Origin of the sequence: Neolewinella persica DSM 23188 (genome assembly GCF_000373105.1) — a bacterium.
In the GTDB taxonomy this organism is placed as follows: Bacteria; Bacteroidota; Bacteroidia; order Chitinophagales; family Saprospiraceae; genus Neolewinella; species Neolewinella persica.
The window spans coordinates 17147-74817 of the sequence record NZ_KB890424.1; the positions used below are offsets into that span (position 1 = coordinate 17147).

A 57671-nucleotide genomic window follows, 5' to 3' on the forward strand; every position below is an offset into this window, starting at 1 on the left:
TGCAACTCCTGCAACCGAAGCGCAGCGACCCTGCAACTCCTGCAACCGGAGCGCAGCGACCCTGCAACTCCTGCAACCGAAGCGCAGCGACCCTGAAACTTGCAACCCTGAGTACAAAAACCTGCCCCCTGAACACTGAATCCTAAATACTGAACCCTGATCCCTTAACGTTACGTTACCTTAGCGACCTCAGAAAGCCATAAATGCAGAACATTACTTTTGAATATCCCGCCTGGTTCCTGATCCTTTGTGCCCTGGCGGGACTCGCAGTAGCCCTGCTGCTGTATTATCGGGAGCGTACGTTTAAGGACCAACCCAGAAGCCTGGTATGGGGCATGGGTTTATTACGCTGGCTTGGCTACAGCCTGCTTGCTGCGCTGCTGCTCTCCCCTTTGTTGCGTTACCTGCAAACTGACCAGCAGGAACCCGTGGTGGTCATGGCACAGGACGTTAGTGAGTCCGTTGGGATGGAAACCGATACCATTGGCTACGCCGCCCAATGGGCGGCCCTGAAGGCCAGGCTCTCCGAAAAGTACCAGGTAGTCGACTATACCTTCGGTGCCAAAGTCAACCCCGAAGGAGACCTCCGCTTCACCGACAAAAAAACGAACCTCGATGCCGTGCTGACTGAGATCAGCGATGTTTACGGCTCACAAAACCTTGGAGCCGTCATTTTGGCTACCGACGGAATTTATAATGAAGGGACCAACCCTGCTTACCGGAATTTGCAAATCAAGGCTCCGGTTTATACCATCGGCCTCGGTGATACCACACAACGACGAGACCTGCTGATCCGACGGGTATTCCACAACAAGATTGCCTACCTCGATGACCGTTTTTCTATTCAGATCGACGTAAGTGCCCGCAACGCCGCTGCGTCAAATACCCGGCTCACCGTAAGTCGGGTAGGGGAGGGCAGTGGCGCGCCGCTGCATACGGAGACCATCGTAATTGATCGAAACGACTTCTTTACCACGCGTGAGGTTATTCTGGATGCCGACAGGTCTGGGGTGCAACGCTATCGAATCAGCGTCTCGACCATCGGAGAAGAAGTGAGCACGGCAAATAACCGTCGCGATATTTTTGTCGATGTGCTCGATGCCCGCCAAAAGATATTGTTGTTGGCCAATGCGCCGCATCCGGATTTGACGGCGCTTCGTCAGGCACTGGCTACCGGAAAGAATAACGAAGTGGAAATCGACTACGCCAGTAAGTTCACGGGTAAATTCAGCGATTATGACCTGGTGGTGCTCCACCAGTTGCCATCGGTGAGGCAAGCGATAAGCTCCACCCTCGATCAGTTGCAGCGGTCCCGGATACCTACCTTGTTTATTCTTGGAGAAGGCGCCCCGGCGCGTGCAGTGAGTAGTGCGCAGGACCTGCTTAATTTCACCGGCACAGCCGGTGCTAAAGGCAATGATGTCAGTGCGCGTGCGGTCCCCGGTTTTAACCTCTTTACGCTGAGCGAAGACTTACTGCAGTCGTTGCCGAAATTTCCGCCCCTGACGGCGCCCTTCGGGGAGTTTGTGGTCGGGCCGGGAGCTTCGACGGTACTTAAGCAGCGGATTGGCCGGGTCGATACAGATTACCCCCTGATCGTTGTCGGCGAAAGCCGGGGCGTAAGGACTGGTGTTATCGCTGGTTCCGGCCTGTGGCAATGGCGTTTGTTCGACTTCCTGGAATACGGAAAACACGAACATTTTGACGAGTTGATCAGCCAACTCAGTCAGTACCTGACGGTGCAGGAAGACAAGCGGCGCTTCCGGGTGAGCTTGCCAGAGAACATCTTCGATGAAAACGAAGCGGTGCAGCTAGATGCGGAGCTGTACAATAGTAACTACGAGCTGATCAATGATCCGGAAGCGACGGTACTCATCACCGGGCCGGAGGGCCGGGAGTATCCTTTCGCCTTCACCAGGACCACTAATGCCTATACCCTGAACGCAGGTACCCTGCCAGTAGGCAACTATAGGTTCCAGGCCACTACGAATACGGGCAACGAGAACCTGACTTTCGACGGGCGCTTCAGTGTTCAGGCCGTTGAATTAGAGCGGTATGTGCTGGAGGCTGATCACGGGTTATTGCGGCAATTAAGCGACCGCTATGGCGGGGAGCTGCTCTTTCCGGCCGACCTGGAGACGTTGCCTACACGCCTGGAAACCAGCGGGACGGTCAAACCCGTACGCTTTGAGACGATAAATACCCGTTCGGTGGTTCACCTGAAGTGGATCTTCTTCGTATTACTGACTCTCTTTGCCGGTGAATGGTTTATGCGCCGGTACTTTGGGGGCTATTAATGGGGAGATAAAAGCGCCTAACACCTACTAAATCCAGCGTTAATAAAACAGTGTATTGGTAAATCGTTAAGCAATGGGTCCTCAAACCCTGGATCTACCCGATTTCCCCCCCGCATTCTCTATCTTTGCGCTTCGATTTAAACTTTCAGTCAGCCCTATGGCGATCCGAATTTCGAGCCTCAACCACCGGCTTCAATCCCAAAATAATCAAACTACCGATGACCTGCACGTCAGGGAACGGCGATGGTTTGCGGTAAGGACTTCGAGTAAGCACGAAAAGCGTGCCGTTGAGGAACTTACGGCGGAAGGAGTCGATGCCTGGACACCGTTACGGGAAAAAGTATACCATTACACCTCCAAGAAGGTAACCCGACAGTTGCCTCTGCTAACCGGATACGTTTTTGTAAACATCACCCGGGAGGAAGAAAACACCGTGCGCTTCGCGCACTACGTGTCTTGTTTTCTGAAAATCGGTCGGACCCGGCGGCAGGTAACCACCGCCGAAATGGATCTTTTACGTAAACTTAGTACGGACCGAACCCTCGATTGGGAGACGGTGGAAGATTCGTTCGATTTCAGTGAAGGGACGCCGGTTGAAATCATCAAAGGTCCACTCGTCGGCGTGCGTGGACATTACGTCAGTAAAAAAAATAAGAAAACCTTCGTGATTGCACTGGGAAGTCTCAACGCTTGCCTAGCTACCTGTGAAGTAGACCCTCGCTACCTGGTAGCACTGGAGGGAGCTGCTATGCCGGGGCAACAGAACAAGGAGCAACACGAAGGGAAAAGAAAGCTTTGGTAAAAGCGACATACCAAGTTAGGCAAACTGGCCGCGTGGAGCGGTTGGGGCTGAGTGGTTTCGACGCTTGGACGCCGAAGGCGTGGAGAGACTTAGAGAATGGTGGAATGAGAGAATGGCTGCCGCAAGGAAGAGCTCGCAACACTCGTTTTATGTGGTTTATTCACTCATTCCATAATTCTCCCATTCTCTTTCCCAAGGCAATGAAATGAGCTATTTATGATCCTTATCACCGGTTCCGCAGGTTTTATCGGCCATGCCCTTACTAATGTCCTTGCAAAAGCGGGGAAAGAGGTGGTGGGCATCGATAACCTGAACGACTACTACAACCCTGATCTGAAGTGGAGCCGATTGGCCGATGCAGGCATCAGCCGTGAGGAGGTGGAAGCTAGTGGAGAGGCCGTAAGCACCCGCTTCCCGAACTACCGCTTCCGTAAATTGGGATTGGAAGACCGGCATGGAATGGGCAAGTTGTTTCAGGATTTTTCCTTCGTCAAGGTTTGTAACCTGGCGGCCCAGGCAGGCGTGAGGTACAGTCTGACCAACCCCCTGGCTTACGTGGACAGCAATGTAACCGGCTTCGTGAACGTGCTGGAAAACTGCCGCAAGCACGAAATAGAACATTTGGTCTACGCTAGCAGCAGCAGTGTTTATGGGCTTAACGATAAAGTTCCTTTTGCGGAATCGGACCCGGTGGATCAGCCCGCCAGCCTCTACGCTGCCACCAAGCGCAGCAACGAATTGTTGGCACACACCTACAGCCATCTTTACCAACTGCCCACTACGGGCCTGCGGTTCTTTACCGTGTACGGCCCGTGGGGCCGGCCGGATATGGCCTACAGCCTGTTCAGTGACGCGATTCTTAATGGCCGGCCGATTAAGGTGTTTAACCACGGTGAGATGTCGCGGGATTTTACTTACGTCGACGATATTGTAGAGGGGCTGCGCCGGGTATTGGTGACGCCGCGCCCCCCGCAGCTGGGCGTGCCTAACCGGGTGTACAATATTGGCAACGGCAGCCCCGTCAGCCTGCTTAATTTTATCGAAATTATGGAGCGGCACCTTGGGGTCACCGCCGAAAAAGAATACCTGGGTATGCAGCCGGGTGACGTAGAGAAGACCTTTGCTGACACGACTGCCCTGGAGGAAGATTACGACTACCGGGCAACTACCGATCTTGACGAGGGTATTGGTGCTTTTGTCAAGTGGTACCGGGAGTATTATAAAGTTTAGGCGGGGACGCGGGTGCAGGGTAAGGTAACCACTAAGGCATTAAGAGCACTAAGAACTACACTAAGGGCAAGGGGCTGTGCCCCGGGAATTCCCGGGGCTCAGCCCCTCGCCCTGGATTGTAAATAAAAACAGAGGTATGTCAGCAATAGAAAAAACAATCCTGGTGACCGGCGGAGCCGGATTTATTGGCAACCACGTTGTTCGTCGGTTGGTCCGGAATTACCCGCAGTACAAAGTCGTTAACCTGGACGCCCTGACCTATGCGGGAAACCTGGAGAATGTAGCCGACGTGGCCGATGCGGGGAACTACAGTTTTGTGAAGGCTGACATTACAGATTTGGAAGCGATTCGCTCGGTGTTTGCCGTTTACTCACCAGACGTGGTGATTCACCTGGCAGCAGAGAGCCACGTTGACCGGAGTATCGAGGATCCTCTCCTCTTCGTGAAGACGAACCTGTTGGGAACTGCCACAATGTTACAAGTCGCAAAAGAAGCCTGGCAGGCAGATTTTTCGGGTAAGTTGTTCTACCACGTGAGTACGGATGAAGTGTACGGTAGCCTGGGAACAGAGGGGTTCTTCGTGGAAGACACTCCTTACGATCCGCGCAGCCCCTACTCTGCCTCTAAGGCCGGTAGCGACCATCTGGTGCGTGCATGGGGCCATACCTTCGGTCTTCCGGTCGTACTGTCTAACTGCTCGAACAACTACGGCCCCTACCAGTTTCCCGAAAAGCTGCTGCCGCTCTTCATCAACAACATCCGCCACCTGAAACCATTACCCGTCTACGGTAAAGGAATCAACGTACGTGACTGGTTGTACGTGGAGGACCATGCGCGGGCGATTGACGATATCCTGCACAAAGGCAGCGTTGGGGAAACCTACAATATCGGCGGGCACAACGAATACCGAAACATCGACCTGATTCATTTGCTGTGTAAGCTGATGGACAAGAAACTTGACCGTAGGGAAGGCACCTCGGCCAATCTGATCACTTACGTTACCGACCGGGCCGGCCACGATATGCGCTATGCCATTGACGCGACGAAGCTAAAAGAAGAACTTGGCTGGACGCCCAGCCTGAAGTTCGAAGAAGGATTGGACAAAACGATCGACTGGTACCTGGACAACGAGGATTGGCTGGAGGGGGTTACCAGCGGGGCTTATCAGGCGTACTACGATAAGATGTACGGAGGGAATTAATCTTGTAGTTCAGTAGTCTAGTAAGCTACCGCACTTGGAGCTCGCTTCGCTCGTCGGGATTAGCCTGCCAGCCTATAAAGACTATCGAACTACCAGACTATAACGTGCGGTAGCCTATCAGACTACTGAAGTACCAGACTACAAGACTAATCTATGAAAGGTATCATCCTGGCCGGCGGATCCGGCACCCGGCTTTACCCAATAACCAAGGGCGTATGCAAGCAATTGATGCCGGTATACGATAAGCCGATGATCTATTATCCGTTGTCTATCCTGTTATTGGCGGGCATTCGGGAAATACTGATCATTACAACTCCGGAAGATAACGCCGCTTTTCGGAACCTGCTGGGAGATGGAAGCGAACTGGGCTGCCGTTTTGAATTTGCAATTCAGGAAGTTCCCAACGGATTGGCGCAGGCCTTCGTAATCGGAGAGGAGTTTGTGAACGGCGATAAGGCCGCCTTGATCCTGGGCGATAATATTTTCCATGGTGCCGGGCTGAGCAACCTTTTGCAGGAAAGCGCAAAGCTGACCAAAGGGGCCAGGGTCTTTGCCTACCCCGTCCATGATCCTGAACGCTACGGTGTTGTGGAATTCGATTCGGAGAAACGGGCTATTTCGATTGAAGAAAAGCCCAGTAAGCCAAAGAGCAAATACGCCGTCCCCGGCCTGTACTTCTACGATGAACGGGTAACGGAGATCGCTAAAAATATTGAGCCAAGTGCCCGTGGAGAGTATGAGATTACGGACGTCAACCGGAAGTACCTGGAAATGGGAGAACTGGAAGTCGGCGTAATGAACCGGGGCACCGCCTGGCTCGACACCGGGACTTTTGAAAGCCTGCACGATGCGGCGGAATTTGTCCGGGTCATCGAAAAACGGCAAGACTTTAAGATCGGCTGTATCGAGGAGGTTGCCTGGCGGATGGGGTATATTGATGACGGGCAACTGCGTAGTATTGCCGGGCCTTTGAAGAAGAGTGGGTATGGGGATTATTTGCTGCAGTTGTTGCAGTAGTCGCTTCGCTCCTGTTGCGGTTGTTGCGGGGTCGCTTTGCTCCTGTTGCAGGAGTTGCAGGGTCGCTTTGCTCCTGTTGCGGTTGTTGCAGTAGTCGCTTTGCTCCTGTTGCGGTTGTTGCGGGGTCGCTTTGCTCCTGTTGCAGTTGTTGCAGGGTCGCTTCGCTCCTGTTGCAGTTGTTGCAGTAGTCGCTACGCTCCTGTTGCAGTTGTTGCAAAATTGCTACTTCTTCCATTTGTCGCTAACGAATGTACTGAAATTGTATAATTTTGCTCCCAGCTTTCGGTAACGAACCATTAGGTCCAGTGCTTTTTCACGATGATCGGGGTGCACAGCAGCTATTTTCCGCAGGTGATTTACAGTCTCGTCGTTACTGGCTCTTGAGTAGGTGAGGAATCTAAGGAAGTCTTTTTGATAATCCTTTCGACCATAGCCTTCTACAATATTTGAATTGACACTATCTGAGGACCTGCGCAGTTGGCTACCTTGTTCGTATAACTCGTACTTTGGTAGCGTACGCGTAAATTCGTGGACATTGACGAAAAGATCAAAGGATTCCTGATAGACCCCAAGGTCTAAGTATGACTTAGCCACAATAATTAATTTGCGAACAAAAAGAAATGCATCGATGGGGAAGGGTCTGAAATAAGGCGGTAGGAATTGATAAGTACGATGCGGGTAACGTAAATGTAGTAAAAATTTTAATTAAACAGAAAATGTTGCTGCAACCCCTGCAACCCCTGCAACCCCTGCAACCCCTGCAACCCCTGCAACCCCTGCAACCCCTGCAACCCCTGCAACCCCTGCAACCCCTGCTATGAAAGTACTAATCACCGGCGCAGCCGGATTCCTAGGCTCCCATCTCTCTGATCGTTTTCTGGCCGAAGGCTACGAAGTTATTGGAATGGACAACCTCATTACGGGGTCAATGGACAACATTGCTCACCTGATGCCACGGGAGGACTTCACCTTCTACCACCACGATGTGAGCAAGTTTGTGCACGTCCCCGGTGAGTTGGACTATATCCTCCATTTTGCTTCTCCCGCCAGCCCGATTGACTACCTGAAAATGCCCATTCAGACGCTGAAAGTTGGCAGTTTGGGGACGCACAACCTGCTCGGCCTCGCCAAGGCCAAAGGCGCCCGGATGTTGATTGCCTCCACCAGCGAAGTGTACGGCGACCCCCTGGAACACCCCCAAACGGAGGAATACTGGGGCAACGTCAATCCCGTAGGCCCACGAGGCGTTTACGACGAAGCGAAGCGGTTTCAGGAAGCGATGACGATGGCCTACCACACCTTCCATGGTCTGGAAACCAGGATCGTCCGCATCTTCAACACCTACGGCCCCCGGATGCGGGTCAACGACGGTCGGGTACTGCCCGCCTTTATCAGCCAGGCCATTCGTGGAGAAGGGCTGACGGTTTTTGGAGACGGTAGCCAAACACGGTCCTTTTGTTACGTCGACGACCTGGTGGAAGGTATTTACCGCCTCCTGCTAAGCGACTACGCGCAACCGGTCAACATCGGCAACGAAGACGAGATTACGATCATGGACTTCGCCAAAGAAGTCCTGGAACTGGTCGACAACGAAAAAGCCTGGCTGGATCATCGCCCCCTTCCGGTCGATGACCCCAAAAAACGCCGCCCCAATACGGACCTGGCCAAAAAAATACTTGGCTGGACACCTAAGGTCAGCCGCGCCGAAGGGCTGGCTAAGACGCTGCCTTACTTTTTGGATAAGGTGAAGTTGGGCTAGGGGCTTCAACAAACGAAAACGAGGGGTTCCGCCTGATCCTTCGGATCGACGCTCACCCCTCGCTACAAGAGACGGCCCTCCGGGCCTAGAATTGAAAACCAACCAGCGAGAAGGCTGGGGAACAAATAAAATATGACTACCGTTAACGGAACAAAACCTACCCTGAACCCCGCACAGATGCTTGCGGACCTCCGCAGTGGCAAAAAGGCCATCTCGGTTATTGGCCTGGGCTATGTCGGCCTGCCGCTTGCGCTGGAACTGGCGAAGAAATTCAGGGTCATCGGATTCGACATTTCGGAACCAAGAGTGGAAATGATGAAAAGGGGAGAAGACCCCAGCGAAGAGCTGGAGCCGGAAGCCTTTGCTCATAAAAACATTGTTTTCACCTGCGACCCCGCCCAAATCCGGGAAGCCGCCTTCCACATTGTCGCCGTGCCAACCCCCGTGGATGAAAGCCGGACCCCGAACCTTAAGCCCCTGATCGGCGCCAGTACGACGGTCGGCAGGGCACTAAAAGCAGGCGATATCGTCGTCTATGAATCAACGGTCTACCCCGGTTGTACCGAGGAAGATTGCGTACCGATTCTGGAAAAAGAAAGTGGCCTCGCTTTCGGCGACTTTACGGTCGGCTACAGCCCCGAGCGTATTAACCCGGGAGATAAAGAGCACACCGTGGCCAACATCCTGAAGATTGTCAGCGGAAGTGATCCGGCCACCCTAAAAGTGGTGAGTGGCGTTTACGGCGATGTGATCACGGCCGGTATTTACGAGGCCAAAACCATCAAGGTCGCCGAGGCGGCCAAAGTGATCGAAAACAGCCAGCGCGACGTCAACATCAGTTTCGTCAATGAGCTGAGCATGATCTTCAGCAGAATGGGTATCGATACCCAGGACGTGCTCGAAGCGGCCGGTACCAAATGGAATTTTCTTCCTTTTCGCCCCGGCTTAGTGGGTGGGCACTGCATCAGTGTAGATCCTTATTACCTGCTGCACAAGAGCGTGAAAATGGGCTACGATCCGTTGGTCATTGCCAGCGGAAGACGCATAAACGATAAAATGCCGGCCTTCATCGCCAAGGAACTGGTGCAGCAATTGCTGAAAGTGGGGAAGAACCCCAAAGACAGCAAAGTGCTCATGCTGGGCGTAACCTTCAAGGAGAACGTTGCAGATATCCGTAACTCCAAGGTCGTGGATGTGGTCCGCGAACTGATGGACTTCGGCATCAACGTACACCTGGTCGACCCCAACGCCAGCCCCAATGAAGTAGCCCACGAATATGGCCTGACGATGGTGGAGGAGATCGGCAAAGATTACGATGCCGTTGTGGTGGCCGTGGCCCACGACGATTTTAAGCAAAAAACATTGGAAGACTACCGCGCCATCACCAAAGGCACCTTATTGTTGTTTGACCTCAAGGCCATCTATCCGCGTGAAGCGCTGCTGGAGGGGGAGGTTTTGTGGCGGTTGTAGGGGATCGCTCGTCCGCCGAGGCGGCCCCTTGGGCCTGACTCGTCGGCCGAGAGGTCCGGACCAATTTCCCTCGGCGGACGAGTCAGGGCTTACGCCCGCCTCGGCCGACGAGCGAAACGGGCTTGGAATCAAACATGTACGAACCAAATACCATATACCACTTTTTTAACCATACAAATAACAAGGAGTTGTTATTTCGTGGCGAAGAAGATTATAATAGGTTTGTCAGTAAAATCCGTAAACATCTGTTGCCGTATGCGGATATTCTCTGCTATTGTTTAATGCCGACGCACTTTCATTTTCAGTTAGTGATCAATGAATCCGGGCTAGGTCTTTTGGAGAATGCTTCGAACCAGCAAAAAATACATGGCGCGTTTCGAATTATGCTGAGCAGCTATGTTCGATACTTCAATGCTCGATATGATCGGCGCGGAAGCCTGTTGCGGGCAAAGACAAAGGGCAAACCCGCATATATGGACTTCATTCCTGAAAGCTGGGAACTTGAAGATGATATCCCTTTTACACGTTACATTCCTTACATCTTAACGTGTTTTCGGTACATTCACCTGAACCCGGTGGAAGCGAGATTAGTGCTAAGTGCCCAGGATTGGCCTTTTAGTTCTGCACCGGACTTTGCAGGGTTAAGAGATGAAGGTCTCTGTAATTATGATCTTGTAAGCCGACTTATCGGTATTGAGCGATTGTAGGATCGCTCGTCCGCCGAGGCGGCCCCTTGGGCCTGACTCGTCGGCCGAGAGGTCCGGACCAATTTCCCTCGGCGGACGAGTCAGGGCTTACGCCCGCCTCGGCCGACGAGCGAAATACGTAGCCCACAAAACGAGCTCCTCCGATGTGTAAATCGTGATAAACATCCTACCTGCCAGACATAAATTAGTTTAACAGCTATCTATTTTGAAAAAACTACAACAATCCCTCCTCCTATTTCTCCTCCTAACCCTGGCCTTCCCCGCCCTGGCGCAGGTCCCCACCCAGGTGCCGGGACAGCAGCAGGTCGAACTCCGCCAATACCTGGCGGATAAGGACATCGATGAAGACGAGCTGCGCCAGCGATTGATGGATCAGGGCATCGACGTGGACAACGCCACGCCCCAGGAGTTGCTCCGGCTCCGGCCCCGCATCGAAGCCATCATTGCGGAAATGGAGGCGGAAAAGGTAGCTGCCGAGGAGGCAGCAAAGCAAACCGCCGCAAAATCAAGTGAAAAAATCCAGGAGGCAGTGGAGGATGGCGCTACCGTAGAGGAAGCCATCACCGACGTTACCACCGAAGAAGCCGGGGAGTCGTTACCCGACAGCGACATCTACGGCCATTCCGTGTTCCGGAATAAGGGGCTGCAGGTGTACCGGGCGACCGATAATGCTTCCCCGCCAGAGAGCTACCCACTCAAGCCCGGCGACGAAATTGCCGTTACGGTATTCGGTGCCAGTCAGACAGAGTTTATCCTGCGGCTCGACGAAAGCGGTTTCGTCTTGTTTCCCAACGGATTGCGGATGCCACTGGGCGGGATCCCCCTGGGCCAGGCGCGTACCCTGCTGGGCAACCGCCTACGCAATTACTACACTTTCCGGGAAGGGCAGTTGAGTATCCGGATGCAGGTGTCGCGGACGGTCTCGGTCAATATCTTCGGGGAAGTGGAGCGCAACGGTAGTTACAATATTTCGGCCCTGAACTCGGGCTTTAATGCCCTGGTGGCGGCGGGCGGACCGACGGAGCGCGGCTCCGTGCGCAAAATCCAATTGATTCGGGGCGACGAAAAAGTGATGCTGGATGTCTATGACTTCCTCCAGAGCCCCGTGCAAAAAACGGAACTGTTCCTGGCCAATAATGCGACCCTGTTCGTGCCACCAGCCGATAAGGTTGTGCGGATTAAGGGCGGGGTATACCGGCCGATGCGGTATGAACTGATCGGAGAGGAAAACATCACCGACCTGCTGGCCTTCGCGGGAGGAAAACTGCCAACGGCTGAAACCAGAAATATTCGTGTGGTCCGCTACCTGGACGGCGCGCTCAACCTGATCAACGTTGACCTGGCGGCCAGTCCCGGATTCGTTTTACAGGATGGGGATGAGGTGGAAGTGCCGCAGATCATCAAGCCAGTGCAAAATTTTGTCGCCATCCAGGGGGCGGTTCAGTTACCGGGGCGCTACGCCTTCAAAGAAGGTGATGACGTGGCTTCCCTGGTGACGCTCGGCCGGCTGCGGCCGGGTGCTCGCAAAGACGTGGCGTTCCTGTTTCGCAGTAATGACGACGGCACCGCTCGTTTGTTGCGGGTGAATTTGGGCGCGGACGCAGGTGCAACGGACGTTAAACTGCGCCGCGGAGACAGCCTTCAGGTACTGTCCGAACAGGCTTTTATCGACCAATCCACCTTCAGCGTGGAAGGAGCAATACGGGACAGCTCCGTAGTGATCCCCTTCCCGCAGGATGGCGCACTGACGCTGGAAGAAGCCATCCTGCTCGCTGGTGGCACGATGCCCAACGCCGCTCCGGAAGTCATGCTGGTCCGTACCCCACTAACTAACCTCGAAGAACGGATTTATCAGCGGCTGGACCTGCGGGAAAGCGGTGACCTGGCCCTGCAGCCACTCGATCGAATCATCGTTTACACCCGGGAGCGCTATTCTAACGCCAGCACGGTAAGTATCTCCGGAGCAGTACGCGCGGAGGGTATTTATGTTTATGCGCCGAGTCTGTCCATCCGGGACTTGCTCTACCTGGCCGGTGGCCTGCGCATCGATGCCGCCAAAGACCGGGTGGAGGTCTTCCGCCTCCAAATCAATGATGGAGCCGAAACCAGAACCCTGGTCACCACCGTAGACCTCAATGCCGGAATTCCTTTTGAACTCCAGCCCTTCGATGAGGTGGTCGTCCGGTCAGCAGCGGAATTTGAACTTATCCGCAACATCGTAGTGGAAGGCGAAGTCCGCTTCCCCGGCCGTTACGCGCTGCTAAAGGACAATGAACGACTGTCTGACGTTATCCAACGCGCCGGAGGCCTGACCCCGGAGGCCTTTCCCGCCGGTGCGACCCTGCTTCGACCAGACAAGGACATCGGCTACGTCGTGCTTGACCTTGACCGGGTGGTTACCAACCCGGCCGACCCGGCTAACATGATCGTAAGGGAGGGAGATACCCTCTTTGTACCTAAAGCGCAGGACCTGGTGACCATCTACACCACCGGCACCCTGGTGGATCGTTACGGCAGAGACTCTACCACCATCGATGGCACACTGCAGGTAGCCTACCAGGGCAATAAGCCTGCCCGGTGGTACATCAAACGCTACGCCGGTGGCTTCGAAGACGATATTGCCCGCAAACACTGGACCACCGTGGAATACGCCAACGGGCAGGTTAAAGAAACCCGTAACTTTTTGGGCATCCCTGATTACCCCGAGGTATTACCCGGATCCGCCATTAGGGTGCCGTTGAAACCGGTAAAGGTCCAGAAAGAACGGAGAGAAGAGCGGTTCGACTGGATTGGGCTGACGCAGGTGATTCTTGGGGGGGCTACTACTATTGCAACGTTTATTCTGTTGAGGAACAGGACTGCGGATTAAGGGGCATTAAAAGAAAGGATCGAATGGCAACAGCTGACGAAGATTATTTTAAGGATGAGTTGACGCTTAAGGATGTTCTCCTTGGAGTTGTTCATTACATTCATACCGTTTGGCGTTATAAATGGATCGTGCTGCTTTCAATGGTTTTATTCTTAGGACTTTTCTTGTACCTTGAATCTCAAGAACCCGTAAAATATAAAGGGAACTTAACTTTCATGGTAAATGAAGAGAAGCCTGGTGGAGCAGGAGGATTTGCGTCTATTCTTGGCCAGGTTGGTTTGGGGGGGAATTCTTCTGGAGAATATAATCTTGAAAAGATTGCTGAGTTGAGCAAATCTCAACTTATTATCCATAATGTCTTATTGGATTCTGCGGTTGTTAATGGAGAGAAAGACCGTCTGATCCATCACATCATAGATATTTATGGACTCAAAAAGGAATGGGAAGATCAAGGAAAAAGTAGTTGGAGTGAAGTCCGCTTCTTGTCAGATAGTACTGCTGGCTATAATCTGATTCAGCGAAAAGTATTGAAAAATATTTATGGCAAAGTAATTGGAAATAGGCAAGAAGCAGGATTAGTTACTGTAGAGTTTAATCCAATGACGACTATTCTTGATATGAGAGGAAGCACGTTGAATGAAGAACTAACAGCAGAGCTTGTTGAAAAAAGTTTCGCTAGGTTAAGTGATTTTTATATTGACAAATCAACTGCAACTTCTCAGCAAACGTTGCTAAAACTAAACACTAAAGTCGATTCAATTAGGAATGTTCTGAGCAAAGCTGAATATGCAATTGCGAGGCGTAGAGATGCTGGAATCGGCATAGTTCGGCGACAAGATGAAGTAGCTGTAAATCAAAAAAATCGTGAGGTTCAGATATTATCAGTCATGTATGCCGAGGCTATAAAAAACCAAGCAACTGCAGAGTTTACCCTTAACAGTTCTCTTCCTTTTTTTGCGGTAGTTGACCGTCCTTATCTTCCACTTTCTGCGGTCAAACCCCAATTGAGGAAACAAGCTATTATTGGAGGAGTGCTAGGACTTATTTTAGCTATAGTAATTATTGTTGCAGTTGCAATTATTCGGAATGTGCTGTCTGATAATTAAATGGTTGTTTTTATGGATATTAAGGATAAACCTTTGGGAAATGTTTGTAGTTGAAGGTTAAAGGCAAAATTTCATCCGGAATCGCCTGGAATAGTATACAGGTGATTGTCAATAAATCATTTAGCTTTGTTGTAAAATTAATTCTTGCAAAGCTTCTCTTTCCAGAGCTGTTTGGAGTTGTTGGCATGGCAGCAGTCTTTATCGCGCTCATTAAGTCTCTTAATGAGCTTGGTATGAGTGCTGCGTTAATACAAAGGAAAGAAGGAGTACTTAGAGATGCTCATTTTGAAACAGCCTTTTGGACAGGAATAGGTTGGTCTGGACTGATGTTTTTAATAGTGTCCTATGGGATGGGACCGTTTGCTAGCTGGTTCTATGGTGAGCCTGTACTTGCGGAAATTATGCCAATCTTAGGGCTGAGTGTACTGCTAAGCCCGATCATAATGATCCATAAGGCAAAGCTGACTAGAGATATGAATTTTAAGCGGTTGGCAATGATTAATAATTCGGCAAATATTTTTGCTGGAATTTTATCTATCGCTTTGGCATTGTTAGGTTTTGGTTTGTGGTCTCTTGTGTTTAACTCAATTGCTGCAGCAGTATTCTCTATACCTTTCTTTTTTCTTGCGACTAAATGGGTGCCTAGATTGTGTTGGGATCGCGAGGCGTTTAAAGATATTTTTGGGTTTGGTGTTTTTGCTACAGGTACAAGTTTAGTGGGAGTTTTACTTACCAACTTTGATTACTTATTAGTTGGCAAATTTGTCTCAGCGACGGCCCTAGGCACTTATACGATGGCTTTTATCTTGACTGATACAGTTAGGAGTCAGGTTATGAATGTTGTTAACTCTGTTATGTATCCGGTCTACAGCAAGGCACAGGATGACCTGCCTCTTTTACGGAAATATTATCTAAATGTAGTAAAACTAAATAGTCTTGTTATTTTTCCTTTAATGGCTGTGCTATTAGTATTTGCTGACCCTCTTATCCCCTCAATATTTGGAGATAAGTGGTTGCCAAGTGTACTTCCAGCTAGGATTCTTTCGGTTTCGGTCATGGTTCACATGCTGGCGAATAGTAATACAATCTTAATTAGAGGGATAGGCAAACCGGATCTAGAGTTTAAAATACAGCTAGTAAAGACCTTTTTGTTTTTTGTACCAACAGTCTTTTATGGAGTGTATTACTACGGCGTTGTTGGAGCGGCGGTGGCGGTGCTGCTAAACAAGATTGTTAGCGTAATTATCGCTCATATTGTGTTAAATAGGTTGGTAAATTTAACTAGTAAGATGATGATTGATGCAATGATAGTTCCTCTTTTAGGCTTAGTACTATCTGTCACGGCAAGCGCGACGGTGATGATTTTGGTTGCGCCGAGCTTTTATGTTGGTATTTTTCTTCTATTACTGGTTTATGCAGTTGTTGTCGCCAGGACAGTTAAAAAAGAGCTACAAGTTGTACTAAGTCAGAAATAACCTGAATACTAATTTAAATGCTGAAAAGAATAAAAAACAAGTTGGTTGAGATTAGACGAATTAAACTTGCCATGTTTTTTGCAAAATTCAAGGGCGGCGGAATCCTCTATTACTCTATTTTTTCTAAAGCGTTTAACCGAGAACATACTTCAGTATTAGCAGGAAAGGCTAAATATTTGAAGCGAGAGAAAGAGGGTGAGGGTAATTATTACCTTCTCGTCCGAAATATTCATCGCATAGAGAAAGGGCTTTTAATGGTCCCTCGCAGAGAAACCTTTGCTGCGAAGTATATATCTGAAACAGTTGCTGGATTCATATCAATTAAAAGCAATAGGATTGGTGATGAAAATACGGATAGGTTTAAATGGTTTAACGATGTATTGGTTGAATACTTTAAAGCTACAAATTCTTCATTACATGAAAACATTTTAGAGAGTAGAAAAATTTTTTATGCACATTGCGACGATACAAAAAGTGACAAACTAGTGCCTTATAAAAGAGGAGAAGAGAAGATTACTATTAATTATGATAGCTTTTATGAGTTAAGTAGGCGTAGGAGGTCGGTTAGATGGTTTACTTCTAAGAAAGTTCCTAGGGAATTAATCGATAAGGCATTATTAGTAGCCCTTCAATCCCCAAGTGCTTGTAATAGGCAGCCGTTTGAATATCGGATTATTGATGATGAAGAGTTGCTTGATAAGGTTGTTAAGATTCCTATGGGGACGAGTGGATATAGTCACTCAATTAAGGTTATGATTGTTTGTGTAGGAAATCTTGATGCTTATTTTGATGAAAGGGATAGGCATTTGATCTATATAGATTCATCACTTGCGAATATGTCACTCATGTATGCATTGGAGACCCTGGGACTGGCAAGTTGTCCCATTAACTGGCCGGATATTGAAAGCAAAGAAGTTGAAATGGCAAACCTTTTGGATCTAGAAGTATATCAAAGGCCAATCATGTGTATTGGGTTAGGGTATCCAGCTGAAGAAGGCTTAATAGCCTATTCGGCGAAGGAATCATTAGATCAAATAAGAAAATTTAATTGAAGATGGCAAAGTCAAAAGAAACTGTAGTTGAGTTGTATGGAATGGGTACCATCAATAAAGGTGCTTATCTGCTACTAAAATCTACCATACAGGAGCTTTCTAAAATGCCTGGAGAGGTTGTCTTTTGTTCAGAATTGAAAAGCGGGGGTAATAGCCTTTCACTCGCTAAGGAAGGGGTGATGCAGATTCCGGTGGTGTCTAGAAGAACCTATTTATGGAACAAGGTGCTACTTAGTCTGTTCCCACAGCGAATAAGAAGAGGCTTTGGTATCGTCTTAGATAAAGAAGTTGATATAATCATCGATGGCTCCGGATTTGGATATGGGGATGTATGGGAAAACAGTATAGATGCTAGGTACTTAGGCCGAGTTGAAAAAGTAAAAAAGAAAGGCGGCAAAGTTATTTTGTTACCTCAGGCTTTAGGCCCATTTACCAAAGAACGGACGGTCTCTGCTTTTAAGGAGATTCTTAGAAATGCAGATAAGATATATGCCAGGGACATGGTTTCTCTGAAATATGCTCAAGAAGTCAATACCAATACAGATATTATTAGTTTAGCGCCCGACTTTACAAATCTTCTTTTGATAGATAAGCCAATTAGCGAATCCTTCTCTAATCGGGTTTGTATAGTCCCCAATTATAAAATGATTGTTCACGAAAAGTCAATTCACCAATATTTTAATTTTTTAAAGTCTCTTATAGATTACCTTCGAAAAGAGAAAAATATTGAACCCTATTTTCTAGTTCATGAAGGGGTAAAAGATTTTGATATTGCTAAAGCTGTTAATGAATTAATAAGCGAGCCAGTTGAAGTTGTATGGCCCAATGACCCACTTGAAGCAAAGGAGTTGATTAAGAATGCTAGATTTGCCATTGTTTCTAGATTTCATGCTTTGGTCTCTGCGCTTTCTCAATCAGTTCCAGTCATATCCACCTCTTGGAGTCATAAGTATGAAATGCTTATGAAGGACTATGGTAACGAGAGATTTATCATAGGTTTAGAAGCGGAATCCACCAATTCCTTATATTCTCTTGTTGATGAACTTTGCGATGATAAAATTCGAGTAGAAATAAAAAAATCACTTAATAAATACGCTGCAATAGAATTTTCTAAGGCTCGTGAAAATTGGAGTGAAATACTTTCAATTTTGAGTAAATAATCGCAGCTATATCATGGACATCGTCTATCATCGAAGAGCAGTATTTCCATCTAGAAGCGCAAATACTATTAATACCTTTAGGTTATGTTCTGCTTTAAGCGAAGAGGGGCATGATGTGACTCTATTTATTCCAAAACAGAGTGAGGCTGTAGATCTCTTCAAATTTTATGGGGTTAAAAATAAGTTTTCAGTAGTTGAAGTTCCAGATTTTAAGGTTATGAAAGGTGGTGGGGTTCTTAGATCCGCAAGAATGGCTTTTCAAATATCTAGGAAATCTACTGGTGTGGTTTATGGTCGAGACGTATATACCTTAGCGTTTTTGGCTTTGATGAAAAGAAGAGTTTTTTTAGATGCTCATTCCCCTTTGATGAAGAAAAGGGGCTTGAAAGGCGTAATCATTAAGAATTTGCTGAGGTCAAGATTCTTCGGGGGAGCTACTGTCATTTCAGAAGCATTGAAACTAATCTATTTAGAAGACGGCTTGCCTGCAAATAAGCTGACTGTCGTCAGAAATGCTGCGGACCCGATACCTATTTTTCAGGCGGAAGGTGGAAATAGAGCCGTGAATCGACCCTATACTATTGGATACATCGGCCATTTGTATCAGGGCCGAGGCGTAGAGATTGTAATTAGTTTAGCTAAGAATATTCCCGAAGTTGAAGTAATTATTGTTGGCGGAACAAAAGCAGACATTGAGTTCTGGCGAGGGAATGGAGATGATAAAAATATTACTTTTACCGGTTTTATGCCACCAGGTGAAGTAAGAGACTATTTAAAGAGATTTGATTTGCTAGTGGCTCCCTATCACAAGCAAATTTTTTGTTCAGATGGTAGAAATGATTCGGGAGGCTTTGCATCTCCTGTCAAACTTTTTGAATACATGGCAACGGGTTTACCTATTTTAACTTCCAGGCTACCAGTTGTTGAAGAATTTTTGAGCGACGAGGAGGCGTTACTATGTGATCCTGACAACCCAGATGAATGGAGTGATGCTGTTCGAAAATGCATCGCAAACCCAGATTTTGCACGTAGAATTGGCTTTAATGCTCTTGAAAAGCTGAGAAATAATTTTACCTGGAAGGAGCGCGTCAAAAGGATTATTTCCTTTTTGTCAAAGCCAAATTAGATGAAAAAAAATATTGAAATGATATTTGTAACGGGCGCAGCAGGTTTTATAGGCTTCCACCTCTGTCGACGCTTGCTACAAGACGGCCATTCGGTGGTTGGGTATGACTCTATAAATGATTACTACGACACCCGGGTAAAATACGCCCGGTTGGGCCTGCTGGGAATTGATCGGTCAATGGCTGAAAAGTGGAAAATACAGACATCAGGGAATTTGATTGGTGATTTTACTTTTGTGCGGGGCGAGCTGGAAGATTATACGTTGCTAGATGAATTATTTCGGCAGCATAGCTTTTCTGCAGTCGTCAATTTGGCGGCTCAGGCGGGGGTACGGTACAGTCTGATTAACCCGCAGGCTTACATCAAAAGCAACATAGTTGGTTTTTCTAATATCCTGGAAGTGTGTAGGCACTATAAGGTTGGGCATTTAGCTTACGCTTCAAGTTCTAGTGTATATGGTCTGAATGAGAAAATGCCATTGTCTACCAAAGACAATGTTGACCACCCTGTATCGCTTTACGCAGCGACTAAAAAGAGCAACGAATTGATGGCGCACACTTACAGTCATCTTTTTGGGTTACCGACTACTGGCCTCCGGTTTTTTACGGTGTACGGCCCCTGGGGCAGGCCGGACATGGCACTTTTCTTGTTTACGGAAGCGATTTTGAAAGGCGAACCAATCAAGGTGTTCAACCACGGTAAGATGGTGCGAGACTTTACTTATGTGGACGATATTGTGGAAGGTATCGTGCGAGTTGTTGCGGCACCTCCTAAAGGAGATCCGGAATGGAGTGGAGTGACTCCGGAGCCAGGTATTTCCCGTGCGCCCTTTAAGATTTATAATATCGGAAACAATGACCCCGTAAAGCTGATGGAGTTCGTCGAAGCTATCGAGAAGAAACTTGGGAAACAAGCCGATCGGATAATGATGGATCTACAGCCTGGAGATGTCCCTGCTACCTATGCTGACGTTACAGACCTGATGGCTGATCTGGGTTATAAACCATCAACACCGCTTAAGGAAGGTATTGACAAATTTGTAGATTGGTATCGTGAATTTTACGAAATAAAGGTTGAAAGGTAGGGTGACAAATGATAATCCATTTGTTGGAATTCACCCTGTGGTAAGGTGTTTGCTAATGATTTACATTTTAGCGACTTCCTTTTTAGTGCCCGTATTGTCTTTCGGTTTTTACGACGATGAGCCGCTTGAGGTACAAAGGCTTTTAGCTGTTTTACTCGTCAATGTGACGGTTTATTGGCCGATTTTCTATTTTAGGAATTCGACCTTCGGGTGGCTTCATCCATTTATTTTACCAACATTATATCGGATTGCAAAATCCTTTGCTAAATCTCCAGATAGTTTTCTGGAAAATTTTATTCCCCATCCCCCAGCGGCATTAAACACACTGGGAATGGAGCAGCTTTCTCTTACGGATGTTGCCTTGGCTCAAGTGAACCATGATTTACTAATTGCTTTTTCATGGGTTATTGTTTATTTCGTTTTTTTTTCGTTGGGTAAGCTTAAAGTGCCAAAGCTGAAGCTTGGCAGGGTAAGATATTTGGTCCCCAAGTTATTGTGTGTAGCTTCTATTGGAGTGGCAATTGGTTTATATGTGGTCTGGCGGCAGGGGGGCATTGAACAGAGTATTTATGCAATGGGCTTTGGCCGATTTCGTCAACGGGAAGCTTTAGGAGGGGGGCACTTCACGGTTTTTTCCACACTATTGAGTCTATCTTGCTTTCTCTGGTTTGCCTATAGACGTAGTGCACGGTATAATCCAATCTTCTACCTTCTTTTCTTTTCCTCTTTGTTGATCGACTTCGTTCAAACTGGTTCCAGAAGTGGGCTGTTGTACCAATTTATTATTCTGTTTTGCCTCTACATCGCTCGTGAAAAGAAACTGCCGGTCATCCCTATCGCTTCGGTGGGCATAGCAGGTATGCTCTTATTTGGAGTTCTAGGTCAGTTGAGGACTTCTTCAAATACAGGAGATTCGGTCAATTGGGAAGTGTTTACCAGTACTTCGATCGAAGAGAAACTGGATATCGGAATAGAACAAATATCCTTACGGCCTAACGGGACCTACATGGTTTTGGGGGAAAGCATGTCAGAAACCGGACCACTGTGGGGGCGGAGTTACGTTGGCATCTTTACTTTTTTTGTGCCGAGATTTATTTGGCCCAATAAACCGAGGGGGGGTGGTGCATTTGCCGCAAGCCTCCTGTTGGATGGAAGCAGCTTAAAACGTGTACCTTCGGGCGGAAAGGGGCAGTCTATCCCCATCAGTTGGCAAGCGGAAGCCTTCTGGAATTTCCACCTTTTTGGCGTGATATTAGCAGCTGCTTTCGCAGGGCTCTTTTATCGATTTGTAGTAAACCTGTATGTAATACATAGAGGAGAGCCTTTTATCTGGATGGTTTACATCTACGGAGTGATGAACTTTTCTCCTAGGTCAGATGGGGCCATCGTTTTTATTCAGGACCTGGTGTTACTGATTGGCGTTGCTTTTATAATTGGAGCATGGAAACCAATTCATTTCCGGAGGTTAGCAGTTCTTTAATCAAATTAATGTCACAACGAAGAATTCTTGTGCTCGTTTCCCAAGCAGGTGTTAGAGCTAATGGAGGACTGGTTAGCCTTAAAAATATCTTATTGGGGCTTCCTAATACAGACATTACTATTTTAACTCAGAATCAGACCTTTTTTAATGATGAAATGGTCCAGAATAAGGCCAGGGTCATCGTATGGTTCATACTGCCAGAAAAAAACAAGCTATTTAGACTATTGAATATAGTCTTAATAAACATCAGGCTATTTGTACACCTTTTGTTTACGAAATACGATGCAATTCACGTAAATGATATTCAGTTTTTGCTCAAGAGCATAATAGGTGTTCGGCTTTCAGGAAGTATTCCGACCATGAACATTCGAGATACCAATGAGTCAGAACGTCCTTACGGAAATCATTGGAAATTGACGGCATGGTGCAAAAAACTAATCGCACTATCCAGCGAAATGAAAGAAGATTTTAATAAGCGCTTGCCTCTTTCGGGTAATGAAAAGGATGACTTGCTAACTTTCGTCTATAGTATTGTGGATCATCAAAGGATGAATAAAGTAACAGAGACTACAAGAATCCAGATCCGAAAAAAGCTATCTGTCTCTCCAGAAGGATTTTATGTAATTGTCGTGGCTAAATTTGGGCCTAAGAAACAGCAACTGGCGTTACTTGAGCATTTGTGTGGTAGGTTAAAAGAAATTCCAAAGCTACAACTTGACTTTATAGGGGATCTAAACGAAGATGCTGATTACGATAAAGCCTGCCTCAAAATCATCCAAAAGAAAGATGTAGCAAATCAGGTCGTATTGCGGGGGTTTCAGTCTGATATTGTTCCTTTCTATCAAGCGGCAGACTTGGTCTTAGTTCCTAGTCAAAGGGAAGGATTGGCGCGTTGCATGATTGAGGGTTTGTCCTGCAGTACGCCAATTTTGTCTTTCTCAGTGTGTTCAGCCAGAGAAATTCTGGAAGGTCACAATTGTGGGATGGTCATTGAACAAGGAAATTATCAAGAGCTTTTTAAAGCCCTAAAGTGGTTTGAAGCTTCAGTAGAGGAGCGCAGAGCTATGGGAGAAAGGGGCTGGAAAATAAGTCGGGAATTATTTAAAGAAGAGGTAATCATTGCCCAATACGAAAGATTGTTTTTCTCGGACCATTTGAACTAATAAATAATCTAGAGCCTATGAAAAATACGGTGCTTATTACGGGTGTGCTTGGGTTTGTTCCCAGTTCACTAGCCATTGAACTTTTACAAAAGGGGTATAAGGTTGTCGGGATTGACAATTTTCTTACCGGTAGTGTGCGAAACATAGAAGCTATAAAGGATCACCCTGATTTCTTTTTTGAAAGAGGTGATGCTAACAGGTTTGACGACTTATACCCATTGTTTTTCGATCATAGTCCTGACTTTGTATATCACTATGCCGCTTGTGTGGGAGTGAAGAGAACACTGGATAATCCGCTTTGGGTGCTTGAGGACATCAAAGGATTTGAAGCTATCTTGAATCTTTGCAAAGACTTTAAGGTCAAGAAGACTTTCTTTAGCTCCTCAAGCGAGGTGTATGGAGAACCGGTAGAGCTGCCTCAAGTTGAAAACACTACGCCGCTGAACTCTAAGCTACCCTATGCGGTGGTGAAGAATGTAGGAGAGGTGTATTTCAAGACCTGGCACCGAGAATATGGGCTTAACTATTGTATTTTCCGATTTTTCAATACTTACGGCCCTAACCAATCACTTGATTTTGTAATTTCTAAGTTCATGCGGCAGGCTATTCTTGGAGAACCCATTACGGTATATGGTGATGGTTCTCAAACAAGGACATTCTGTTATATCGACGATAATGTAGAAACAACGATTAAAGCGATGAACCATCCGTTGCTACATAACGAGGTGGTTAACATCGGATCCGCGGTGATAACAACCGTGTTGGAATTGGCGGAGTTGATTATCCGCATTGCAGATTCAAACTCAGAAATTATTCACTTGCCACCTCTGGAAGAGGGAGATATGACCAGGCGTCAGCCGGCTAATGATCTTATGCTTGAGGTGCTTGGGCGAAAGGATTTGGTGAGTTTAGAGGATGGTCTGAAGCGGACATTTGCTGTGTTAAAAGATAAATTGGTCCAGGTTGAAAATTAAAATAGTTTGCTTTTGTACGGCACTTGATGGCGGAGGAGCAGAGATGCACCTAGCCAGACTCTTAGCAAATTTATCCGCTGAGAAGTACGAAAAGCACCTCGTTTTGATAAAGGGCGGAGGAAGTTATGAAAGTCAGTTAGACGTGGGCACTAAAGTACACCTACTTGAGGGTGCCCAGTCTTCATCATCTACCAAATCCCTCTTTAAGTCAATTGTACCTCTGAGTAAAATGCTGAAGCTCCTGCAACCGGATATCTTTTTCAGCATTATGGATCATGTAAACGTATTTGCATATCCAGCCTGGAGGTTAGCGGGTAAGCCGGGTAAAATGATTGTGTCGGTACAAACGTCTATCGAAAAAGCCATTGGCTTCGCCCCTAAGAATAAATTTTTGCGATTTGTAAGAATGGCCACTCTATTCGTCTACCCTAAGGTGAACCGAATAGTAAGCTTGTCTTATGGTGTCTCTGATGAGCTAGTCATTAAGCATCCTTCGGCTGGGGATAGGATTTCTACTATTCATAACTTTGGTCTTGCGGCAATAAAAAATACGCCTAAAAAGAAGAGTGAGGGTGAGTTGAAAATAGTGATCTGTGGAAGACTTATCAGGCTAAAGGGATTCGATACGGTCATTAAGGCAGTCTCGATTGCCGCTAAAGAAATACCTTCAATCTCTTTAATTGTTTTGGGTACAGGTCCTGAACTCGACAATTTAGGTGGACTGGCAGATAATTTGGGTATAGGAGATAAGGTATTCTTTGAAGGGTTTGTAACGGAACCAGAGCAGTATTTTGTTGAATCAGACATCTTCATTCTATCGTCTCATTACGAAGGCTTCGGTAATGTGATTATCGAAGCAATGAGCGTTGGCTGTCCCGTAATTTCAACAGACTGCCCCTATGGACCTGCAGAGATTATTAATCGACCTGATATAGGAATGTTAGTCCCAGTGGATGATGCAGAAGCAATGGCTCAAGCTATCATCGAAGTGGCCGGGAATCCAGATAATTACGAGAAGCTGTCAAAAGGAGCCATCCAAAGAGCAAAAGATTTCTTACCGGTAGTTATCGCGGAGCAATATGATGAACTATTTCTAAAAGAATTTCAGCAGTGAAGTTGAAGAATAACCGCAATGAATTCGATTGTAATGGCTAAGGCAGTTTACTTCTATGACCATACATATTATACTGATGGGGTGAAAATATACTCCTCTGGTGCCTTTACGAAGGATTCCTGGTCGAGGTATCTGGAAGGGTTTGATGAATTAACTGTCGTTGGGAATTTAGGCGGAGATAATGTTGACTTTAATAAGGTGAATGAAGTTAGCAGAGAAGATGTAGACTTTATCTTCATTAAAAATATTCGTAACCTAAAGAACTATTTTCAATACAATTTAATCTCTGCAGACGAAGTAACTCGAATAATCGAGGCTCACGATGTCGTAATTGTTAGGATGCCCAGCGAAATTAGTCTGGTTGCGGTTAATGTTGCAAAGCGCCTGAACAAGCCATATGCAGTAGAGGTCGTCGCCTGTGTTAAAAGAGTCTACTGGTACCATGGTACGCTTAAAGGAAAGCTTCTTGCTTTTCCTTCTTATTTTAGGACCAGAGCGATGATAAAAAAGGCTCCTTACGTATCATACGTTACAAAGCAATTTCTCCAAAAAGAATACCCTACTCGGGGGAAATTCATCGCGGCTTCGAATGTACAAATTGACCATGAAGAGTGGAGTAAGGTTACTGTAACCAGAGGGAAGGTTAATCAGCAGAGCGAGCTCTTAGTTATTGGCCATGTAGGATCTTTTGATGTAAGATTTAAAGGACAAGATGACTTGTTAAAAGCGGCTGCCATAAACATTCAGGCTGGCTTATCAATTTTAATTAAATTCGTTGGTCCTGGGAATCCTGATTGGGTGCTTGAAATTGCAAAAGAGCTAAAAATACTGGAACATGTTTCAATTATCGGCAAGCTTCCCTCGGCGGAAATGTTGCCGTTTATGGATGGTTTGAACTTATATGTGCATCCCTCCCATCTAGAAGGCTTGCCCCGAACGGTTATCGAAGCCATGAGCAGAGGTGTTCCGGTACTTGGCTCTCGAGTTGGTGGAATACCTGAATTGCTTGAAGAAGATTATCTTTTCGAAGCTAAAGATGTCATTGCACTTTCTAAAAAGATAGCAGCCTTTGCTAGCTTGTCCGAGAAGAAACGTTTTGCATTGTCTCAAAGTAACTATTCGAAATCGCTTGACTACAATTCTGATATTCTGAAAGAGCGAAGAGCAACCTTTTTTAAGAAACTTGCTAAGAACCTAAAAGCAAGTGTTTAATGCATAGTCTTAAACTAGTATTCTTGTCCAACCTCTCACTCTTTACGGGTATAGATGTCAATACAATTATAATCGTTGAAGATTGGTCCTTTCCATCATACCCTTCTAAAAAAGAACAATAATCTAGTTGGCTACCATAGCTGTAATCTCAAATACTGCCTGGAGCCTGATCAACTTCCGGACTGAACTCATTAACGCTCTAAGAAGAGATGGACATACCGTATTTACGGTAGCTCCACCAGACAAGTATGTTGACCAATTAAGGGAGATGAGTGACGGGTTCTATCCTTTAAAACACCTGGCTGCTAAGGGAAAGAATCCCTATCGGGATATGCGTTTGCTATGGGAATTGCATAAAATGTACCTAGAGAAGAGAATTGATATCGCTTTTACTTTTACCGCTAAACCGAATATTTACGGGAGCTTTGCGACTCAGTATACTAAGGTGATGGCGGTTCCTACTATCAACGGGTTGGGTAACACTTTTATCCGGTTCAACCTTACGCAATTAATCATGCGGAAGCTATATAAAAGTGCTTTTAAATATACATCTAAGGTCATTTTTCAAAACCCAGATGACCGTAACCTCTTCCTTGAAAAGAGTATCGTTAAAAAAGAGCAATGCCTACTTTCTAATGGCTCCGGTGTAAATCTGGAGACCTTCAGGGCGAAGAATAATAAAATTGGTCGACCACTTGCCTTTTTGTTGAGCGCGAGACTAGTACGCGAAAAAGGAATTTTTGAGTACCTCAAAGCTGCCAGGAGGTTGAACCGTAAGGGGGTAGCAGCGAATTTTTATGTTTTGGGTTTGCCAAGTAATAACCCTTCAAGCATAAGAATCAGCGAACTAGAAGAATACACAATGGCCGGAGATATAGATTATTTAGGACATACTGATAAAATGAGCGAAGAACTTGACAAGGTCGACGTGCTGGTTTTGCCCTCCTATTACCGTGAAGGAGTGCCGAGAGTTTTGCTGGAAGGCTTGGCTAAAGGCCTTCCGATCATTACTACGGATAGTGTTGGTTGTCGGGAAACAATTATTGATGGTAAGAACGGGGTCATGATCGAACCCCGTAACACCGATGCATTGGTTAAAGCTATAGAGGTAATGATTGATTCTTCCGAGGAAGAGTTACAAGAAATGGGCCGCCAAAGCCGCTTGCTGGCCGAGGATAAATTTGATGTAAATAAAGTCGTGGCCATCTACCGCTCACTCTTATAAAGTTTATGCACGCTCTAATGTGTCTTCCACCCCAGATTTAATACTGAGAAACATCTGTGATTACGGTTTCTTAAGTAACAGACACTGCAAAGCACAAGACTACAATATTTCGATTAGCCTAAGTATCCTTCGATATTTTACCATTGTTGAAATCCAGCAGTTGAGCACAATGCGTAGTTGCCTCAAACAAATCGGAGATTTTTCCATTACCCATCCATGCGTCTACTTTTCCTAACCGACAACTTTCCCCCCGAGGTTAACGCTCCAGCAACCCGCACGTACGAACATTGCAAGGAGTGGGTAAACGCTGGCGTAGACGTCACGGTAATCACCTGTACCCCTAACTTTCCCCAGGGTAAGGTGTACAAAGGATACCGGAACAAGCTTTGGCAGCGGGAGGTCATCGATGGAATCAAGGTAATCAGGGTTTGGTCCTACATCGCGCCCAATGATGGCTTTTACAAGCGAGTGGTGGACTACGTAAGTTTCGGCCTTATGGCCTTCTTTGCCAGCCTTTTCGTCAAAACAGATTTAATCGTCGCTACCTCGCCACAGTTTTTTACGGCTGTTGGCGGTTACCTGGCGAGCACGTTTAAAAGGAGGCCCTGGATCATGGAGGTTCGGGACCTCTGGCCGATCAGTATCAAAGCGGTGGGGGCTGTTTCTGGAAAGGAAAAATTATTGACTCGCCTTGAGGCGCTTGAGCTCTTTCTTTATCGGTCCGCCGCAAAAGTTGTCGTGGTAACCCACAGTTTTAAGGCTGACCTGGCTCGAAGGGGCATCCCGGAGGACAAGGTAGAAGTGGTTACAAATGGTGTTTATACTTCAAAGTTCAGCCCCAGAAGTAAGGATGCTGCACTTTTAAAGGAGCTAAACCTGGAGGGGAAGTTCGTATTGGGGTATGCCGGAACTTTTGGGCTGGCTCATAAGTTGGTTTTTATCCTTAGGTGCGCGCCTCACGTTGCTGACAATGTCCATTTCCTCTTGATTGGGGACGGCGCCAAACGAAAACAGCTATTGGACCAGGTGAAGACCTATAACCTGACCAACGTTACTATTCTCCCTTCGGTGGCTAAGAACGACATTGCCCGGTACCTCTCCGTTGTGGATGTTGCTTTAGTAAACCTACGAAGGACAGATGCTTTTAAAACCGTGATCCCCTCCAAGATTTTTGAAAACGCCGCCATGGGTAAGCCCATTCTGCTTGGCGTAGAAGGGGAAAGCCAGGAAATTATCGAGCGATATAGCGCGGGTCTTTGTTTCATTCCGGAGGATGAAGCTGATTTTCTTCGTCAGTTGAATCGCCTGGCTTCCGATGAAGCCTTGTATGCTACCTGCCAGGAAAACTGTATCGACCTGGCCCGGGATTATGACCGGGGGAAGCTGGCTAATAGTATGTTGGCGGTGATAGAGAGCACGGTTGCCGAGCGAAAGAGGGAACCCGTCGGAAGCTAAATGGAGTTCTGTTTAGCCCCCTGCTCCTCCCAACCCTCCCCCCGCACCTGCGCCCCCGCCCTAAAAACATCGTCGCCTCCCCAACATTACGCCGCCTCGATCGCCTGGATTCCCCCGCTGGCCGCTCATTTTTAGGGATAAGTCCATACATTGTCGTGGCTAAACCAATCGTGAATTTTTCACGTAGATGAAGCACCAATGTGTCGATTGACCACAAATTCTATCCGGTTGGAGGCGTCGTTTTGGCGCATATGGCCTTACGTCCTGTACCGACGTGAGGACGCCGAAGGCATAGCAGAGGTGCCGGATTATACGCATCACGCATTGGTCTGGGAAACTACGTGGCGCTGAGCGCCAGCCAACGCTACAGACCTCAAGTCAGCTGTATCCCAAACCTTTGCGGTCTGGTCATATTAAATAACAAAGACGCCAAAGGCCTGCATTCTACCCCAATATGAACAGCCCCGCCATCCAATTATTTCGCTGTAGCCAATTCTTCTACCGCCGCGGTTTTCGCCGCACCTCCTACCTGGTCAATGTGGTCAACCGGTTGTTCTTCTCCGCCTGGTTGCCGGGGTCTGCGCGGGTGGGGGAGGGGTTAATTGTTGGCTACTGGGGCCTGGGCATTGTGATCCACAACAACACGGTAATCGGTAAGAATTGCTGGATCTGCCAAAACGTAACCATCGGCCGAAACTTCTCTGACCGGCAAGTGCCCCATATTGGCGACAACGTTTACATCGGCGCGGGGTCGGTGCTGTTTGGGGAAATCACCGTAGGGGACAACGTTTTTATTGGCAGCAACTGCGTGGTCAACAGCTCTATTCCCGACAATTGTACGGTCGTCGGTAACCCCATGCGGATCGTGAGCACGAATAACTCCAAGAACCATATTGAGCTTCGCGCCCTTGATAAGGGCGGGATGATGTAGCCGTCCCTTACCTTGTCGCTGCGTAATTACCTTCTTTTTAGTTTTTAACTCTCCACATGCAAACCAGTTCGGTTAAAGAAGTCAGTATCCGGGACATGATCCTGGTGGTGCGGTCTTACCTCCTTAATGGATTGAGGCGGTGGCCCTGGCTGGTGTTGGGCGCCTTGATCGGCGCAGGATGGATGGCCTGGTCGGCCTCCCAACAGGACATCATTTATGAGGCCAAAACGACTTTTGTCGTCAATAAGTCCGAAGGCGGAGGTGGTGGCCTCAGTACGGTGTTGGGGCAAATAGGCCTCGGTGGCGGCGGCGGGGGCGTAACTAATTTCTACCGGGTGATGAACTACGCTACCTCCCGGCAGCTGGTCTACGAGTTATTGCTGGATTCCGCGCGCGTGGATGGTCAGGATGATTTGCTGGCCAACCACCTCATTGTGGCGTTTAACCTGGAAGAGAAACTCAAGTTGGAGGAGATGTACGGTTTTACCCGGCTGACCGCCAACACCATCGAGGCGCTCCCCATCAAGGAGCGATCCTTACTGAAAATGCTTTACGGGTTTCTGGTGACGGATAAGACCGTTCCCCTCCGGAAAAGCATCGACGAAGTCACGGACATGCTTTCCTTTATCCTGCAAACGCCCAGTGAAGACCTGACCCTGGTGCTGACGGAGGGCTTGTATGAAGCTTTAGAGGAAACCTACACCCGGGAGCGTACCGGGCAGTCGAAGCTCACCGTAAACAACCTGGAAGCGAAAGCGGATTCTATCCTCAAAGAGCTTACCCGGACGGAATATACTTTGGCCAATTTTAATGATACCCGACTTAGCCTGGCGAGCCAACGAGACCAGTTGCGTACCGTACAGCTTAACCGGAAAATACAGATTCTGACGGTCGCGTACGGCGAGATGGTGCGTAACCTGGAAACGGCCAAATTCAGCCTTAGTAACATGACGCCATACTTTCAACAGGTAGAAATACCGTTTCGGCCGTTGCGGAAGATTTATCCGAACCCGCCTTATCAGGGGGCCCTGGGGTTGGTTTACGGAACGATCGCCGCGCTGCTCCTCGTTAGTATGGTTCACTTTTATCAGCAGGCGATGGCGGAATCATCTTCTCCTCCTGCTTAGGTGCCTCAGTCTGATAGTAATTCTTAGCACTCATAATTGACCAGACTAGCTGTTGAAGGGTTGCACCATACATGACTTCCCGGCAGGGCGGATGCCGTTTTTCTGTATTGGACTCATCTTATTTTTCTATAGCCATCACCCAACCATGCAATTAATCGCCGAAATCGCCCAGGCCCACGACGGTAGCCTTGGTATCCTGCATTCCTACATCGATGCGCTGGCGGAAGCCGGCGTGGACGTGGTCAAATTCCAGACCCACATTGCGGAGGCGGAGTCGAGTGCCCACGAGCCTTTTCGGGTCAACTTCAGTTATGAAGATGCTACCCGGTACGATTACTGGGAGCGGATGGGGTTTACGGAAGCACAGTGGCGGGAGATAAAAGCCCACTGCGATGCAGCGGGGGTGGAGTTCATGTCGAGCTGCTTCAGTCAGGCTGCCATTGACCGGATGGAGCGGATCGGGATGGCCAGGTATAAAATTGGGAGTGGAGAAGTGACCAACTTCCTGTTGCTGGAGAAAATCGCCCGCACTGGCAAGCCGGTTATTTTGAGTTCCGGTATGAGTAGCCTGGCGGAGTTGGACGCTGCGGTGGCCTTTGTGCAGGGTTTCGGAAATGACCTGACGGTGCTGCAGTGTACCACTGCTTACCCGACGCCGCCGGAGCGCGTGGGGCTCAACGTCATGGCGGTATTGCGCGAGCGCTACCCCGGAGTGAAGGTGGGACTCAGCGAGCATACGGCCAAAGTGGCTACGGGGCTTGCCGCTGCCGCGCTTGGCGCGGACGTGCTGGAGTTTCACGCCGTCTTTGATCGGCGGATGTTTGGTCCGGATGCGGCCAGCTCGCTGACCATCGATGAAGTCCGGCAGCTGGTCGAAGGCGTAAAAGACATTACGACGATGCTGGCGCATCCCGTCGACAAAACCGACAATACGATCTACGCCGGACTAAAAGCCATCTTCGAAAAATCACTGGCGGTCAGTAAAGACCTGCCCGCCGGCCACGTCCTTACCTTTGATGACCTGGAGGCCAAAAAGCCGGCCGGTCATGGTGTTTCGGCGCGCGATTTTAAATCTGTGCTGGGGCGGAAGCTGAAGCGTGGTCTGGCGCGGTATGATTTTTTGACGGCGGAGGACCTCGAAGCGTCCCGCAGGGACCTTTGAGCGTCCACCGCCGGGAAGTCGCCTCTCTCCCGGCCCCTCTCCCCCGGAGAGGGGAGACGTCTCTGCTCGCTTGCGCTCGTGTGGCAAGGTTCGATTGAGGCTTACGATTAACTTCATCTTTGGAATAGGGAGATCATCCATTTTACCTGAATACATTAATGCTTGGGTCATCCCTCTCCGGGGGACCTCGGAGCAGACGAGAATACGTCTGCGTAGAAGCCGCGCAGCGAAAGGGACCGAGGGAGAGGCGCATAATCTGACACACATGAGAAAAGTAGCCGTAGTAATCACCGCCCGCCCCAGTTACAGCCGCATAAAAACGGCGTTGCGGGCGATCGAGGCGCATCCGGACCTGGAGCTTCAGCTGGTGGTAGCGGCCTCGGCCTTACTGGAGCGGTACGGGACGGCCGTCCGGTACATGGAGGCCGACGGATTTACCATTGCAGCCCGGGTATTCAACGTACTGGAGGGGGAGAATTTGACGGCCCAGGCCAAGACCACGGGCCTGGGGATCATGGAACTCAGCAACGTTTTTGCCAACCTGCAGCCCGACGTGGTTGTTACGGTTGCCGACCGGTTCGAGACGATGGCGACGGCGATTGCCGCCAGTTACATGAACATCCCCCTGGTCCACATCCAGGGAGGGGAAGTGACGGGCAACATCGATGAAAAAGTCCGCCACGCCATCACTAAATTATCTGATCGCCACCTGGTGGCCAGTGAGGATGCCCGCCAACGCGTCATTCGGATGGGGGAGTGGGAGCATACGGTGGTCAATACGGGCTGCCCGAGCATCGACCTGGCGGAAGAGGTGCGGTTGCAGCCGGCATTTGACTTCGACGTATTCGAGCGATACGGCGGGGTAGGAGCGGAGCTGGACCTGAGCAAAGGTTACTTGGTGGTGATGCAGCACCCCGTCACAACGGAATACGCCGAAGCGCGCGCGCACATTGATCTCACCCTTGCGGCTATCCATGCCCTGGGGTTACCGACCCTGTGGTTCTGGCCCAATGTAGACGCGGGCAGCGACGGGACCAGCAAGGGTATCCGCTCTTTCCGGGAACGGCACAACATCGACCACATCCACTTTTTTAAGAATATGGAAGGGCGTGATTTTCTGCGGGTGTTATTCAACGCTGATTGCCTGATTGGCAACAGCAGTGTGGGCATCCGCGAATGCAGCTACCTGGGGGTTCCGGTGGTCAATATTGGTACCCGGCAAAACGGACGGCAACGTGGCCCGAATGTGGTGGATACGGGGTATTCTATTGCGGGTATCACAGAATCGATTCAGGCACAGCTGGCGCATGGTAAGTATGCCCCGGCTGATGTTTATGGGGGCGGGGACGCGGGTGCAAAGATTGCTGATGAGCTGGCGGGGATGGTGTTGAGCTTTGCTAAGGTTATTCGGTATTAGGGAGGGGAGTAACCACTAAGGCACTGAGGGCACTAAGGGGTACACTAAGAAGAATCGTAAGGTAATAACCACTAAGGCACCAATCACACGAAGAAGAGAATGAAATTGTTTTTATTTTTTATATTTAAAACATAAGTTGTATTTTGTGAGCTTTACAAAACAGCAGCTATGTATCATACTAAGAAAACTCTGACCCAATTAGGGTATAATGTTATTTCTGCAGCCATTGAAGTGCATAAACACCTGGGGCCGGGGATACTTGAATCAGTTTATGAAGAATGCTTGGTAGAGGAATTGTCAATTCGTGGTATTAAGGTAAAGCGCCAGGTTCAGGTACCAATATCCTACAAAGGAATGGCACTTAGTACGCCTCTTCGCCTTGATCTCCTCGTTGAAGATATATTAATTGTTGAGCTGAAAGCAGTTGAAAAGGTATTACCCGTTCACGAAGCCCAACTACTTTCTTATCTGAAATTGGCAGAAAAACCGAAGGGTATTCTAATCAATTTCAAGACAACTAATATTGCTCGTTCTGCCCTGCATCGGGTTACTCACTTATTTACAGCACTTCCATAGCACATTATGACGCTGAGCGCTCTTAACGCTTTAGCGTGTTACACGCCACCTTTCCTTAGTGTAGTTCCTAGTGCTCTTAATGCCTTAGTGGTTACACTCTTCTTTCCTTCTTTCTTAGTGTAGTTCTTAGTGTCCTTAATGCCTTAGTGGTTACACTCTTCTTTCCTTCTTTCTTAGTGTAGTTCTTAGTGTCCTTAATGCCTTAGTGGTTACACTCTTCTTTCCTTCTTTCTTAGTGTAGTTCTTAGTGTCCTTAATGCCTTAGTGGTTACTCCATGCCAAGAATCCTAATAGCCGAGCCAAAAGATTTCTCCCCAAAAGTAATCGCCCACCTCCGCCAACACGCAGAAGTAGACACAAGAGCCATTACCCGGGAAGAGATCCCCCAGGCCCTACGCGACTACGACGTATTCTGGTTCCGCCTCGGCTGGCCAATCGACGAAAGGGTACTGAACGAAAACTCCCGTTGCCGTATCCTGGCAACCCCCGTCACCGGCATCGACCACATCGACGAAGCCTTATGCGACCGGTTGGGCGTAAAAATCGCCTGCCTGCGGGGCGAGCGGGAATTCCTGCGCAGTGTCCGGGCTACGGCGGAGATGACCGTGGGGCTGGCCATCAGCGTCATGCGGCACATCCCCGCAGCGGCGGCCGACGTGGAAGCGGGCTGCTGGCACCGCGATGATTTCAGGGGACATGAGCTGTATGAGCGCACCGCTGGCATCATCGGTTGTGGCCGGCTGGGCAACATCGTGGCCGGTTACCTGGTGGCAATGGGCATGAAGGTGCTGACTTTTGACCCCAGACCAGCAGCAGTGGTCCCCCCCGGTGTAGAACGGTTGGACAGCCTGGAGGCAGTCCTGGCCCAAAGCGATCTGGTCTCCCTCCACGTCAATTACCACCCCGGTACCCACGGGATGATTGGCTCCCAGGAACTGGCCGCCTGTAAACCCGGCGCCGTACTGGTCAATACCTCCCGGGGAGGCCTGATCGACGAAGAAGCCCTACTCGCCGCGCTGCAAACCGGACAACTCTCCGCCTCAGCACTTGACGTGCTGGCCGACGAAAGAAACGTCCACAAAGATCATCCCCTCGTGGCCTATGCACGAGACAACGAAAACCTCTTACTCGTCCCCCACATTGGCGGTAATACCTACGAATCGTTTACGCGGACGGAGGGTTTTATTGCTGATAAGGTACTGGCTTGGCTTAGTGAATGGGGGAATGAGTGAATAATGGAATGAGAGAATGTAGGGTGGTTAGAATTTGAATTTCAGCCGGCCCTTAGTCGCCTCTCCCCTAGCCCCTCTCCCCCGGAGAGGGGAACTAAGCTACGCTGCGGCTACTGCCTTGCTCCTTCTGTTAATTCGGTTGACAATAGTGATCACTTGAGTTTCGGGCCCTGAACCATCTCCCATTTTACCTGAAAACACTAATGCTTGGGTCATCCCTCTCCAGGGGAGAGGGACCGAGGGAGAGGCGACTTTGGGTGCGTAGAGACAAATTCTAACCACTCTAAATGGAATGAGACAATAAGCGAATAGCTGCCGCAGGCGGTTGCTCGCTGCGCTCGTTCCTCTAAGGTGAGCAAGCGCAGCGCCGCGAACGGTACTTGCGGTAGCCACTCAGTGACCCACCAACTCAGTGACCCACTCCCTCAATAACTCAGTAACTTACTCCCTTGCGCATCCTAGCCATCATCCCCGCCCGGGCCGGCTCCCAACGCCTCCCCGGCAAAAACTGGCGACTCCTGGCTGGTCGGCCCCTGGCCGACTACGCCATGGCCGCCGCCAACGAAGCGGCCTTGCTCACCGACATCGTCGTCAACTCCGACAGCGAGGAGGTGCTGGCCCTCGGACACGGCTACGCCAACTTCCACTGCATCCCGCGCCCCGCCGCCCTGAGTACTGAACGTTCCCCCGCCATCGATTACGTCACCCATACCCTCGCCTGCATGGAAGCGATGGGAAAACCCGCCTACGATGCCGTCGCCATCATCCAGCCGACGTCCCCGTTCACCCTCGCCGCAGACATCGACGCTACCGTCGCCCTACTCGCCGAATCCGGTGCAGATACGGCGGTGAGCATCACCGAAATTCCGCACGACCTCAACCCGCTGAAACTAAAAGTTCTCCGGGAAGAACGACTGGAACCTTATTTTGAGCCGGAAGCCGGACGAATGGCCGCCCACGATTTGCCAAAAGTCTACATCCGAAACGGCGCTGTTTACGTCACCACCCTAGAAACCATTCGCAATGGCGAGATCATCGGCCCGGACTGCCGTGGATATTTAATGCCTCGTGAGCGTTCGGTCGACATCAACGACGCGTTTGACTGGCGGTTGGCGGAGTTCTTGTTGCTTGGGTGAAAGGCGCGCCAAAAGCTAAACCAGAAAATCGGATGCCCGGAGCTGAAACTATCAATTTGTTAGTCCGCTTCACGATTTATACATCGGAGGAGCTTGTAAGGCGGGACTTTGCCCGCTACTCGACGCCTCCGATGAAAATGCCTCTAAACGATTTCTCCTCCGAGGCGTTGAGCAAATCCGCGCAGCGGAGTTCGCGAACTCCTCGGAGGTGTAAATCGCAAAACCAAGAGAATCTACCAACATCAGTAACCACCACCTAATCTACCTCGCCACCCACGGCTTCGCCGTGCGGATGATTTTCCAGACTGGCCTGCTCCGCCAGCTGACGGAACGCGGCGTATCCGTTTCAGTCGTTGTACCAGACGCCACGGATCCTAACATCGTTTCCCTGTGCGAACGCGATGGCGTACGGCCGCTGGAATATCCGGCACCTGACCAACCGGCACAACGGATATTAAAAAGCCTGCGGAAGTACGTCGTCGAAGACATCCGGAACAATCCTTGCTTGTGGGATAAGCATGAAGAGCTGAAACGGGCTGGGGGCTGGCGGAAAAAACTGACCGGCAGTTTGGGGCTTATCCTGAATGCTGTCGTTGTTTATGCACCCTGGCTTCGGCGTTTGTTTCTCCGCATGGAACAGCGGATTTTACTCCGCCCGCAAGCCATTGATTTTATTGAAAAACTTGCGCCTGATATCCTCGTATCTACTTACCCGGTCTCAGCTCCGGAACCGGAGTTGATGCTGGCTGCCCGGCACCTGAAGGTGAGGACCGTCCTGCACCTGCTGAGCTGGGATAACATTACAGCTAAAGGGCATTTCCAGGCCCTGGCCGATGATTATCTGGCCTGGGGACCGACGATGAAGGAGGAGTTGCAAACGTTTTATGCCGTGCCGGAGGCACGGATCACGGAATGTGGCGTTCCACACTTCGACCTCTATTTCAGGAAAGACGAACAACGGGTGGACAGCCCATTGCTGGAGAAACTTGAGGCAGAAAAGGAGCCCTATTTGTTTTTTGCCTTGTCAGCGTCGCGGTATGCCCCATGCGAAACGGCGATTCTGCAGCAATTATGTGCAGAAACGAAAGCAGGAGGACGCCTGGCCGGGGTTCGTATTGTTGCCCGGCCGCACCCCTCTGCGCTCTCCGGTTTGATGGAGGATACCAAGACACTTGATAAGCTTAAAGCGCTGGAAAAGGACGCTGGCCTACTGGTGAGCTATCCATTGATGGTGACCGGTAGCAAAATGAACTGGAGCGTTCGGGACTCGGATATGTACGAGTTGATCGCCCTGTTGCGTGGCGCGGCCGTCGTACTTAACAGTGGCTCTACGGTAGCCGTTGAGGCCCTTGCCTTGGGCCGGTCCATGGTCATTACCGCCTATGATGGGCCGGAAAAATTGCCTTATGACCGATCTGCCCGCCGCTTAATGGACTACCCGCATTTGCGCAAATTGATGGCTGATGGTGGGGGTGAACGCACGAATAACCATGAAGAATTAATGGAGGTGTTGCGGGTATTGATGAAAGATCCAACGTACCACCTGGCCCGGCGCCAACGGGCCTTGTATCGGCAAATCGGCGATCAGCAAGGGAACGCCACGGAGCAAGTTGCAGCAGCTTTACTGACTTTTTTAGCGAGGCCGCAGGTGCCCGGTCAGGTTGAAAGGAGCAAGGTTTGAGTGCGTCGTTTGCTCCCGCCATCCTCCTCCTGAACTTCAATGGTCTGGACGATACAATCGAATGCCTGGAGAGCCTCCGGGCTGCCGATTTGGGCGCTTCGCCCGTTTTCTTACTCGACAATGGCAGTGCGCCTGGCAATGCCGATGGCCTGCGTGCCTGGAACGCCACTACCGGTTTTTTTGAGGTGGAGGAGCATGCTGACTTCGGGCTTACCGAACCGGGCGTCGCCCCGGCTTCGCCGGTGTGGAAGGATGCTTTGCTATCCTCTGCGGGGAACGTACTACTAATTAACCAGGCGAACCTCGGCTTCGCCGCCGGAAATAACCTGCTCACCCACCTGGCACTGGCGCGTGGCTTTACGGAAGTCCTGTTGCTGAATAATGACACGACCGTTTCGCCTGGCTTTCTTACTGCCCTGGCTTCGGCCCGGCAAACGTACCCTACCGCCGTATTAATCCCCCAAATCCGGCTGTATCACCACCCCGATAAGCTTTGGAATTGTGGTGGCCAGCTCCGCTGGCCTGGCCGCAAGAAATACTTTTTTGAGGGTGCGCCCGTGTCAGCCATCGGGCAAACAACGGTTTTACCCGTTTCTTTCGTTACCGGTTGCGCACTGCTGTACCAACCCGCAGTATGCGGTTTACTGACGGAGCGATTTTTCTTCGGAGAGGAGGACATGGAGTTTAGCCTCCGTTTACGGCAACGTGGCATCCCCGCTTTCTGTATTATTCCTTCCGTCGTTTTTCACAAAGTAGGCAGTAGCCTGACCGATAATTACCGAAAAAGCGAGGTGTTTACCCTGAGGCGGCTGGTCAACCTTCGGCAAAATACCGGCCCGCTGACCCTGGCTTTCGCCTATCCACTTTACCTTGTTAGCCTCTTCCGCCTACTGATCTTTAGGTACGGACTTAGTCTTCGCAAGGCGTCTTCGATCGTCTTTCAAACCTGGCGCCGGTCGCTGCTGCTGGACACGGTCGGTAAAGCCTGGTGTGTTAATTACGTACGCAACGGCGCATTGACATGAGATTACTCCTGACAGTACTCTTTTTCGGCATGGCCCTGACGCACATCATCAGCGTAGGCATGGTGAGGTATTTACCCGTGGTGGGCACCATGGTATTAATCTTTCTGCTTGGTAAGCACCTCTACTATGCGGAGAACCGGGCCTGGTACACCATTGGCGGAGCGCTTATTCTGGTTGGCTCTATCTTCCCCAGTATACTGTACGGTGATGCGCTATCGTACGCTTACGCAGGCTTTGCGATTGTCAATTTCTTTCTCTATCCGATCTTTGAGCGTGTTCGATTGACGGACGTTCACTTGGGTATAATTTTCGTCTGTCTCTGTGTCACCATTATGCCTTTGGGGGTAGGCAACCGGGTCGTTTCTATTTATGACAACCCCAATAACTATAGCGCGGTGGTGTTTTCGACCATGTACTTTGGCATGCTCTTGTTTCGCGGCCGGCTGTTGCCCCAGATTCTGGTGTTCGCGTTCTTTGTCCTGTTGATCTTCCTGGCCGCGAGCCGGTCTATGCTTGGGGCAATATTGGTCTTTGGCTTGCTTTACTTCTCTCAGCAGTATGTGCTTAAAACTACCTTTCGAAAACTAATGGTCGTTGGCCTTGCCGTAATTGCCTTTGGCTATTACAGCCTGATCACGGATGACCGGTTTAAGCTGATGGAAACCATCCAGTCCAATACGCTCAGCGATAAGAAAGAGCGGGGGCTTAGTCATCGCGATGAATTGTTTAACTACTCTGTGGAACTTAGCATGCGCCAGCCACAGGGGTACGGCCTTGGTATGTCCAACACCGCGCTCAAAGAGGCCTACGGCACCAGAATCAGCCCCCATAATACTTACCTGAAAATAATGGTGGAAGGAGGCTGGTTGGCCTTGTTCGGTTTTTGTGTGCTGATGTTTGGGTTTTTCCTGACGAGTACTTCCCCGCTGGCAACGTCCTTTCTTTTCGCGTTAATGATCCGGGGCTTTTTTGAGTCCTCCACGCCATTTACCGTTAGTTTTATCTCCGGGATGCTCATCATCCCGATGTTTCTGAACGAATGGTCGGTAGACAGGGACCTTCGTCTGGTATTCAGGAAAGAAGACAACTCCCTCCCGGCAGATAACGCTGTTCCTATACCGTCTGAGCAATGAAAGCACCCATCGTATTAATATCGATCTTTCGCGAGACCGTCATTGGGGGAATTGCGGTACATAGCAGCAACCTTTTTGAGCGAATGAAGGAGGAGGGCCTGCCCGTCGAAAAGGTGAATTTCGCAGAAATTTTTGTTCGGCCCGGTATCCTGAGTAAGCTCAGGATGGTCTTTAAAGTCGGTGGCCGACTCATGTCCCTTCGCCTAAGCGGTGCCAGGCTCTTTCACTTCCACGCTTCCAATCGGGCCGTATTGTTTTACCTGTACGCGCCGCTGGTGGCGCTGACGGGTGCACGAATCATGCTCTCCCTTCATTCAGGCTATGGTTATGATCGGTGGCTGGGAGAAAACAGGGCCTACCACCTGGCCAACCAGGTGTTTTTTCGCTTACTGGACAAACTGATCTTTATGAACCCGGATGAGAGCGATAAAATCCGGGCCCGTTACCCATTCTTACAAGACAAGGTGGTAACCATCAACCCCTTCATTGCGCCACCCAAGGCGGCAATTCCCGCTTTGGATATTTCCTCCCCCAACCCCAAAAAATTCAAAATTGCGACCATCGGAGTTTGGATGCAGCGGTACAATGTGGAAGAGGCCATACAAGCCGCCGTTCGGTTTAATGCCACTACTGGCGCACCGGTCCTGATGACCGTGCTGCTCTCTACCGTAATCATCGAACCTGCTTACCGGGAAAAACTGGAGGCCATCATTGCCCGCGCCCGGGAAACTATTGACGTGGTTGTCCTGGAAGATCAAAATAATATCCTTGATGTACTGGTCCGCCAGGACCTGTTCATTCGTGCTTCGATGTTAGACAGTTATGGCCTGTGCGTGGCAGAAAGCCTACTGGTAGGCACCCCCGTCATCGCTACTGACGTATGCCGCAGGTGTACCCATGCCAGGCTGTACCGCCAGGGAGATGAAATGGCGCTGGACCACCAGGTTCTGGAAGTATGGGATGCCCGCCACACCCCCCGAAAGCGTATGTTGGCGGAGGAGGAAGATAGCTTCTACGGTTACCTGAAAGCTTATGAAGCGTTGAACTGATGCTGCGTACTTTAAAAAATGGAAAGAAATGATTGAGGCAGAATAAAATTTTTTATCCGGGGCAAATCCGAACAGCTGTATGGTTACGTAGGTTGGACTAAGAGTCACGATCAGTGACTTTAATTAACCAATTTTTTAATCATACACTAGAAAATCATGTCCCAACTTTACCTAAAGCGTTATTTGCTCACCGCTGTTTTTAGCTTACTGACGCTCACACTCCTTTTTTCCGCCCGCATCGTTGTCGTCTCCACTGCCGACGCTGGCCCGGGAACCCTAAGAGAAGCCGTTGCTATGGCTGCTTCTGGCGACACCATTCGCTTCAATTCCAGGACACTTCGTCAAACAATCCAGTTACAGTCTGAAATTGTCATCGACAAGCCCCTGCGTATTCAGGGAAATGGCATTGGCTTAACCAACATAGACGGTGGTGGAACCACGCGTGCTTTTAATGTAAGTACAGAAGGATTTGTCTATATCGGTATTCTGAAAATAACGAACTGTGCCACTGATGGAAGCGGCGGTGCGGTTAAAAATGAGGCAGGTTCGCTGCACCTTGATGGTGTCGAAATATCTTCCTCTTCCGCTTCTGGTGCCGAATTAGGCATGGGCGGCGGTGCCGTTCACAACGGCGGTGCACTTCTAATCACTAATTCTACTTTCCGCGATAATACCGCGATCGAAGGTGCAGGAAGTGGTGGTGCTCTGCTCAATACGGCTGGTGGTTTTTCCATCACCAAAGTTAACTTCATCGGCAACCGCTCCAGCCGTGCTGGTGGCGCCATCGAAGATACTTCCGGCAGTGGACTTTCCCGTGTTAACCTGTGTACCATGACCGGTAACGATGCTGGTACTTCCCCAGGAAATGGTGGAGCCATCCACATCACGGGTGGTTCTGATATGCGAATCGCTGGTGGAACGTATTCCAACAACACCGCAGCCCGCGAGGGTGGTGCGCTTTGGAACGGTTCCGGTGTCATGACGATCACCAAGGCGACCATCAACAATAATACCGCTTCAGGTCCTGCTGCCGACGATGGCGGCGGCGGCGTGTTCAACAACGGCGGCACTTTACGCATCTTTGAAGGAACGACCATTGCTGACAATGTAGCCGATGGTGCTGCCGGGTCTGGTGGTGGAGTCTTTAATGCAGTAGGCGGAACACTCCAGTTGGTGGGTGTGCAGGTCCTGCGCAACGAAGCAAACCGCGCAGGCGGTGGTATCGAAGATGCCTCCGGTGCCGGTTCCGTATTTTCCATTGCGGGAAGTAACATCGACTCCAACATCGTTAACACTTCCCCGGGTAACGGCGGAGGAATTCACATCGGATCTACCGGTAGCCTTTCTATTTTCGGCGGCACGGTAAATGGTAACCAGGCTGGCGCTGAAGGCGGCGGTATCTGGAACAATACCGGCAACCTGGTGGTCTCTGGTACCACGGTCGATGGCAACGTCGCAACCGGCGCAGCCGCTAACCAGGGTGGCGGTGGCCTCTTCCAAAATGAAGGTGGTGGTGCCATCACCGTGAAGGATAACGCGGTCATCTCTAACAATAAAGCAACCGGCACCTCCGGCAGTGGCGGTGGTATCCTGGTGGATGTAGATGGAACGCTGACGATCCTGAATGCCACGATCTCCGGAAACGAAGCCAACCGCGCAGGTGGTGGTATCGAAGATGCTTCCGGCGGAGCGACCCAATTAACAATTACCAACGGTACGATCTCCGACAACGTCGTTTTTAATGCACCAGGCAACGGCGGCGGCATCCACGTTGGTGGTGACGGTAACATCAGTTTCCGTAGCGGTACCGTTAGCGGTAACCAGGCCGGCGCCGAAGGCGGCGGTATCTGGATCGGTAGCGGCACACTGACCGTTGGTCAGAAAACCATTATCGATGGCAACTCCGCTGCGGGCAACGACCCCGACCAGGGTGGTGGTGGCCTTTACAGCAACGGCGGCGGTACCATGTTTATTCAGAACGATGTGGTCATCTCCAACAACTCAGCTACCGGTACTTCCGGCAGCGGCGGCGGTATCCTCAATAATACCGGGGCAACCTTACGTATCGATGGTGCCATTATCCGTAACAACAGCGCCAATCGTGCAGGTGGAGGCGTCGAAGATGTTTCCGGAGCCGGCTCCACTGTACTCATCACGCAAAGTACCATCTCCGATAATACAGTTGGTACCGCTCCGGGTAATGGCGGCGGTGTCCACGTGAGTGGAGATGGTGATGTTACCATCTTATACAGCAATGTTATGGACAATTCCGCCGGCAGCGAAGGTGGCGGCTTATGGAACAATACGGGTACGATGAGAGTCATCAAAACCAACGTTGAAGGCAACATCGCCCTGGGTGATGCTGGTGACAACGGAGGCGGTGGCCTTTTCAATAATGGCGGAACAATGAGCCTCGTGGAAGTTACCGTAGCAGACAATGATGCTACCGGAGCTTCCGGTTCGGGTGGTGGCCTTTTCTCTACCGGAGGAGCTGTCTCTGTGCTTAAGTCTGATTTCACGGGCAACAGCGCAAACCGCGCAGGTGGTGCCGTAGAGCAAATCGATGGTAGTTTCTCTTCTTCCAGTACTAACTACAGAAATAATACCGTTGGTTTTGCACCGGGCAACGGTGGTGCCTTCCACGTAACGGGCAACACCAGTACCGTTAGATTTGCGAAAGGCGAAATCACCAATAACACCGCCGGCAATGAAGGCGGTGGTCTGTGGAACCAGGCGGGAACTACGATGACCGTCACTGGCGTGTCCATCATGAACAACGCCGTTACGGGTAATGCTGCCGGAGACGGCGGTGGTGGTATCTTCAACAACGGAGGTATGATCACGGTAAGTAATTCTACCATTGCCCGCAATGCAGTTGATTCTCTGCTCACCGTTGGTGGTGGTATCTTCAATAAAGAAGGTGGTGACTTCACCCTGAATACTTCAACCGTTTCCGGCAACACCACCGGCGGTCTTGGCGGTGGTATCGCTAACGACGGAACCTTTACCCTGGTAAACAGCACCATTGCTTTCAATTCCGCCTTCGCCGGCGGTGGATTCTCCCAGGTAACACCCAGCGCAGGTCTGGAGATTTCAGGTACCATCATTTCCAACAATGACGCTACCGGAGATTTCTGGGAAGACTTCAGTGCAGGTGCCAATAGTTCGGTATCTCTTGGCTTCAACTTCATCGGTAACGATGACCAGGACAACTTCGTTGCTGTCGCTACTGACATCGAAGGAGGTAACGCTAACCTGGCTGCTCTGGCAGACAATGGAGGTGCTACCATGACGCACGCCCTGACTTGTCCCAGCGACGCAGTAGATGCAGGCGACGCTGCCGACGTAAGCGCTGATCAGCGTGGGGAGGCCGTGTTTGGTGGTACCCGCGACATCGGCGCTTTCGAGCTCCAGTCCAATTGTGCTCCGTTCACCGGCGACGGTGGAACCGAATTTAGCCTAACTAATGTTGTAGTCGGGCAAGATGCCGTTCGCCTCTTCCCGAACCCTACTGCTGAGCAGGCCGTCACGGTCAATCTTTCCGATGATTTCGCCGGTGAGGTCGTCCTTCGCCTCATCGATGGCAACGGACGGCAACGTGGTGTGCGCACCACCCGGGCCGGTAGCGCTTTCCGCTTCCCGCTTCAGGACCTGCCTAACGGAACCTACGTGCTCCAGGTAATTGATGGAGACAATGTCGTTTCGCGCCGCTTGGTTATCGCGCGCTAACCCACAAGTTATTAGTTTTGCCATCGCCTCTTTCCTGCTCGCGGGAGAGAGGCGATGGTATTTTTGATAACAACATAGGTACAATAAATTGCGCTTAGGGCTTTGTTCCCCGGCACTTGTGCCGGCCCTGGCTTATTTATCGGCACAAGTGCCGGGGAACAAGGTCCACTTAGCAGAGCTAATACATGCAAATCTAATGGTGCCAGATAAGCACTTTCATCTTTCCAACATTTAACCATCAACATCCTCCGCCTCCTGCACACCCTTGGTCATCTCCGCTTGCGGCAGATCGGGTACCAGCTGTTTTACCGGGCAACGGGTAGGCTGGCGGAGCGTGGGGAGGTGGCGCGGCCGCAGGAACAGGGGAAGCAAAAAGGAGCAGGGGAAGACGGGGCAGCGTTGCCGGTTACCTTCAGTTTTTTGAACCAGGAGGTCACCTTCGATTCTCCAACGGCGATCGATTGGAACTACGCCGCCAACGGAAAATTATGGACGTATAACCTCAACTACTTCGAGTTTCTGCAGGGGATGAACCCTGACGATGGGCTGGCGCTCCTCCGCAGCTGGTTGGCTGGCGCAGCCAGCCACAAAGACGGTTGGGAGCCTTACCCCACCAGCCTGCGGCTGGTGAGTTGGATCCGTTTTTTTGTGGAGACGGGCCTATCCATGCCGGTTGACGTAGCCGACGCACTCGAAGCGCAGTACCGAACACTTTGGCGAAAGATCGAATTCCACCTCGGTGGCAACCATTTGCTGGAGAACGCCATTGCCTTGTCCTATACGGCGGCTTTCCTGAACGATCAGGATGGTCAGCTCAAAGCGTGGGAGCTGCTGGCCTCCGAACTCGAAGAACAGTACTTGCCCGATGGCGCACATTTCGAGCTGAGCGGCATGTACCACCTCGTCCTGCTGGACCGCCTGCTGACCCTCTGGCACGGCCTCCAAACTTTCCCAGCACCTGCGGCCTCGCCCAAAAAAGCAGCCCTGTTACAAAACAGCCTGGAACGCCAACTAGGCTGGCTACAAGCTTTTGCCACCCCAGCCGGCCGTTACGCTCACTTCAACGACAGCACCGACGGCATTGCCCCCGACGTGGCCGCTACCCTGAACCGGGCCCGTAAACTCGGCCTTCTTCCCATCGCCACCAAGCTAAAGGAAAGCGGCTACCGCCGCTGGGCCACCGACCACCTCGACGTGTGGATCGACGCCGCAGCCATCGGCCCCGCTTACATCCCCGGCCACGCTCACGCTGATAACCTGACCTTTGTCCTCGACCTCAACGAAGTACCCTGCATCGTGGATCCAGCCATCAGTACTTACGAGAAAAACGCCCGTCGCGCCTGGGAACGCTCCTCGGAAGCACACAATACCGTGACCATTGGCGGGCAAAACTCCTCCGACGTTTGGGGTGGTTTTCGGGTCGGCAAGCGCGCCCAGACAACCATTTTCGAAGAAAAACCGTACCTCCTTTCAGCGGGCCACAACGGCTACGGTTTTCCCGTCCGCCGAACCTGGCAGCTAACCGACCAACAACTGACCATCTCCGACGCGCTACCGAAAGGCAAGGAAGGCATCGCCCGACTCCATTTCGACCATCGCTGTTACCTAAACTTGAAAAACGACCACCTCGTAGTGAACGATCAACTCCGCATTTCCTGGTCTGCCGGCACCACACGATTACTGCCCTATGAACAGGCAACGGGATGGAACCACCTGGAGCCAGCGCAGCTGCTGGAGGTAACATTTACTGACCTGCTTAAAACTGAAATCACCTATTTATGTTAGCCCTTTTAGCGGTAGACTTGGTGTCCTTGAGTAGTTATTTCTTCTTAGTGTAGCCCTTAGTGTTCTTAATGTCTTAGTGGTTATTACTTCTCTTCCTTAGTGTAGCCCTTAGTGTTCTTAATGTCTTAGTGGTTATTACTGCCTTACGATTCTTCTTAGTGTAGCCCTTAGTGTTCTTAATGTCTTAGTGGTTATTACTTCTCTTCCTTAGTGTAAAACTTAATGCCTTAGTGCCTTAATGGTTAACTCCCCTCAAATGAACAAACTACTAGTAACCGGTTCCTCCGGCCTGATCGGCTCCGAAGTCGTCCGTCACTTCAACGCACTCGGCTGGGAAGTCTATGGCATTGACAACAATATGCGGGCCGACTTCTTCGGTCCCAAGGGAGATACCCGCTGGAACCAGGGCCAATTATTGGCGCAGTGCAAAAACTTCAGGCACATTGAACTGGATATTCGTGACCGGGCTGGCGTATTGAAGCTTTTCGAGGAGCTTCGGCCGACCCACATCGCACACACCGCTGCGCAACCCAGCCATGACCTGGCGGCCTCTCGCCCCTTCGATGATTTCGACGTCAACGCGGTAGGTACGCTAAACCTGCTGGAAGCTACCCGCCAGTTTTGTCCAACGTCGCCCTTCGCCCACATGAGTACCAATAAAGTCTACGGTGATGCGCCCAACCGCCTCCACCTGATCGAGAATGAAACCCGGTGGGAGTATGGCGACGAAGCTTACCATAACGGGATCAAAGAAACGTTCACCATTGACCAGTCGAAGCACTCCCTCTTCGGGGCTTCCAAGGTCGCCTCCGACGTGATGGTGCAGGAATACGGACGTTACTTCGACCTCCCAACCTGCGCGCTGCGCGGCGGTTGCCTGACCGGGCCGAACCACTCCGGGGTTGAACTGCACGGCTTTCTGAGTTACCTCATCCGCGTCAACGTCACCGGAGGGGAATACACGGTGTTTGGTTATAAGGGCAAGCAGGTCCGGGACAATATCCACTCCTACGACGTGGCCCGCTTCATCGAGGAATTTTTCAAGGCGCCGCGCTGCGGCGAGGTGTACAACATCGGTGGTGGGCGAGATAACTCCACCTCCATCCTTGAAGCCTTCGACCGCGTTGCCGGCATCACCGGTAAACCCATGAACTACACCTACTCGGAGAAAAACCGGGAAGGCGACCACATCTGCTACATCTCCGACCTTAGTAAGATGCAGGCGCATTACCCTGATTGGGGAATCACTAAGCCGCTGCAGACGGTGTTCGAGGAGATCGTGGAGAGTTGGGAGCGGCGGTTGGTAAAATAACAAAGATCCCTCTGCACACGTCAATTTGCAGCGCAATCGCAAGGTCAGTAGCACAAACACTACGTTCGTTTGCCGAGGTGGGAGGAACGAGCAGACTCGTCCGCCGAGCGTAATGTAAGTGCGGACTCCCTCGACCTGGCCTCTCGGCGGACGAGTCTGCTCCTTCGTCGTGCCTCGGCCGACGAGCGACCTTGCGATTACCCTGCGTCAATTCGAATGTCGCCACTCCTTTCAAAAGAAAGCGTGTAGTTTTGCGCGCTCGCGCCCTGTATGCCCGGTTTTAAGTGGATGGGGAGTGTGTGCATGTGCAAGATGTTGGAGGCCATCGTCTCAGACATCATGTAGCAGTGTGCCTTATTACACTTTTAAATTAATTTATGCTGCCCGCCTGTTTGAAGGTGAGCGTCATTAAAGAGAATTGAATGCTGAATTACATTAAAGATGTCTTGACAAATATGCCAACTGACTGGTTGTATCTGACAACTCATCGACTGGATATTTATGATGAAAAATTGGCTAAAGCTCAATTCTTAGAGCAATTTGAGGCCTTATTCAAAGATAATAATTCTGACCCATCGGCACTAAGTGAATTACCCACAGCTTACGACTACATTCGGTTAGGTCACCCATTGTCTTCTATACTGGAATGGTTAATTGCGCGCCTGAATAAGGTAGCATCAGAAAATGTAATAAGCTTTTCATCACGGACGATTCCTGTCTTAGCCATCCTGAGAAAAAACGCATTTGATGGTAAAAACACCCAAATCGTTTACACAAATGAATTACCAGACTTTTTTGACGCTGAAATTCTAAAGCGTGTTTATGGCTATAAGTTTGATTTGAAGAAGGTGGAGGAAGTAGGGGAGGTTCCCGTGTTTGACGGTAGTACCGTTTTTATTTCAGAACAGGATGAAATCCATGCGTTCAACCTAACTTCAAATGTTGATTTTTCGATCAATATCCATGCTCACCTTGGAAGTGTTTTAGTCGTGAATGGTGCGCAACATGAACGTTACATCTCAGCGATTCAGCATGTCCGGAGAAGAGAGACAATTGCCATGACGCCGGCTAATTGTCTTGCTGCCTTAAATGGGCTGATTGGGAAGTCTTCTTTTGATGGCAAGCAGCGTGACGTCGAGATAGACAAAGCGCTGGTCTTAAAATCAATTAAGGACATAACCGGTGTAAATACGAAGCCGCTACTTGGTTCCAGTGGGCTCTCCATTCAGTATGCGATCATGATGGGGCTGATTCACGATGCACTGGACAACCATAAAGGAAAAGACATCAAGATCATTGTGCCACCAAACTGTTATGGCGGAACCAATGACCAGGCAAGACGAGTAGCTGCCAGCATTGACCACGTTGAAGTGCTGGACTTGCCAGTTGATGGTGGCAATGATATGGTTCAAGGCATTGACATCGTTTTAGCTAAAGTTGCTAGTGAAGATGCCGTTCCTTACATCATCGCTGAAATCCCAACCAACCCCAGGGTTGAAGTTCCAGACCTCCTAAAGCTAAAAGAGGCTTTAAGTAAAGTCCGTACGACCAGTACCGGATCAATTGCCATCGATCCGGTTTTTATTCTGGATCAAACGTTTTGTCCCAACGTACACTTTCTGGGGGAAGGGGAAATACTCTCTACGGTCAGGACCATTTCGTACGCCAGCGGGTCGAAATTCCCAAGTGGCGGGCTATGCACTGCCGGCTACTGTGTAGGAAATGAAAAGGCTGAAACCCTGATGGAGAAAATCGAACTGCATCTAAGGCTTTGCGACAACGAGGCTACGGATCTTCAAGTTGAAATATTAGCCAGGCAATTGCCCTCAATGAACCAAAGAATTGCTGATGCTTACAAGAATACACGTGAATTTGTAAGCTTTATTAACAAGGTATTGCCTGCGGCGAAAATCAATTTTGTCTCAGAAGAGCTGGCAGAAGAAGGCTTTACGCCATCCGTGTTTTCATTAGACCTTCCCACTAAAGGGGATACTGATGAAAAAAGAGAGTCTTATAAAAGAGCCCTAAATCATAGATTAATCAATCTAATGATTACTGAAATCCCCGATGAAAGTAAGTACTGTGTGAGCTATGGGCAGCTAAAGGGATGTTACTGGACGATACCTGCAACATCTACGCAAGGGACGACCAAAGAAGGCGACAAAGATTACATTGCCCGTGTAGCACTTTCTCCTAATATGGATCTTGAACGCCACAAAGAAGTGTTTTTGAAATTTATTGAAGGAATTTGATGAAATACTCATCATGAAGTGGCTTGAAAAACCACGTGACGCTGAGCGCCTTCAAACGCTACTGATCTGATCTCAATCAACTGTATCCCGAGCCTTTACGACTTGGATACAGTTAAGGTGGATACCCTGACATAATTCCAGATCCTTTATCTTTAACTGAGAGTACTAATTGTAGTATTGTCAGGGCGCGCCATTATACATTCATTTTTAAAACGACTACTATGAAAAAAGTGACAGCGTTTATTCAAATGAAACTCTTATTCCCGATCCTTTTGGCCTTTGAAAAGTTGATCGGTCGGCTTTCTTCGGTCGGCAATCCACCGGTTTTTAACAATGAAGTCTTCCCCTGGACGCGTCTGCTTGAGAAAAACTGGGAAGCTGTTCGCACAGAGCTTGAGCCCTTACTGCAATTTCATGAGGGGCTGCCTAACCTGCAGGATATTCAACAAGAGCAAAACTACATTACTACCGATGACAGATGGAAAACCTTCTTCCTGATTGGGTTTGGTTATGAATGCAGTCTCAATATGGAGAAGTGCCCCAAAACAGTAGCCCTGCTCAAACAAATCCCGGATCTTCAGACAGCTCTTTTTTCCATTCTTTCTCCAGGGAAACATATTCCTCGTCACCGTGGTGTTTATAAAGGGTTGATAAGAAGCCACTTGGGGCTGGTTATTCCGGGGCAATTAGGCGATTGCAGAATGCAAGTGGACAATCAGTGGATCAAATGGGAGGAAGGGGAAATGGCGGTTTTTGACAATACCTGCTTCCACGAAGTTTGGAATGATACCGACGAGGTTCGGGTGATCATGATGATCGATGTTATTCGTCCGTTTCCAGCGCCCATTTCCTGGATCAATCAAGGCATTGTCAAACTAATCTCCTGGTCACCGTACGTGTCCAATGCTTTGAAGAAGCACAAGAAGTGGGAAGCAGATTTTGATAAGAAATATAAGTCGGCTGCTTTAGAATAAAAGGGGCCGATTCTTATTCTTCTCTTCTATCTCTCCCTGAATGTTCCGTACCATCGGTCAAGGAAATTAAAGTATTGACTGTAGTTGTGGGTGCAATTAGCGTGATGGAGGTCGTGATGTGTCACAGTGTTCAAATATTTCATCAACCAATGATCAGTGTTTTTTTGGGAAATAAATTCAAATCCACAATGTCCGCCGACGTTAGCTATCACGTTATAAGCGATGAAAAGGAATAGCACAATAGGGTGCAAGGGTAGGATGAGGACCAGGATGTAGATGATGGAGAACTGAACGACTGCTTCCGGGGGCTGGAAAGCATAGATCGTCCACGGAGTAGGAGAAGTTGTTTTATGATGAAGTAAATGCACAAATTTAAAAACCATCGAATGATGCATAAGACGGTGCATCCAATAGAAATAAAAATCATGCAAGATTAGGGCAATGAAGAAGGAGGCAGGAAGGTAGATCCAGCCATAGTCCGCTATGTCATAATACAATAATCCATACCCTGCATTTACCAAATAATATAGCACTGTACTCAGTACTGCGAATATGAAAATTGTAAGTAAGGACCAACGTATATCTCTATACATGATTTCTTTAGTAGGGGCCTTGTTTTTTTGAATTTTTTGAGTAGCCCAGGATTTGTTTCTCGAATGATAAAAGTATCCATAGGCTAACCCTGCCGGGATTAAGTAGGCCATCAGTAAGATGAGCAGGAAAAAGCCTATAAATACTTGTGCGACAGATAGCATTACTCATGTGATTTTTAATTGGTAAATGCATATTTTCTTATATGGTCGGCCACCGATACTGGTAGCCGCTTTGTTCATCACGGGGTTATTCTCTGCCACCCAGGATATCTCCCCTCCTGAATATCCTTTTGATATGATTATTTCAGTGAGTCTTCGCATAAGCGTTAAGCCAATGCCCAGGTCCCTGAATTCGGGCAGCACCCCCGTGGTCATAACCCTTACCGTTTTAATTTTACGACGGTACCACAACAGCTTAAAGATACCGAGTGGCCATAGTTTGCCATTCGGTATTTCCTGGAGAACTTCATTAAAATTAGGCACGCAGAGTACAAAACCTACGGGGACTCCCTCTTTCTCAGCAATTAATAGAAGATCAGGGTCCGCAATCTGCATCAGGTCGGTAGCGAGGTGATTAAAAGCTTCTTTACTCAGATTTTCAAAGCCCCAATGATCTTCAAAAGAGCGATTGTATAATCGATGGAGGATGTCAAATTCCCTGACTGGTCGTTTCTTGTTGGCTGAGCGAATGCTCAACTGAAGGTTCAGCATTAATTTGTCAGTAACTTTGATCAAACGGGCATCCAAAATTTTTTCAGCCCTTGGAATGGAGTAGGCGCAAAAGTCCATGGCTTTTTCAAAGCCTGCTCTCTGATAAAATTCAGGATAATAGGGTGGATTATATGGCATCATTATAAAAGGCCGTTCCTCGAAACTATCCTGAAGTACCCCAGATTCGTGGTGAATGGAGGGGTTAAATGGTCCCATAACCTCCTTAATGCCTCTTTGTTGGAACCATTTATGAGAATGACTTAGTAATTGATTAAAGACTTCCTGATCATTGATGGTTTCTAAGAAACCGAAGTGACCGATTACGCTGTCTTCAGATACTTTGGGAATAAAAACGGCTATTCTGGCAGAGATCTGACCCCGTTTCATTACCATGAAAAGCGCATGTTCATGTGTTTTCCAAAAAGGATTTCTTTCAAAATCGAACAGACTTTTCTGGGCGGCCATAAGCGGAGGGACCCAGTTGGGATGTTTTTTGTAGATTACCCAAGGGAGGCGGATGAAGGCCTGAAGGTCTTTGGGAGTATTCACTACTTTGATTCGAATTTCATTTTCCATAGCATCTGGCAATGAGGTAGGAGGATTTATACTGGAAGATAAGTTTTACAGTGTCCCCGGTACGCTGTAAACCAAATTCTTGAAGATCCAGGTCTTGTCTTTTTTGCCTGAACTGCGTTGGTAAAATCCTCATGCAGCTACGGTTATAGACCGGTTTAGCCGCCTTGTTCAGACGGAAAAATCCGGTGACTTAATACGCGAAAACTTCTTTTACAGTATAACCAGTTGAAGGCCCAGAACTAAAAATACGTTTTTTATGGCAACTAACGTGGTTAAGACCTATAGCTCCATTGTCGAAATTCCTGCTGAACTTTGGGATTCGATACTGCTGCCATTAGATGTCTTCCACACTCATCGTTTTATACATACTGTTGAGCTGGCTAAAGTTGAAAACAGCCAATGTTGGCCGGTTTGTTTCTATGAAAAAGATGAATTGGTTGCTACCGCCGTATTGTCTGCGTTTAGGGTCGACCTGGGGTTGTTTTTAGGCGAAAGAATGAGCGATTGGATAAGGAGTGTTCGGAAAAGAATCCCCCATTTTTTGCAACCTAAAATTCTTTTTTGTGGATTGCCCATTTCTTTAGGACAGAAAAACCTAATCATTGCCCGGCCTGAATCAACCAATTGGGTGCTGAAGGCCCTGGACGAAAAGATGCAGGAAATTGCTAGCCGCTATGAGCTTGGGTTTTTTATCCTTAAAGAATTTGATCAGGAAAGTGCCGGTGAACTTGGGGCCTTTAAAGGCTTAGGGTACTTTATTGGCGACAGCATTCCATATATGAACATGGACATTCGATGGACCTCTTTCGATGCTTATTTAAATGAGCTCAGACACACTTACCGCCGACAGGTTAAAAAGTCATTAAAAAAAATAGCGCCTATTTCTCCGGAGGCTCCTGCTGGAATCGTGTCACCACTACAGGCGATGGTCCGGTTTAATCATTGGGAGAATTGCCCGCCTTCTTTGTTTTACAACTATTATCTTAAGGTCATGGACCGGGCAGAGACCAAATTAGAAGTTCTGAACCTGCCTTTTTTTGAGCATTGTTTTGAAAAGCTTAGGGAAGACCTGACACTGATTACGGTAGAAAAGGGAGGAGAAGTGCTTTCCGCAGGCTTGTTGTTTAAGCATGATCCATATCTGACTTTTGCGCTGGTGGGGAATAAATACGGGAAACACGCTGAGGTCGATCCTTACTTTAATCTTATTCATGCCATGATCGCATTGGCCATCAAGGAAGATGTCCAACAACTTAAACTAGGACAAACGGCCTATTGGGTTAAGCAACGACTTGGAGGGAAGCCCTCAGGGCGTATTCTATTCTTTAAGGCTAAGAATCGCGTTACACATTATGCTTTAAAAAAAATGCGAAAAATTTTATTTCCGGACACCCCAATTCCTTCAATCCATGTTTTTAAAAAGCAAGCTTAATAATCAATATGCCGGGAAGAATGTGGTTGTCACCGGAGGGTCCTCGGGTATTGGCTTTGCCATTGCTAAAGAATTTGCACTAAGGGGAAGCCGGCTGTTCCTGATCGCCCGGAACATAGATCGTCTGGAGGCCAGCGCGGATAGTTTGCGCAACGATTTCCACGCCAATGTTGTAGAGGTTTTTTCTGCTGATGTGACGGAGGAACAACGTATCGGGGAAGTCATGAAGAAGATTAGCCAGCGCTTTGGTGGTATTCATGTGTTGATTTTAAACGCGGGTATTACGGTACACGGTAAATTCGAGGACATCGAATTGGAGGATTTGAAAGCGGTGATGGAGGTTAACTACTTTGGAGTCATTACTTGTTTAAAGGCAGCTCTTCCATTTTTGAAAGAACAGGAAAATGCCCAAATCGGAGTGGTGTCTAGTGTGGCGGGTTATGTGGGGCTTTTTGGCTACAGTGGCTACGCACCTACCAAATTTGCGCTTGTTGGCTTATCTGAATGTTTGCGTATGGAGTTAGACATATCTCTTACCCTTATTTATCCGCCTGATACGCAGACACCCATGCTAGAAAAAGAGCGTCAGCATAGTCTACCCGAAACTAAAGCTATAAGCAAAAAGGCCAAAGTGATGCAGGCAGGACAAGTAGCGAGAGCACTACTCCAGGGTATGCAAAAAGGAAAATTCGAAGTATACTGTAATGCCGAGAGTCGGCTGATCCATTTTCTAAGAGGCTTTTGGCCGGATATTCTGTTTAGGGAGCTCGACGGAATCGTTCGAAAAGCGCGGGCTGAGCTTCGCAAAAGCAGCTAGACTTTGATCCATGAGTTCCTTTGTATAATTGGCTGAAACACACAGCCTCAGGCGGGCTTTTCCCTTTGATACGGCCGGATGGACTATTGGCGAAACCAGGAACCCTTTTTCCAGCATGGCACTGGAGAGGGCATATGCTTTCTCATCAGACCCTAACATGAGTGGAACAATATGACCTGATGGTTCGCGGATGGTATAGCCCAGGTTTTTGAGGCCGGTTTTAAAGTAGGCAATATTCTTTTCCAATTGATTCAGGCGCCATCTTTCATCCTGAATAACCTCCAGTGCAGCTGAAGTCGCAGCCGTAGCCGCAGGAGCAAGGGCTGCTGAAAAAATAGAAGAATTGGCACCGTGTTGTAGATAGTAGATCAATTCCTTAGAACCCGCCACAAATCCACCGTTGGACGGAATGGTCTTAGACAGGGAAGCAGTATATAAGGATACATCATTAGGGTTCACCCCATAGTATTCATCAACCCCCCGGCCATTTTTCCCCAATACTCCAAATGAATGAGACTCATCAATCATCAGGAAACACTCATGTTTTTTCTTGAGTTCGATTATTTCGGGCAGCGGACAATTATCGCCATCCATAGAATAAGTTCCTTCCACTAGGATAAGTATTCTTCGGAAGGAATCCCGGTGTTGTTGCAGCAGGTGCTCCAAATGCTCAGCGTCATTATGTTTAAAATGCTTAAACGGGACCTGAGCCAGCAGAAGGCCATCGGTCAGGCTTCGATGGATAAACTGGTCGGCCAATACTAAGTCATCTTTTCCGAAAAGAGCTGTGATTACTGCCACATTAGTCAGATATCCGGAAGAAAATGTCAGTGCCGCTTCTGTGCCTTTAAAGGCTGCTATTTTTCGCTCCGATTCCAGGTGTAATTCGTTGGTGCCGGTTAGCAGGCGCACGCCTCCGGTGCTGGTGCCGTATTGCCGGATGGCTTCAATAGAAGCTTCCTCTATCTTAGGATGGCCAATCAGCCCTAGGTAGTCATAAGCTGAGAGTACAGATACGGTTTCGCCGTTAAATGGCATATGGGCGCCGGCTTTACCTTCCAATGCCTGTTGATAGGTGTAATAGTTGTTGGACATTCCCCAATGAAGTACGCGCATCAATCGTTTGGCAGGACTGGTGTTGAGTAAGTGGCTTTTACCGGGTAGCCAAGCTTGAGCTCTATGGAAAAAGCCGTCGAAAGGGTCCTTTTGTTTTGACATGATTCTTGTGATTCATTCGAGGGTTAACCTCCATCAAAAACCGTATTTTCAGGAATAAGACCTTCAACTTCGTAACTCCTCCGCATTGCCCTACGGTAAGCTTCCCATAGGCAACAACCGCTCTAAAGTAGAAATTCAGATTTAATTTTCATGTTTTCGGTCAACGAATACTTAATAATGCCCTGTTTTCGAGCCTGATTTTTGGTATTGATCGTGTTGATTTAGCTAGAAATTGAATTAATCCAGGCGACTCTACACTAAGTGTCAGGTTGCGTCTAAAGGGAAATCCACAGCGCTATCCCTTTTCCCGGTCAAAGAAAAATACTTCCCCGTACCTGCCCCGCAACACCACCGCCCCCGGTAGCCCTTCCCGCACCATAAACGACCCCAGCGACCAATCGTCCACAGCCTCCGGTGCCCAGTCGACCCGTTGGATACCTACGTCCTGGTCCAGGTCCACCGTCACCGCAAACTGGTCCAGTGGCAAGCTAAGCCCCTCGCCATGGGCCTTAATGAAGGCTTCCTTACGTGTCCACGTGCGGAAAAATGCGGCAACCTGATCGGTTGGAGGAAGGGCTAAGACAGCCGCAGCTTCCGTAGGGGAGAAGAAGCGGGAGGCCAACCGTTCTATCTCAATGCTTTCGTCGGCTTTCTCCAGATCCACGCCTAATGGAGGACCGGAGGTGAACCCTAACAGGCCGTACCCGCCAGCGTGAGAGACGTTGAAACTTAAAGGTGCCTCAGCCGCCAGGTCTGGTTTTCCGTAGGCGGAATACGTGAAGGAGATCGCTGTTGGGGGAAGGTCCAGGTACCGGCCCAGGAGGCT

The 57671-nt window shown here is 49.1% G+C and carries 45 protein-coding genes (1 of these 45 cut by a window edge); 40 read left to right on the forward strand and 5 right to left on the reverse strand.

Features of this window, described 5'->3' with window-relative positions; genetic code table 11:
- The first annotated feature begins 203 nt into the window (after nt 1-203).
- The 5 genes from B036_RS0108525 to rfbA all read left to right on the forward strand — a co-directional run bounded on the left by B036_RS0108525 (nt 204) and on the right by rfbA (nt 6547).
- Nucleotides 204-2297 carry a hypothetical protein gene (locus B036_RS0108525; RefSeq protein ID WP_020568280.1) on the forward strand — a complete coding sequence of 698 codons (2094 nt, stop codon included), beginning with the start codon at nt 204-206 and terminating at the stop codon, nt 2295-2297.
- A gap of 157 nt (nt 2298-2454) precedes the next feature.
- Entirely contained in the window at nt 2455-3099 is a 645-nt protein-coding gene (locus tag B036_RS0108530) for a UpxY family transcription antiterminator (protein ID WP_020568281.1), read from the forward strand.
- Nucleotides 3100-3315: 216 nt separating this feature from the next.
- Entirely contained in the window at nt 3316-4329 is a 1014-nt protein-coding gene (locus B036_RS0108535; RefSeq protein WP_020568282.1) for an NAD-dependent epimerase/dehydratase family protein, read from the forward strand.
- 136 nt (nt 4330-4465) lie between these two features.
- A complete protein-coding gene (gene rfbB / locus B036_RS0108540; protein ID WP_020568283.1) occupies nt 4466-5530 on the forward strand; it encodes a dTDP-glucose 4,6-dehydratase in 1065 nt (354 codons plus the stop codon).
- Nucleotides 5531-5683: 153 nt separating this feature from the next.
- The gene (gene rfbA / locus B036_RS0108545; RefSeq protein ID WP_020568284.1) at nt 5684-6547 is read left to right on the forward strand and encodes a glucose-1-phosphate thymidylyltransferase RfbA; all 864 of its coding nucleotides are present in this window, start codon (nt 5684-5686) and stop codon (nt 6545-6547) included.
- Nucleotides 6548-6769: 222 nt separating this feature from the next.
- Here rfbA and B036_RS0108550 read toward each other — a convergent pair whose 3' ends face one another.
- Nucleotides 6770-7141, reverse strand: a complete 372-nt coding sequence (locus B036_RS0108550; protein WP_020568285.1) for a four helix bundle protein — start codon at nt 7139-7141, stop codon at nt 6770-6772.
- A 223-nt stretch (nt 7142-7364) separates the two neighbouring features.
- Between B036_RS0108550 and B036_RS0108560 the strand changes: the two genes are divergently transcribed.
- The 33 genes from B036_RS0108560 to B036_RS0108725 all read left to right on the forward strand — a co-directional run bounded on the left by B036_RS0108560 (nt 7365) and on the right by B036_RS0108725 (nt 51498).
- Nucleotides 7365-8306 carry a UDP-glucuronic acid decarboxylase family protein gene (locus tag B036_RS0108560; RefSeq protein WP_020568287.1) on the forward strand — a complete coding sequence of 314 codons (942 nt, stop codon included), beginning with the start codon at nt 7365-7367 and terminating at the stop codon, nt 8304-8306.
- A gap of 132 nt (nt 8307-8438) precedes the next feature.
- A complete protein-coding gene (locus B036_RS0108565) occupies nt 8439-9776 on the forward strand; it encodes a nucleotide sugar dehydrogenase (protein ID WP_020568288.1) in 1338 nt (445 codons plus the stop codon).
- 134 nt (nt 9777-9910) lie between these two features.
- Nucleotides 9911-10483, forward strand: a complete 573-nt coding sequence (locus B036_RS28570) for a hypothetical protein (RefSeq protein WP_044102187.1) — start codon at nt 9911-9913, stop codon at nt 10481-10483.
- Nucleotides 10484-10688: 205 nt separating this feature from the next.
- Nucleotides 10689-13352 (forward strand): SLBB domain-containing protein, encoded by a 2664-nt coding sequence (locus tag B036_RS0108575; protein ID WP_020568290.1) that lies wholly within the window; start codon nt 10689-10691, stop codon nt 13350-13352.
- Nucleotides 13353-13375: 23 nt separating this feature from the next.
- Nucleotides 13376-14458, forward strand: coding sequence for a GumC domain-containing protein (locus tag B036_RS0108580; RefSeq protein ID WP_020568291.1), 1083 nt, complete (start codon nt 13376-13378; stop codon nt 14456-14458).
- A gap of 50 nt (nt 14459-14508) precedes the next feature.
- Nucleotides 14509-15933 carry a lipopolysaccharide biosynthesis protein gene (locus tag B036_RS0108585; RefSeq protein ID WP_020568292.1) on the forward strand — a complete coding sequence of 475 codons (1425 nt, stop codon included), beginning with the start codon at nt 14509-14511 and terminating at the stop codon, nt 15931-15933.
- A 17-nt stretch (nt 15934-15950) separates the two neighbouring features.
- Nucleotides 15951-16985: a nitroreductase family protein gene (locus B036_RS0108590; RefSeq protein ID WP_020568293.1), complete on the forward strand. Its 1035-nt coding sequence runs from the start codon at nt 15951-15953 to the stop codon at nt 16983-16985.
- 2 nt (nt 16986-16987) lie between these two features.
- Nucleotides 16988-18145, forward strand: a complete 1158-nt coding sequence (locus B036_RS0108595; RefSeq protein WP_020568294.1) for a polysaccharide pyruvyl transferase family protein — start codon at nt 16988-16990, stop codon at nt 18143-18145.
- 13 nt (nt 18146-18158) lie between these two features.
- Nucleotides 18159-19271, forward strand: coding sequence for a glycosyltransferase family 4 protein (locus tag B036_RS0108600; protein ID WP_020568295.1), 1113 nt, complete (start codon nt 18159-18161; stop codon nt 19269-19271).
- Nucleotides 19272-20354, forward strand: a complete 1083-nt coding sequence (locus B036_RS0108605) for an NAD-dependent epimerase (RefSeq protein ID WP_020568296.1) — start codon at nt 19272-19274, stop codon at nt 20352-20354.
- Between the two features lie 55 nt (nt 20355-20409).
- Nucleotides 20410-21834: an O-antigen polymerase gene (locus B036_RS0108610; protein WP_020568297.1), complete on the forward strand. Its 1425-nt coding sequence runs from the start codon at nt 20410-20412 to the stop codon at nt 21832-21834.
- Nucleotides 21795-22997 carry a glycosyltransferase family 4 protein gene (locus B036_RS0108615; protein ID WP_083926164.1) on the forward strand — a complete coding sequence of 401 codons (1203 nt, stop codon included), beginning with the start codon at nt 21795-21797 and terminating at the stop codon, nt 22995-22997. The genes B036_RS0108610 and B036_RS0108615 overlap by 40 nt, the downstream gene beginning before the upstream one ends.
- Before the next feature lie 17 nt (nt 22998-23014).
- A complete protein-coding gene (locus tag B036_RS0108620) occupies nt 23015-23971 on the forward strand; it encodes an NAD-dependent epimerase/dehydratase family protein (RefSeq protein ID WP_020568299.1) in 957 nt (318 codons plus the stop codon).
- Nucleotides 23961-25085: a glycosyltransferase gene (locus B036_RS0108625; protein WP_020568300.1), complete on the forward strand. Its 1125-nt coding sequence runs from the start codon at nt 23961-23963 to the stop codon at nt 25083-25085. The genes B036_RS0108620 and B036_RS0108625 overlap by 11 nt, the downstream gene beginning before the upstream one ends.
- Nucleotides 25086-25103: 18 nt before the next feature.
- Nucleotides 25104-26297, forward strand: a complete 1194-nt coding sequence (locus B036_RS0108630) for a glycosyltransferase family 4 protein (RefSeq protein ID WP_020568301.1) — start codon at nt 25104-25106, stop codon at nt 26295-26297.
- A gap of 127 nt (nt 26298-26424) precedes the next feature.
- Nucleotides 26425-27522, forward strand: a complete 1098-nt coding sequence (locus B036_RS28575) for a glycosyltransferase family 4 protein (RefSeq protein ID WP_020568302.1) — start codon at nt 26425-26427, stop codon at nt 27520-27522.
- Nucleotides 27523-27738: 216 nt separating this feature from the next.
- Nucleotides 27739-28977, forward strand: a complete 1239-nt coding sequence (locus B036_RS28580; RefSeq protein WP_020568303.1) for a glycosyltransferase family 4 protein — start codon at nt 27739-27741, stop codon at nt 28975-28977.
- 454 nt (nt 28978-29431) lie between these two features.
- The gene (locus B036_RS0108645; protein ID WP_020568304.1) at nt 29432-29908 is read left to right on the forward strand and encodes a serine O-acetyltransferase; all 477 of its coding nucleotides are present in this window, start codon (nt 29432-29434) and stop codon (nt 29906-29908) included.
- 56 nt (nt 29909-29964) lie between these two features.
- Entirely contained in the window at nt 29965-31035 is a 1071-nt protein-coding gene (locus tag B036_RS0108650; RefSeq protein ID WP_020568305.1) for a hypothetical protein, read from the forward strand.
- Between the two features lie 145 nt (nt 31036-31180).
- Entirely contained in the window at nt 31181-32197 is a 1017-nt protein-coding gene (locus tag B036_RS0108655) for an N-acetylneuraminate synthase family protein (protein WP_020568306.1), read from the forward strand.
- Nucleotides 32198-32462: 265 nt separating this feature from the next.
- Complete coding sequence (neuC, locus tag B036_RS0108660; protein WP_020568307.1) at nt 32463-33614, forward strand: UDP-N-acetylglucosamine 2-epimerase; 1152 nt, start codon at nt 32463-32465, stop codon at nt 33612-33614.
- Nucleotides 33615-33782: 168 nt separating this feature from the next.
- Entirely contained in the window at nt 33783-34190 is a 408-nt protein-coding gene (locus tag B036_RS0108665) for a GxxExxY protein (RefSeq protein ID WP_020568308.1), read from the forward strand.
- Between the two features lie 275 nt (nt 34191-34465).
- Nucleotides 34466-35422 (forward strand): NAD(P)-dependent oxidoreductase, encoded by a 957-nt coding sequence (locus B036_RS31815; RefSeq protein WP_020568309.1) that lies wholly within the window; start codon nt 34466-34468, stop codon nt 35420-35422.
- A gap of 449 nt (nt 35423-35871) precedes the next feature.
- Nucleotides 35872-36558, forward strand: a complete 687-nt coding sequence (locus tag B036_RS0108675) for an acylneuraminate cytidylyltransferase family protein (RefSeq protein ID WP_020568310.1) — start codon at nt 35872-35874, stop codon at nt 36556-36558.
- A gap of 286 nt (nt 36559-36844) precedes the next feature.
- Complete coding sequence (locus tag B036_RS0108680) at nt 36845-38239, forward strand: hypothetical protein (protein ID WP_211217381.1); 1395 nt, start codon at nt 36845-36847, stop codon at nt 38237-38239.
- A complete protein-coding gene (locus tag B036_RS0108685) occupies nt 38236-39264 on the forward strand; it encodes a glycosyltransferase family 2 protein (protein WP_020568312.1) in 1029 nt (342 codons plus the stop codon). Before B036_RS0108680 ends, B036_RS0108685 begins: the two co-directional genes overlap by 4 nt.
- On the forward strand, nt 39261-40397 hold the full coding sequence (locus B036_RS0108690; protein ID WP_020568313.1) for an O-antigen ligase family protein: 1137 nt from the start codon (nt 39261-39263) through the stop codon (nt 40395-40397). The genes B036_RS0108685 and B036_RS0108690 overlap by 4 nt, the downstream gene beginning before the upstream one ends.
- Complete coding sequence (locus B036_RS0108695; protein ID WP_020568314.1) at nt 40394-41446, forward strand: glycosyltransferase family 4 protein; 1053 nt, start codon at nt 40394-40396, stop codon at nt 41444-41446. Before B036_RS0108690 ends, B036_RS0108695 begins: the two co-directional genes overlap by 4 nt.
- A gap of 156 nt (nt 41447-41602) precedes the next feature.
- Complete coding sequence (locus B036_RS28590) at nt 41603-45175, forward strand: T9SS type A sorting domain-containing protein (protein ID WP_020568315.1); 3573 nt, start codon at nt 41603-41605, stop codon at nt 45173-45175.
- A gap of 279 nt (nt 45176-45454) precedes the next feature.
- A complete protein-coding gene (locus B036_RS28595; protein WP_020568316.1) occupies nt 45455-46960 on the forward strand; it encodes a heparinase II/III family protein in 1506 nt (501 codons plus the stop codon).
- A 256-nt stretch (nt 46961-47216) separates the two neighbouring features.
- Nucleotides 47217-48272 carry an NAD-dependent epimerase/dehydratase family protein gene (locus tag B036_RS0108710; RefSeq protein WP_020568317.1) on the forward strand — a complete coding sequence of 352 codons (1056 nt, stop codon included), beginning with the start codon at nt 47217-47219 and terminating at the stop codon, nt 48270-48272.
- 422 nt (nt 48273-48694) lie between these two features.
- The gene (locus B036_RS0108720) at nt 48695-50524 is read left to right on the forward strand and encodes a PLP-dependent aminotransferase family protein (protein ID WP_020568319.1); all 1830 of its coding nucleotides are present in this window, start codon (nt 48695-48697) and stop codon (nt 50522-50524) included.
- Nucleotides 50525-50745: 221 nt separating this feature from the next.
- Nucleotides 50746-51498: an aspartyl/asparaginyl beta-hydroxylase domain-containing protein gene (locus B036_RS0108725; RefSeq protein ID WP_020568320.1), complete on the forward strand. Its 753-nt coding sequence runs from the start codon at nt 50746-50748 to the stop codon at nt 51496-51498.
- 26 nt (nt 51499-51524) lie between these two features.
- On the opposite strand, the gene B036_RS34545 is transcribed toward B036_RS0108725, so the two are convergent.
- Nucleotides 51525-52253, reverse strand: coding sequence for a sterol desaturase family protein (locus B036_RS34545; protein WP_020568321.1), 729 nt, complete (start codon nt 52251-52253; stop codon nt 51525-51527).
- A 3-nt stretch (nt 52254-52256) separates the two neighbouring features.
- On the reverse strand, nt 52257-53378 hold the full coding sequence (locus B036_RS0108735) for a GNAT family N-acetyltransferase (protein WP_020568322.1): 1122 nt from the start codon (nt 53376-53378) through the stop codon (nt 52257-52259).
- Between the two features lie 256 nt (nt 53379-53634).
- Between B036_RS0108735 and B036_RS0108740 the strand changes: the two genes are divergently transcribed.
- Nucleotides 53635-54810, forward strand: coding sequence for a peptidogalycan biosysnthesis protein (locus B036_RS0108740; protein ID WP_020568323.1), 1176 nt, complete (start codon nt 53635-53637; stop codon nt 54808-54810).
- Nucleotides 54788-55627, forward strand: coding sequence for an SDR family NAD(P)-dependent oxidoreductase (locus B036_RS32885; protein ID WP_026231819.1), 840 nt, complete (start codon nt 54788-54790; stop codon nt 55625-55627). Before B036_RS0108740 ends, B036_RS32885 begins: the two co-directional genes overlap by 23 nt.
- Here the strand turns inward: B036_RS32885 and B036_RS28605 are convergent.
- On the reverse strand, nt 55541-56845 hold the full coding sequence (locus tag B036_RS28605) for an aminotransferase class I/II-fold pyridoxal phosphate-dependent enzyme (protein WP_020568325.1): 1305 nt from the start codon (nt 56843-56845) through the stop codon (nt 55541-55543). The two genes, B036_RS32885 and B036_RS28605, sit on opposite strands and share 87 nt — an antisense overlap.
- A gap of 295 nt (nt 56846-57140) precedes the next feature.
- A protein-coding gene (locus B036_RS28610; protein ID WP_020568326.1) for a 4'-phosphopantetheinyl transferase family protein crosses the window boundary here: on the reverse strand, nt 57141-57671 show its 3' portion. It continues 243 nt past the right edge of the window; the window shows 531 of its 774 coding nt (coding positions 244-774); its start codon lies beyond the right edge, outside the window — the gene reads right to left on this strand; its stop codon occupies nt 57141-57143.

Excerpts from the sequence above, each read along its gene's own strand:
- B036_RS0108525 (WP_020568280.1), top strand. The coding sequence starts at position 204 with ATGCAGAACATTACTTTTGAATATCCCGCCTGGTTCCTGATCCTTTGT.
- B036_RS0108530 (WP_020568281.1), top strand. The coding sequence starts at position 2,455 with ATGGCGATCCGAATTTCGAGCCTCAACCACCGGCTTCAATCCCAAAAT.
- B036_RS0108535 (WP_020568282.1), top strand. The coding sequence starts at position 3,316 with ATGATCCTTATCACCGGTTCCGCAGGTTTTATCGGCCATGCCCTTACT.
- rfbB (WP_020568283.1), top strand. The coding sequence starts at position 4,466 with ATGTCAGCAATAGAAAAAACAATCCTGGTGACCGGCGGAGCCGGATTT.
- rfbA (WP_020568284.1), top strand. The coding sequence starts at position 5,684 with ATGAAAGGTATCATCCTGGCCGGCGGATCCGGCACCCGGCTTTACCCA.
- B036_RS0108560 (WP_020568287.1), top strand. The coding sequence starts at position 7,365 with ATGAAAGTACTAATCACCGGCGCAGCCGGATTCCTAGGCTCCCATCTC.
- B036_RS0108565 (WP_020568288.1), top strand. The coding sequence starts at position 8,439 with ATGACTACCGTTAACGGAACAAAACCTACCCTGAACCCCGCACAGATG.
- B036_RS28570 (WP_044102187.1), top strand. The coding sequence starts at position 9,911 with ATGTACGAACCAAATACCATATACCACTTTTTTAACCATACAAATAAC.
- B036_RS0108580 (WP_020568291.1), top strand. The coding sequence starts at position 13,376 with ATGGCAACAGCTGACGAAGATTATTTTAAGGATGAGTTGACGCTTAAG.
- B036_RS0108590 (WP_020568293.1), top strand. The coding sequence starts at position 15,951 with ATGCTGAAAAGAATAAAAAACAAGTTGGTTGAGATTAGACGAATTAAA.
- B036_RS0108595 (WP_020568294.1), top strand. The coding sequence starts at position 16,988 with ATGGCAAAGTCAAAAGAAACTGTAGTTGAGTTGTATGGAATGGGTACC.
- B036_RS0108600 (WP_020568295.1), top strand. The coding sequence starts at position 18,159 with ATGGACATCGTCTATCATCGAAGAGCAGTATTTCCATCTAGAAGCGCA.
- B036_RS0108605 (WP_020568296.1), top strand. The coding sequence starts at position 19,272 with ATGAAAAAAAATATTGAAATGATATTTGTAACGGGCGCAGCAGGTTTT.
- B036_RS0108610 (WP_020568297.1), top strand. The coding sequence starts at position 20,410 with ATGATTTACATTTTAGCGACTTCCTTTTTAGTGCCCGTATTGTCTTTC.
- B036_RS0108615 (WP_083926164.1), top strand. The coding sequence starts at position 21,795 with ATGGAAACCAATTCATTTCCGGAGGTTAGCAGTTCTTTAATCAAATTA.
- B036_RS0108620 (WP_020568299.1), top strand. The coding sequence starts at position 23,015 with ATGAAAAATACGGTGCTTATTACGGGTGTGCTTGGGTTTGTTCCCAGT.
- B036_RS0108630 (WP_020568301.1), top strand. The coding sequence starts at position 25,104 with ATGAATTCGATTGTAATGGCTAAGGCAGTTTACTTCTATGACCATACA.
- B036_RS28580 (WP_020568303.1), top strand. The coding sequence starts at position 27,739 with ATGCGTCTACTTTTCCTAACCGACAACTTTCCCCCCGAGGTTAACGCT.
- B036_RS0108645 (WP_020568304.1), top strand. The coding sequence starts at position 29,432 with ATGAACAGCCCCGCCATCCAATTATTTCGCTGTAGCCAATTCTTCTAC.
- B036_RS0108650 (WP_020568305.1), top strand. The coding sequence starts at position 29,965 with ATGCAAACCAGTTCGGTTAAAGAAGTCAGTATCCGGGACATGATCCTG.
- B036_RS0108655 (WP_020568306.1), top strand. The coding sequence starts at position 31,181 with ATGCAATTAATCGCCGAAATCGCCCAGGCCCACGACGGTAGCCTTGGT.
- neuC (WP_020568307.1), top strand. The coding sequence starts at position 32,463 with ATGAGAAAAGTAGCCGTAGTAATCACCGCCCGCCCCAGTTACAGCCGC.
- B036_RS0108665 (WP_020568308.1), top strand. The coding sequence starts at position 33,783 with ATGTATCATACTAAGAAAACTCTGACCCAATTAGGGTATAATGTTATT.
- B036_RS31815 (WP_020568309.1), top strand. The coding sequence starts at position 34,466 with ATGCCAAGAATCCTAATAGCCGAGCCAAAAGATTTCTCCCCAAAAGTA.
- B036_RS0108690 (WP_020568313.1), top strand. The coding sequence starts at position 39,261 with ATGAGATTACTCCTGACAGTACTCTTTTTCGGCATGGCCCTGACGCAC.
- B036_RS0108695 (WP_020568314.1), top strand. The coding sequence starts at position 40,394 with ATGAAAGCACCCATCGTATTAATATCGATCTTTCGCGAGACCGTCATT.
- B036_RS28590 (WP_020568315.1), top strand. The coding sequence starts at position 41,603 with ATGTCCCAACTTTACCTAAAGCGTTATTTGCTCACCGCTGTTTTTAGC.
- B036_RS0108710 (WP_020568317.1), top strand. The coding sequence starts at position 47,217 with ATGAACAAACTACTAGTAACCGGTTCCTCCGGCCTGATCGGCTCCGAA.
- B036_RS0108720 (WP_020568319.1), top strand. The coding sequence starts at position 48,695 with ATGCTGAATTACATTAAAGATGTCTTGACAAATATGCCAACTGACTGG.
- B036_RS0108725 (WP_020568320.1), top strand. The coding sequence starts at position 50,746 with ATGAAAAAAGTGACAGCGTTTATTCAAATGAAACTCTTATTCCCGATC.
- B036_RS34545 (WP_020568321.1), bottom strand. The coding sequence starts at position 52,253 with ATGCTATCTGTCGCACAAGTATTTATAGGCTTTTTCCTGCTCATCTTA.
- B036_RS0108735 (WP_020568322.1), bottom strand. The coding sequence starts at position 53,378 with ATGGAAAATGAAATTCGAATCAAAGTAGTGAATACTCCCAAAGACCTT.
- B036_RS0108740 (WP_020568323.1), top strand. The coding sequence starts at position 53,635 with ATGGCAACTAACGTGGTTAAGACCTATAGCTCCATTGTCGAAATTCCT.
- B036_RS32885 (WP_026231819.1), top strand. The coding sequence starts at position 54,788 with ATGTTTTTAAAAAGCAAGCTTAATAATCAATATGCCGGGAAGAATGTG.
- B036_RS28605 (WP_020568325.1), bottom strand. The coding sequence starts at position 56,845 with ATGTCAAAACAAAAGGACCCTTTCGACGGCTTTTTCCATAGAGCTCAA.